At 36.7% G+C, this 57,671-nt stretch carries 50 protein-coding genes (1 of these 50 only partly in view); 36 read left to right on the forward strand and 14 right to left on the reverse strand.

Going from position 1 to position 57,671, the window contains the following annotated elements; genetic code table 11:
• Nucleotides 1-7: 7 nt before the first annotated feature.
• Both FW754_RS03795 and yccS read right to left on the reverse strand, forming a co-directional pair.
• Nucleotides 8-568 (reverse strand): hypothetical protein, encoded by a 561-nt coding sequence (locus FW754_RS03795; protein ID WP_409512801.1) that lies wholly within the window; start codon nt 566-568, stop codon nt 8-10.
• A 152-nt stretch (nt 569-720) separates the two neighbouring features.
• Complete coding sequence (gene yccS, locus FW754_RS03800) at nt 721-2,895, reverse strand: YccS family putative transporter (RefSeq protein WP_446323913.1); 2,175 nt, start codon at nt 2,893-2,895, stop codon at nt 721-723.
• A 147-nt stretch (nt 2,896-3,042) separates the two neighbouring features.
• On the opposite strand from yccS, the gene FW754_RS03805 reads away from it, so the two are divergent.
• From FW754_RS03805 to FW754_RS03830, 6 genes are all read left to right on the forward strand, one after another.
• On the forward strand, nt 3,043-4,251 hold the full coding sequence (locus tag FW754_RS03805; RefSeq protein ID WP_446323914.1) for a multidrug effflux MFS transporter: 1,209 nt from the start codon (nt 3,043-3,045) through the stop codon (nt 4,249-4,251).
• 477 nt (nt 4,252-4,728) lie between these two features.
• Nucleotides 4,729-5,976 carry a DcaP family trimeric outer membrane transporter gene (locus tag FW754_RS03810; protein WP_409512804.1) on the forward strand — a complete coding sequence of 416 codons (1,248 nt, stop codon included), beginning with the start codon at nt 4,729-4,731 and terminating at the stop codon, nt 5,974-5,976.
• A 553-nt stretch (nt 5,977-6,529) separates the two neighbouring features.
• The gene (gene gltS, locus FW754_RS03815) at nt 6,530-7,765 is read left to right on the forward strand and encodes a sodium/glutamate symporter (protein ID WP_409512805.1); all 1,236 of its coding nucleotides are present in this window, start codon (nt 6,530-6,532) and stop codon (nt 7,763-7,765) included.
• Between the two features lie 264 nt (nt 7,766-8,029).
• Nucleotides 8,030-9,010: a patatin-like phospholipase family protein gene (locus tag FW754_RS03820; RefSeq protein ID WP_419349690.1), complete on the forward strand. Its 981-nt coding sequence runs from the start codon at nt 8,030-8,032 to the stop codon at nt 9,008-9,010.
• 261 nt (nt 9,011-9,271) lie between these two features.
• On the forward strand, nt 9,272-9,457 hold the full coding sequence (locus tag FW754_RS03825) for a hypothetical protein (RefSeq protein WP_446323915.1): 186 nt from the start codon (nt 9,272-9,274) through the stop codon (nt 9,455-9,457).
• Between the two features lie 153 nt (nt 9,458-9,610).
• On the forward strand, nt 9,611-10,126 hold the full coding sequence (locus tag FW754_RS03830; protein ID WP_446323916.1) for an acyl-CoA thioesterase: 516 nt from the start codon (nt 9,611-9,613) through the stop codon (nt 10,124-10,126).
• Between the two features lie 162 nt (nt 10,127-10,288).
• Here FW754_RS03830 and FW754_RS03835 read toward each other — a convergent pair whose 3' ends face one another.
• Nucleotides 10,289-10,633 carry a hypothetical protein gene (locus FW754_RS03835; protein WP_409512809.1) on the reverse strand — a complete coding sequence of 115 codons (345 nt, stop codon included), beginning with the start codon at nt 10,631-10,633 and terminating at the stop codon, nt 10,289-10,291.
• A gap of 264 nt (nt 10,634-10,897) precedes the next feature.
• On the opposite strand from FW754_RS03835, the gene FW754_RS03840 reads away from it, so the two are divergent.
• The 5 genes from FW754_RS03840 to FW754_RS03860 all read left to right on the forward strand — a co-directional run bounded on the left by FW754_RS03840 (nt 10,898) and on the right by FW754_RS03860 (nt 17,373).
• Nucleotides 10,898-11,479, forward strand: a complete 582-nt coding sequence (locus FW754_RS03840) for a TetR/AcrR family transcriptional regulator (protein WP_409512810.1) — start codon at nt 10,898-10,900, stop codon at nt 11,477-11,479.
• Nucleotides 11,472-12,704 (forward strand): MFS transporter, encoded by a 1,233-nt coding sequence (locus FW754_RS03845; protein WP_446323917.1) that lies wholly within the window; start codon nt 11,472-11,474, stop codon nt 12,702-12,704. Before FW754_RS03840 ends, FW754_RS03845 begins: the two co-directional genes overlap by 8 nt.
• 11 nt (nt 12,705-12,715) lie before the next feature.
• Nucleotides 12,716-13,609, forward strand: a complete 894-nt coding sequence (locus tag FW754_RS03850; RefSeq protein ID WP_409512812.1) for a LysR substrate-binding domain-containing protein — start codon at nt 12,716-12,718, stop codon at nt 13,607-13,609.
• A gap of 447 nt (nt 13,610-14,056) precedes the next feature.
• Nucleotides 14,057-15,739 carry an aspartate-alanine antiporter gene (gene aspT, locus FW754_RS03855; RefSeq protein ID WP_446323918.1) on the forward strand — a complete coding sequence of 561 codons (1,683 nt, stop codon included), beginning with the start codon at nt 14,057-14,059 and terminating at the stop codon, nt 15,737-15,739.
• A 38-nt stretch (nt 15,740-15,777) separates the two neighbouring features.
• Nucleotides 15,778-17,373, forward strand: coding sequence for a bifunctional aspartate transaminase/aspartate 4-decarboxylase (locus FW754_RS03860; protein WP_446323919.1), 1,596 nt, complete (start codon nt 15,778-15,780; stop codon nt 17,371-17,373).
• 101 nt (nt 17,374-17,474) lie between these two features.
• On the opposite strand, the gene FW754_RS03865 is transcribed toward FW754_RS03860, so the two are convergent.
• Nucleotides 17,475-19,085, reverse strand: a complete 1,611-nt coding sequence (locus FW754_RS03865; protein ID WP_446323920.1) for a bifunctional 3-(3-hydroxy-phenyl)propionate/3-hydroxycinnamic acid hydroxylase — start codon at nt 19,083-19,085, stop codon at nt 17,475-17,477.
• A gap of 385 nt (nt 19,086-19,470) precedes the next feature.
• Entirely contained in the window at nt 19,471-19,689 is a 219-nt protein-coding gene (locus FW754_RS03870; RefSeq protein WP_446323921.1) for a hypothetical protein, read from the reverse strand.
• A 584-nt stretch (nt 19,690-20,273) separates the two neighbouring features.
• Here FW754_RS03870 and FW754_RS03875 point away from each other — a divergent pair.
• From FW754_RS03875 to FW754_RS03915, 9 genes are all read left to right on the forward strand, one after another.
• A complete protein-coding gene (locus FW754_RS03875; protein ID WP_446323983.1) occupies nt 20,274-21,293 on the forward strand; it encodes a CobW family GTP-binding protein in 1,020 nt (339 codons plus the stop codon).
• A gap of 60 nt (nt 21,294-21,353) precedes the next feature.
• A complete protein-coding gene (locus tag FW754_RS03880) occupies nt 21,354-21,884 on the forward strand; it encodes a YaeQ family protein (protein ID WP_409512818.1) in 531 nt (176 codons plus the stop codon).
• A gap of 120 nt (nt 21,885-22,004) precedes the next feature.
• Nucleotides 22,005-22,628, forward strand: a complete 624-nt coding sequence (locus FW754_RS03885; protein ID WP_446323922.1) for an MgtC/SapB family protein — start codon at nt 22,005-22,007, stop codon at nt 22,626-22,628.
• A 159-nt stretch (nt 22,629-22,787) separates the two neighbouring features.
• On the forward strand, nt 22,788-23,126 hold the full coding sequence (locus FW754_RS03890) for an FKBP-type peptidyl-prolyl cis-trans isomerase (RefSeq protein WP_409511333.1): 339 nt from the start codon (nt 22,788-22,790) through the stop codon (nt 23,124-23,126).
• A 426-nt stretch (nt 23,127-23,552) separates the two neighbouring features.
• The gene (pgaB, locus tag FW754_RS03895; protein WP_419346624.1) at nt 23,553-25,580 is read left to right on the forward strand and encodes a poly-beta-1,6-N-acetyl-D-glucosamine N-deacetylase PgaB; all 2,028 of its coding nucleotides are present in this window, start codon (nt 23,553-23,555) and stop codon (nt 25,578-25,580) included.
• A gap of 9 nt (nt 25,581-25,589) precedes the next feature.
• Nucleotides 25,590-26,855 carry a poly-beta-1,6-N-acetyl-D-glucosamine synthase gene (gene pgaC, locus FW754_RS03900; RefSeq protein WP_409511331.1) on the forward strand — a complete coding sequence of 422 codons (1,266 nt, stop codon included), beginning with the start codon at nt 25,590-25,592 and terminating at the stop codon, nt 26,853-26,855.
• A gap of 67 nt (nt 26,856-26,922) precedes the next feature.
• Nucleotides 26,923-27,336 carry a poly-beta-1,6-N-acetyl-D-glucosamine biosynthesis protein PgaD gene (gene pgaD, locus FW754_RS03905; protein ID WP_409511340.1) on the forward strand — a complete coding sequence of 138 codons (414 nt, stop codon included), beginning with the start codon at nt 26,923-26,925 and terminating at the stop codon, nt 27,334-27,336.
• A 68-nt stretch (nt 27,337-27,404) separates the two neighbouring features.
• Nucleotides 27,405-28,532, forward strand: coding sequence for an acyltransferase family protein (locus tag FW754_RS03910; RefSeq protein ID WP_446323923.1), 1,128 nt, complete (start codon nt 27,405-27,407; stop codon nt 28,530-28,532).
• 254 nt (nt 28,533-28,786) lie between these two features.
• A complete protein-coding gene (locus tag FW754_RS03915) occupies nt 28,787-29,374 on the forward strand; it encodes a hypothetical protein (RefSeq protein WP_419346616.1) in 588 nt (195 codons plus the stop codon).
• Between the two features lie 12 nt (nt 29,375-29,386).
• On the opposite strand, the gene FW754_RS03920 is transcribed toward FW754_RS03915, so the two are convergent.
• Complete coding sequence (locus tag FW754_RS03920; protein WP_446323984.1) at nt 29,387-30,292, reverse strand: alpha/beta hydrolase family protein; 906 nt, start codon at nt 30,290-30,292, stop codon at nt 29,387-29,389.
• A 91-nt stretch (nt 30,293-30,383) separates the two neighbouring features.
• Nucleotides 30,384-31,178, reverse strand: a complete 795-nt coding sequence (locus FW754_RS03925; RefSeq protein ID WP_446323924.1) for a crotonase/enoyl-CoA hydratase family protein — start codon at nt 31,176-31,178, stop codon at nt 30,384-30,386.
• Between the two features lie 169 nt (nt 31,179-31,347).
• On the opposite strand from FW754_RS03925, the gene pnuC reads away from it, so the two are divergent.
• The 4 genes from pnuC to FW754_RS03945 all read left to right on the forward strand — a co-directional run bounded on the left by pnuC (nt 31,348) and on the right by FW754_RS03945 (nt 34,439).
• A complete protein-coding gene (gene pnuC, locus FW754_RS03930) occupies nt 31,348-31,935 on the forward strand; it encodes a nicotinamide riboside transporter PnuC (protein ID WP_409511327.1) in 588 nt (195 codons plus the stop codon).
• A gap of 91 nt (nt 31,936-32,026) precedes the next feature.
• Nucleotides 32,027-32,338 carry a hypothetical protein gene (locus FW754_RS03935; protein WP_446323925.1) on the forward strand — a complete coding sequence of 104 codons (312 nt, stop codon included), beginning with the start codon at nt 32,027-32,029 and terminating at the stop codon, nt 32,336-32,338.
• A 136-nt stretch (nt 32,339-32,474) separates the two neighbouring features.
• Nucleotides 32,475-32,966: a DUF2505 family protein gene (locus FW754_RS03940; RefSeq protein ID WP_446323926.1), complete on the forward strand. Its 492-nt coding sequence runs from the start codon at nt 32,475-32,477 to the stop codon at nt 32,964-32,966.
• Between the two features lie 318 nt (nt 32,967-33,284).
• On the forward strand, nt 33,285-34,439 hold the full coding sequence (locus FW754_RS03945; protein ID WP_409511324.1) for a GGDEF domain-containing protein: 1,155 nt from the start codon (nt 33,285-33,287) through the stop codon (nt 34,437-34,439).
• 15 nt (nt 34,440-34,454) lie between these two features.
• Here FW754_RS03945 and FW754_RS03950 read toward each other — a convergent pair whose 3' ends face one another.
• The gene (locus FW754_RS03950) at nt 34,455-34,658 is read right to left on the reverse strand and encodes an amino acid transport protein (protein WP_409511323.1); all 204 of its coding nucleotides are present in this window, start codon (nt 34,656-34,658) and stop codon (nt 34,455-34,457) included.
• A 140-nt stretch (nt 34,659-34,798) separates the two neighbouring features.
• Between FW754_RS03950 and def the strand changes: the two genes are divergently transcribed.
• The 4 genes from def (at nt 34,799) to FW754_RS03970 (ending at nt 37,852) form a co-directional block, all read left to right on the forward strand.
• Nucleotides 34,799-35,278, forward strand: coding sequence for a peptide deformylase (gene def / locus FW754_RS03955; protein ID WP_446323927.1), 480 nt, complete (start codon nt 34,799-34,801; stop codon nt 35,276-35,278).
• A gap of 116 nt (nt 35,279-35,394) precedes the next feature.
• Nucleotides 35,395-35,688: a cold shock domain-containing protein gene (locus tag FW754_RS03960; protein ID WP_409511321.1), complete on the forward strand. Its 294-nt coding sequence runs from the start codon at nt 35,395-35,397 to the stop codon at nt 35,686-35,688.
• Nucleotides 35,689-35,780: 92 nt separating this feature from the next.
• Nucleotides 35,781-36,155 carry an endonuclease domain-containing protein gene (locus FW754_RS03965; protein ID WP_446323928.1) on the forward strand — a complete coding sequence of 125 codons (375 nt, stop codon included), beginning with the start codon at nt 35,781-35,783 and terminating at the stop codon, nt 36,153-36,155.
• A gap of 185 nt (nt 36,156-36,340) precedes the next feature.
• Nucleotides 36,341-37,852, forward strand: a complete 1,512-nt coding sequence (locus FW754_RS03970; RefSeq protein WP_446323929.1) for an SIR2 family protein — start codon at nt 36,341-36,343, stop codon at nt 37,850-37,852.
• A gap of 104 nt (nt 37,853-37,956) precedes the next feature.
• Here FW754_RS03970 and metH read toward each other — a convergent pair whose 3' ends face one another.
• Complete coding sequence (gene metH / locus FW754_RS03975; protein ID WP_446323930.1) at nt 37,957-41,643, reverse strand: methionine synthase; 3,687 nt, start codon at nt 41,641-41,643, stop codon at nt 37,957-37,959.
• 539 nt (nt 41,644-42,182) lie between these two features.
• On the opposite strand from metH, the gene FW754_RS03980 reads away from it, so the two are divergent.
• A complete protein-coding gene (locus tag FW754_RS03980; RefSeq protein WP_419346587.1) occupies nt 42,183-43,805 on the forward strand; it encodes an inorganic phosphate transporter in 1,623 nt (540 codons plus the stop codon).
• A gap of 78 nt (nt 43,806-43,883) precedes the next feature.
• Here FW754_RS03980 and FW754_RS03985 read toward each other — a convergent pair whose 3' ends face one another.
• Nucleotides 43,884-45,437: a hypothetical protein gene (locus FW754_RS03985; RefSeq protein WP_446323931.1), complete on the reverse strand. Its 1,554-nt coding sequence runs from the start codon at nt 45,435-45,437 to the stop codon at nt 43,884-43,886.
• A gap of 284 nt (nt 45,438-45,721) precedes the next feature.
• Between FW754_RS03985 and nfuA the strand changes: the two genes are divergently transcribed.
• Nucleotides 45,722-46,360: a Fe-S biogenesis protein NfuA gene (nfuA, locus tag FW754_RS03990; RefSeq protein WP_409511315.1), complete on the forward strand. Its 639-nt coding sequence runs from the start codon at nt 45,722-45,724 to the stop codon at nt 46,358-46,360.
• Between the two features lie 283 nt (nt 46,361-46,643).
• A complete protein-coding gene (locus tag FW754_RS03995; RefSeq protein ID WP_446323932.1) occupies nt 46,644-48,725 on the forward strand; it encodes a TonB-dependent receptor domain-containing protein in 2,082 nt (693 codons plus the stop codon).
• A 37-nt stretch (nt 48,726-48,762) separates the two neighbouring features.
• Here the strand turns inward: FW754_RS03995 and FW754_RS04000 are convergent, their stop codons facing one another.
• Together FW754_RS04000 and FW754_RS04005 are read right to left on the reverse strand one after the other, a co-directional pair.
• A complete protein-coding gene (locus FW754_RS04000) occupies nt 48,763-49,773 on the reverse strand; it encodes a hypothetical protein (protein WP_446323933.1) in 1,011 nt (336 codons plus the stop codon).
• 21 nt (nt 49,774-49,794) lie between these two features.
• On the reverse strand, nt 49,795-50,841 hold the full coding sequence (locus FW754_RS04005; protein WP_446323934.1) for an alpha/beta fold hydrolase: 1,047 nt from the start codon (nt 50,839-50,841) through the stop codon (nt 49,795-49,797).
• Nucleotides 50,842-51,166: 325 nt separating this feature from the next.
• Between FW754_RS04005 and FW754_RS04010 the strand changes: the two genes are divergently transcribed.
• Nucleotides 51,167-51,781: a carbonic anhydrase gene (locus FW754_RS04010; protein ID WP_409511311.1), complete on the forward strand. Its 615-nt coding sequence runs from the start codon at nt 51,167-51,169 to the stop codon at nt 51,779-51,781.
• A gap of 35 nt (nt 51,782-51,816) precedes the next feature.
• Here the strand turns inward: FW754_RS04010 and FW754_RS04015 are convergent, their stop codons facing one another.
• Complete coding sequence (locus tag FW754_RS04015; RefSeq protein WP_409511310.1) at nt 51,817-52,395, reverse strand: arylesterase; 579 nt, start codon at nt 52,393-52,395, stop codon at nt 51,817-51,819.
• A gap of 82 nt (nt 52,396-52,477) precedes the next feature.
• Here FW754_RS04015 and FW754_RS04020 point away from each other — a divergent pair, with 82 nt between their 5' ends.
• Together FW754_RS04020 and FW754_RS04025 are read left to right on the forward strand one after the other, a co-directional pair.
• Nucleotides 52,478-53,245, forward strand: a complete 768-nt coding sequence (locus tag FW754_RS04020) for an ABC transporter ATP-binding protein (protein WP_446323935.1) — start codon at nt 52,478-52,480, stop codon at nt 53,243-53,245.
• Nucleotides 53,246-53,256: 11 nt separating this feature from the next.
• Nucleotides 53,257-55,794, forward strand: a complete 2,538-nt coding sequence (locus tag FW754_RS04025; protein ID WP_446323936.1) for an ABC transporter permease — start codon at nt 53,257-53,259, stop codon at nt 55,792-55,794.
• Nucleotides 55,795-55,879: 85 nt separating this feature from the next.
• Here the strand turns inward: FW754_RS04025 and FW754_RS04030 are convergent, their stop codons facing one another.
• Nucleotides 55,880-56,692 (reverse strand): rhomboid family intramembrane serine protease, encoded by an 813-nt coding sequence (locus FW754_RS04030; protein WP_446323937.1) that lies wholly within the window; start codon nt 56,690-56,692, stop codon nt 55,880-55,882.
• Between the two features lie 73 nt (nt 56,693-56,765).
• Here FW754_RS04030 and mtgA point away from each other — a divergent pair, with 73 nt between their 5' ends.
• The gene (mtgA, locus tag FW754_RS04035; RefSeq protein WP_409511306.1) at nt 56,766-57,440 is read left to right on the forward strand and encodes a monofunctional biosynthetic peptidoglycan transglycosylase; all 675 of its coding nucleotides are present in this window, start codon (nt 56,766-56,768) and stop codon (nt 57,438-57,440) included.
• A 221-nt stretch (nt 57,441-57,661) separates the two neighbouring features.
• Nucleotides 57,662-57,671, forward strand: partial view of a polyphosphate kinase 1 gene (ppk1, locus tag FW754_RS04040; RefSeq protein WP_446323938.1) — the 5' end (the start) only. The gene runs 2,069 nt beyond the window's last position; only the first 10 of its 2,079 coding nucleotides appear in the window; it begins with the start codon at nt 57,662-57,664; the stop codon falls past the right edge of the window.

A 57,671-nucleotide genomic window follows, 5' to 3' on the forward strand; every position in this document is an offset into this window, starting at 1 on the left:
TAAATGCTTAAAGGGGTTTTGCTTCACCCACACTTTCTTTTAAATGTTTGCGTATCGTTTCAAAAGGAAAGTTTTTGCTATTCATACGTTTTGGTAAGATGTATGCACCTTGTTGATCTTTAATTTTGAAATTGACCAACATAAAATCGGGTGCGTTGTACCATTCATAAATATCTTTCCAACCAATCGTTGCAACACCTTGTTGGGCGCCCATTTGTTGACGCATCACGATACCATGAGGTTGTACACCAAGCTGAATACCTTTAATTTCCTGCGCAGGAAATTCATTCATTTTACGTTTTACGTACCATTCTAGACCGAATTTTCGAACTAAGAGATAAATAGCAACACAGGCTAATGCAACCCAGAAAATCACAGTTGAATAGTTTTTGATGAACAATAAACCGAGAATGGAAATGGCTGTAACCACAGCCATAATAGCCCATGCTTTCATCCCAATTTTGTTGGTACTGCGCCAAATCATCAGTTGGGCATAACGCTGTTCTTCTTCAGAAACTTCATAAGGAACAGGTTGCAGTGTGTAGGCGTAAACGTTTTTTGCGGTCATAGTGTCAAAAAATAATATGTAAAACTGAGCAGAGTTTAGCATTAAAACAATACAATCAGTGAGTATATTGTACCAATTTACCATTCAATTTAATCGTTTATATGCTTGCGCCATGTACGATTTTGAGTGTGATGAATTAGGTGTGTTTTCACTTATAATGAAGCCAGTTCCGTTGAATGATTATCTCGGTCATGGCTCAGGCTTTGCTTTAAGGTACTGAGTTGTCGCAAGATACTAAACATTAACGAGAGTTGCTGCAAAATTATTAAGGATTTTTCTGAGTTTTCATCTGATTGATTTAAACGTAAACGAATGCTTTGTAGCATATTGTGCGTGGTCAAATCAGGAACCTCATCATGTAATAGTGCACCTTGAATATCATCTAAAGCAGTGTCAAGTAATGCCAATATTTCAGGATCTTCTATTTTTTCTCGATGTGCACCCAAAGCCGCAATATAGCTAATAAAAGTATGATTTAGGCATAAAAACTCAAAGGCTTGTGCCTTTTGTACAGGATCAAAATCAGGTTCGGTAGCAAGGGTTGAAATGAGTGATGCGACATCAGCATCGGTATTGTGCGCTGCACGGCGAACTACACGATAATTTAAACTATTTTGCCGACCATGATGATACTGTTGAATCACTACATTTAAATAGGCACATTGGGCTTCAAGAGAGCGTTGAATGGTGCGAGGCAAGCGACGGAATTTCCAGTCAGGGAAAATAAAGCTGACACCAAACCATGCTAAAGCACAACCTAAAATTGTATCAACCATGCGAGGCCATGCTGCAGTTAGACCAATACCATCTAAATTGAAATTAATGAGTGCCAACACGGTAATAAAGGCGGTTGCTTGTGCATATTGTTTACTACGTAATTCAAAAAATAATACGCCACTGATGACCAGTAGAAGTAGTTGTCCTTCAATGGATGGTACAAAAAATAGAATGGCATAGCCTGCAATAATTCCCCCAAGTGTGCCTAAAATACGTAAACGTAGTCGGCGTTTGGTGGCGTTAAAGTTAGGTTGGCTGACAAACAGAGCCGTAAGTAATACCCAATAGCCATATTGGATATTAGTCAGTTGAACAAAGACATAGCCAATAAATAAAACAATAGAAACACGAATGGCATGCCTAAAGAGAACCGATTCAGGCGTTAGATGTTGTTTGACTCTAGAAATTACATCATCCCAACCTTTGAGGTCATCGTCACGTAATTGATTTTCAATATGCTTGTCTTTTTCGACGGTTAAATTACGAATGGTTTCAACATTACGTAGTTGAGCATCAATCGATTTTAAGTTTTGATAGAGTGAAAAGAGAGCATTAATCCACACGGGATCATATTGTTGATCTTGGCGAAGTTTTTCTAAAGATTTACGTAAGTTTTTGAAAGCATGCTCAACACGGTTACTATGACTGTATGTTGTACGATGTAGAATACTCTCTGCGAGGTCGTTACAGGTTTTTCCTTGCAAGGACAAAATACGTTGAAAACGAAACAGAATATCGCTGTGTTCAAATACTTTTGCTAATTTTTGATAATCAATATGTGAGGAATCAGCCCGTTCATGAATATCTTGTGCGACAAAATAATACTGTAAGCTACGGCGGGTATCTCTTTGTCCTCGGTCACCTTTAAGGCGGGTCAACAATGCCGTCCGCAGTTCATTAAAAAGAGCAATGAGCTTGCCATTTTCCATCGAGAGTCCAATCATACTTTGCTGATAACTTTCAGGTGTCATATCGACATCAAATAGATTCGATTTTGAAAATAGGAAATTACCAAGCGCTGAATAACATTGAGCAAGTTTGTCTTGCACCTGACGAACAGGAAACAATAAAAAACTGATGGTTGAGATTAGACCGTACCACATTGCTCCAATAACGAGTAAGAGTGGCTGTGAATACCAGTGTTCAAATAAATGTACACCAAGCATTGAGTAGACTGAAACAACTAAACAACCATAAGAAATAGTGGCATAACGTCTACCGAGTGAACCAAGCAAAATCCAGCCAATACAGGAAACAATCAATCCTAAAGCAAATATGATGGGGTAAGGAAATAAAAGATGGACTGATACGGCGGTAATAAAAAATCCAATATAAGTATAAACTTGATTCAAAATCCGTACAGAAAAGCGATCATCAATGTCACTTAAACCTGCTGCAACTACACCCAAAGTGAGTGGAATAGTCATAATTTGATGATCTAAAAAATAGGGGATAAATGCAGTACCTGCGAAAGCAATAATCATTCGCAAGTTATACATAAATGTCGTGTTATAGGTCGCTTTACGCAGTTTTTCCAGCAAGGGGTTCAAGCGCGAGTCCTTATACAGGTCAGGTGGATTTTAGCCGTATCACTATTCAATTTTAAGCGTGAATATTCACTTTTCTGTAGGTGAAATCATACTATGGAGTGTGTAAACTTGTCTGCTCTGTTCGATATTTATAATTGAAATAAGCATATGTCAGAAAAAAACATTGGGAAGCCCTATTCAATTTTTTGGATCATGCTATTGGCATTATTTACATCATTGGGTCCTTTATCCATTGATATGTATTTGCCAGCCTTACCACAAATGGCTGAAGACTTTCAGGTCAGCACTTTACAAATTGCCAATACCTTGCCTGCATATTTTATGGGCTTGGCGATTGGTCAGCTGATTTATGGTCCAATTAGTGATCGAATTGGGCGTAAAAAACCTCTGTATTTTGGAATGGCACTATATGCAGTAGCAAGTCTATTGTGCATATTGGCACCTGATCATTGGTCGCTGATTGCAGCAAGAATATTACAAGCACTCGGTGGATGCGTCGGTGTCGTGATGGCACGTGCTGCCATTCGAGATTGTTTGGATGTACAAAGTTCTGCACAAGCCTTTGCTCAAATGATGATCGTGATGGGGGTTGCACCTGTTATGGCACCTGTGATTGGTGCAGTGATGTTGCAGTATTTTGAATGGCAGGGCATTTTTATCTTACTTTCAATCATAGGATTGATTTGTTTGCTGTGTGTGCATTTCTTTTTTGATGAAACGCTGAAAGTTGAAAATCGCCTAAAATTAAACTTCAAACAAGTGTTGATTCTGTATAGCAGTATTTTACAAGATAAGAGCTTTCGTTTACCTATGTTGGCAGGTTGCTTAAGTGGGGCATCTTTATTTTGTTATATCAGTTCTGCGTCTGCTGTTTTCATGGATGGTTATGGTTTAACGCAAAAACAGTTCGCTTTCGCCTTTGCTCTAAATGCAATGGGGATTATTTTAATTTCTGCATGTAATAAGCAATTAGCTCGACGCTTTAGCGTGTTTCAGCGTTTAAAAATCGGCGGGTGGATTCAAGTGAGTGGTGCAATTATTTTACTTATAGCGGGTTTTTTATACTTAGCACCCATGGCTTTGGTTATGCTTGGTATGTTTCTTGCTGTTTCTGGTATTGGTTTTACAGGACCCAATGCAATGGCGATTGCAATGGCACAACAAGGTGCTCGTGCAGGTACTGCAAGTGCAATCATGGGCAGTGCTCAATTTGCTTGTGGTTTGATTGGTGGGATCATTTTAAACTTTCTTTTTTGGGACGTCATATTGAATATGGCTGTGTTGATGGTGTTGTTCACATTGTCAGGGTTGATAGCTATCTTTGCTGTCGAAAAGCAATTAAATTTGACCGTTTGAGTGCTTATTTGAAATAAATAAGGCTTGGCTCTAAGCAAGAGTTAAGTCTTATTAGAGAATACTCAGTACGGTTTGCCTAAAAATGTGATTTTTCCATATATACAATGGTCGCATATATTGAAAAAATAAAATTTAGAAAATTTGCTAAGCGCCCGACTATATAAGGATTATAGAAAAGTTAATCTGAAAAAAGAATTGAAAATAACTTTTCATTCGGTAAAACTGATTTTAATTAAGCAGTTTAGTTAAGCTAGATTACAACTGTGTAGGGTTTATACACAAAATGTTACTTTTATGTTTTAACTTAATATCAATGCTTACATAATTCAGCAACACACATTGGTGTTTTGTTTTTATTTATGCAGTCACTCTTATGTACTGCCTGATCAAAACAAAAAAAATGATTTTTAGTCATATACAGGTTTTAAAAATCATATCGCACGGATGTTTATATTTTATAAAGACGAGGAATGTTTCATGGGTCAAATTATTAGCCGTAAATCTTTTTTTCAACAGGGTTTAGCTGTCGCTGTAACTGCGTTGATGATGACATCTGCAAATGCTGCATCAGATGCAGAAGTGAAGCAACTTCGTGAAGAGGTACAAGCGCTTAAAGCATTGGTTCAACAACAGCAACAAATCCAACAGCAGCAACAAGTTATTTTAGCTGACGTAAAGGTACAGCCTGCGGTTATTACGCCATTGGCTGGATTGAAATCTAAAAATGGTGCAAATGTTAATTTGTATGGTTTTGTCCGTGGTGATGCAAACTATATTATTGAAGGTGCGGATGATGACTTCAACGCTGTAAGTAAAAGTAAAGGTGAAGCTCAAGATAAACTTCGTGCGACTGCAAAGACAACACGTTTAGGTTTAGATTTTGATACCCCAGTCGGCGATGCAAAAGTCGGTGGTAAGGTTGAGGTTGATTTTGCAGGGACTAACGAAGCATTACGTATTCGCCATGCATATTTAACGTATAACAATTGGTTATTTGGTCAAACAACTTCAAATTTCTTAGCGGGTCATGCACCAGAAATGATTGACTTTGCAACAAATCTTGGAGGTGGTACAACACGTATTCCACAGGTTCGTTATTCATATAATTTAGCACCAGCCACTAAAATTTTTGTTGCAGCAGAAGAGGGTAATAGCTCAGGTACAGCAATTAAATATAGCTTACCAGTGTTAACGGCAAAAGTTGTACAAGGTTATGCCGAAGGTCGTGGTAGTGCATCTGGTCGTGTAATGATTGAAAACTATAAATCAGATTCTGCAGATGACAACCAAACAGGTTGGGGCGTTGCAGCAGGTACAGATTTTAAAGTTACAGATGATTTAAAATTATTTGCTGATGCTTCTTATGCAGTAGGTAATAGCAACTATTTATATGGTAGTAACTCAGCATTTTCTGTTGTAAACGGTGATATTGAACAAAACGAATTTACTGCAGTTCAGGTCGGTGCAACATATAAAATTTTACCGAACCTACGTTCAACTTTAGCATATGGCGCATTATTTGCTGATGATAGTACTGATTATGCAAAAGCTGCATCAAATGCTGATGCAAATGAAAAAGTACAACAAGCATGGTTAAATATGATTTATTCACCAGCTAAACCGATTGATTTAGGCGTGGAATATATCAATGGTAAGCGTGATACTTTTGCAGGTAAATCATATAAAGATAATCGTGTTGGTTTGATGGCGAAGTATAACTTCTAATCGATGATTCAATCTTTAAAAACCAGAATGTAATGTTCTGGTTTTTTTACGCAAAATATTTTTTAGAAAAATGAATGTACGTTTAGCATCAAGTATCTTGATCATGGAAATTGTAAAATAATAAGCATGTAAGCGTAAAAAAAGGCATAATAAAGATATCTTTAAGCCTTTTTTAATTGAGTTTAAATTAAGGCATTTGCAAATATACAAAACTGATTCGTTTTTTATATGGTGTGGTGGCAATGCAGGGTTAAATTCAATGCAGAGGCTCCATTTTTATTGAGTTGTTTGAATAATCTTTAGCGGCTCAATGAAAATTTACTCATAAATTACATGAGAAATCTCTCCATGAACGCCCCTCGCATTTTCTCTATTCACATCGTCTTTGCACTATATGGTAGCTGATTATTCAGCGGAAAAATCCTTTTTCGAACTACTTTTTGTTGTACGGTTTTGTACTTAAGCTGAAGTATTAGCTCAATAGGTATGGGAATTTATATTCCTTTTTTAATGAACTGTAGAACAAAAAGTATTCCATCATAGGGAAGTAATCATGGAATTTACTTTTAACGCATTTTATACGCTTATTGCAGCAGTAATTGTGTTATTGCTTGGGCGTTTTTTAGTCAATAATATTGACTTTCTACGTAAATATAACATTCCTGAACCTGTTGCAGGTGGTCTTGTTGCAGCTGTTGTTTCATTACTTGTGCATAACTTATTTGGTTATAGTGTTACTACAAGCAGTGAATTACAAACCAGTTTCATGTTGGTTTTCTTTGCATCAATTGGTTTAAGTGCGAACTTTGCTAAATTGAAAGAAGGTGGCGTAGGCTTGGTAATTTTCCTTGTCTGTGTTGCATCTTTTATTGTGGTGCAAAACTTTGTCGGTATCAGTCTTGCGACACTAATGGGGCTTGATCCCTTGATTGGTCTAATCGCAGGTTCAATTACCCTGACAGGTGGTCATGGTACGGCAGGTGCTTGGGGCACGATTCTTGAAACTGAGCATGGCATTCAAGGTGCGCTTGCACTCGGCATGGCATCTGCAACATTTGGTTTGATTATTGGTGGTATTATTGGTGGTCCATTGGCAAAATTGCTGATCAACCGTTACCAACTATCTGATCCTAAAACGTATCAAGATAATAATGCTCAGAATCAACATGAAAGCAATGAGCTAGGCGAATATGTACCTTTTGAATATCCGCATCAAGTTCGTTTAATTACTGCCGATAATGCCATTACAACACTTGGTTTATTTGCTGCCTGTCTTGCATTTGCAGACTTTATGACGGGTTATAGCAAAGGTCAGTGGTATGAGTTACCAACATTTGTTTGGGCGCTCGGTGGTGGTGTAATTCTACGTAATATTCTTGAAAGTGTATTACGCGTGAAAATGTTTGATCGCGCGATTGATGTTTTCGGAAATGCAGCATTGTCATTATATTTAGCAATGGCGTTGTTGTCGTTGAAATTGTGGCAACTTGCCGATCTTGCAGGTCCGTTAGTGGTGATTTTGACCGCACAAACTTTAACAATGGCATTATATGCAGCCTTTGTAACCTTCCGTGTGATGGGCAAAAATTACGATGCAGCAGTATTGGCGGCAGGTCATTGTGGTTTTGGTATGGGGGCGACACCAACAGCAGTTGCAAACATGCAAGCCATTACAAATATGTATGGACCCTCACATAAAGCATTTTTGATTGTTCCGCTTTGTGGTGCATTTTTTGTCGATTTGATTAATGCCACTGTGATTCAGATGATTTTGAAATTTATGGCTTAATTAGATTTTCAAACTTTTGTTTAAAATACTCAAGTCTATAAAATATCAGTTTGAAAAGTGTGTATAAAAAAGCCCTATGACCTATAGGGCTTTTTTATGTAAGTTTATTTGTGAACGAACTGAATGTATAAAAAATTAGGTGATTCAAAAGGATAAATTTTTAGCAAATTACCATCATTTTAAGTATTTAATATGACCATTTAAATAAAAGTAACAACAGCGATAAACAAATTATGTTTAGATATAGATTAATTAAAAGTGTAAGTGGAACAAATGCAATTACCTAAAATACTGATATTGATTGTTGGCTTATTAGGGGCAGTACATTCGTATGCGGCTGTTCAAAACACTTTAAATATTACGCCTATTGAGTCAATAAGTACGCAAGAGGCAACATCTAAATTAGATCAGCGTTTTAAGCATGCTCAACAGAGAGAGAAGCCAGTTGTTGCATTGGTACTTGGTAGTGGTGGCGCACGAGGATATGCGCATATTGGTGTCATTCAGGTCTTAGAAAAAAAGGGTATTCATCCTGATTTTATTGTAGGTACAAGTGCGGGTAGTATAGTCGGTTCATTGTATGCGAGCGGAATGTCTGCGAGTAAACTTCGCAATGTTGCTTTAGATATGAAAGTTGCCGATGTCCGTGAATTTAAAATTGGCTTAAAAGGCTTTTTTGATGGTGAAAAAGTTGAAGATTATGTCAATGAACAAGTTAAGCATCAATCCTTAGAAAAATTAAAAATTCCAATGTATGTGGTTGCTACAGAGCTTAAAACGGGTAAAAAAACGATTTTTAATCATGGTAATACAGGGCAAGCTGTTCGTGCTTCTGTATCCATTCCAAGTATGTTTGTACCCACGGTCATTGGTGGTGAGGAGTATGTGGATGGAGGTTTAGTCAGCCCCGTTCCTGTCAATATCGCCCGAGATTTGGGAGCAGATATTATTATTGCAGTGAATATTTTAGCCCAGCCTGCATATACTGAAACCAGTAATATTTGGGGGTTATTTAATCAAAATATTAATATTATGCAAAATCGTTTAGCTGAAGAAGAAATGAAAAATGCTGATATTGTGATTCAGCCTGATTTACGTGAAAAAGCACATATTTTTGATGTAAAGGGACGCCAAGACACCATTCAGGCGGGTATAGATGCCACCCAGCAAAGATTGCCTGTGATTGAGGCAGTTATGATGCAAAAAAAAAACCAACTCAGTGGTCAACGTGTCAATGTTGATTAATAATAAACTTTTATGAATCATTAGTTTTGCTGTTGATGTATTTTGATACATGTCCAATTTTTTAAGTCTAAGATTTATATATTTTGTAGTGTCTTGATTTTTATATTTTAAAAATGAAAGAAGATTTTTAAATTTCAAAATAGTTCTTCAAAATTATATTTTTGATTTTAACTTTCGTTAAAATAAGATTGAATAAAAATTGTAGATACACGATGTATATCACATCTGTATGAAAATATTAGGTTTAAGTGAAGGCATATCATGACTACTTTTGAAATTGGTCATAAAGTAAAACTTGCAACTCATCCAGAACTTATTTTTGATGTCGTCAGGATTAATCAAGATCAATCTTATGAATTACAAATACGTTTGTCAGAAACCAAGATTTTAAGTTATTGCAATATTTCTGCTGAAATGTTAAAAAAAATTGATGAGAGTGAAAATTAATCAATATAATCAGACCACTATGTAAAATAAAAAATGACAAAGTGGTCTGCTATCATTTTGAATAATGATGAATTATGCAATAAATCATGTTTTTTATATCAAAAGCTATATAATAAGTCGGTAAATCTCCTGTTTTAAACCGAGCCGAGAACGATGCCTCAATTAGATCACGTGACGCCTGCGACTGAAGATCAGTCTGAATTAAGCATGTCTGTATTAATGACGCCTGATATGGCCAACTTTTCTGGAAATGTGCATGGGGGAACGATTCTAAAGCTACTCGATCAGGTGGCTTACGCATGTGCAAGCCGTTATTCAGGCTGTTATGTGGTGACTTTATCGGTTGATAAAGTGAATTTCAAAGAGCCGATTCATGTTGGAGAGTTGGTAACTTTTCTTGCAAGTGTGAACCATGTTGGTCGTACTTCTATGGAAATTGGAATTCGTGTTGAAGCACAAAATATTCGTAAACGAACAATTCGCCATACTAACAGTTGCTATTTCACTATGGTTGCTGTGGATGAAAATGGTAAGCCACAACAAGTACCATCTTTAGATTTAGATAATGATTGGAAACGTTGTCGTTTTGAAGCTGCGGAACACCGTAAAGTGGCACGTTTACAAGAAAATCATCATCCATCATGCAGTATTTATAAAAAATCAGTCTAAAGCTAGGGCACTGATCTCTAAGCAAATAAAACGGCTAAATACAGATGAGTCAAGATGATAAAAAGAGATGTTTAGGCATCTCTTTTTTTGTGGTTGATTTTTAAGCAAATTAAAAAGAGTTGAAAAATGAATTACTCAATTTGTATGTTGATTGAAAGCATATTAATGAGTTTTACTCAGCTCATAACCATTCACAGTCGTATGCCAATTGCCCTGTTCATCTTGAATAGGTGGTTGACTAACTTTAAATTTAGTTGATAGTGGCCACAAACCAACATTGAAATGATCATCTTTAAACTCTTGGATTGAAGCAGAAATAGATGTACTTTTTCCTGGTTGTCTATTGCTGTATTCAACATGTCCTTCAGGTGTAATGATTAAGCTCACCTGACGATCATCATTTTTCCAATCACCAATAAAATTTGCTTTATCAATAGGGAGTGGCTTACTACAAGCGATTATAAATAGTGTGAGTGAAATTACGCTTAATATTTTATTTTTATTCATATTTTTCCTTATTTTATAAGTGTGATTTAAAAAATTATTGTTATTAAATAGAATTCTTGTAAAAATCAAAAAAAATATCATTATTTAAATTTAATACAATATAAGTCTCATTTTTAAATTATTCCCTTCAATATATCTTGTTTTGATATTCCTAGTGTTAAAACTCTGTGTTGAAAATGTAGTGTAGAAATATAGCGCTTTCATTAATTTTGCTATATATTGAAACGATACGTATCGTTTCGTTTTTACATGGATGATTGAACAATGTCAGATTTTGAAAAAACCTCACGCCATCAAGAGCGCATTTTAAATGCAGTCAAGGAAGCACTGGAAGTACACGATTATCGTAAGTTAACTATTGAAGATATTGCATTGCGTGCAGGGGTTGGAAAGTCGACAATTTATCGTTGGTGGAAACATAAGTCAGATCTTGTATTCGAAACGTTTAAGGCGCATACCGCTTCTGTATTTGAAATGGATTTTGAACAAAGCTTAAAATTTAACTTGGTTCAACAACTGTTAAAATTATGCAAGGCGTTAGATCATTCTGTTGGGCGCGCCTTGTTGGTGGTAATGGCAGAGCATCGTGAAGCGGCTGGTGCATTTTTTAAACAATATTTATTGCCTCGCCGTGAGGAAACGCGAAAGCTCATTCAGCTTGCTATTGAGCGAGGTGAAATTAAAGCCGATTATCCCTTTGAATTGATGCTCGATACATTGTATGCACCCATTCATTATCAAATTATTTTTTTTAATCAAGTACCTAATGCTGAATATGTCGATCAACTCGTTAACTTAGTCCTAGAACCTGCACAATTACAGCAGTCAGGTGCATTGGATGTCTAATATAGCATCACCCTTTGACGCGACTGTTTCAGATCGTTTATGGAATCGTTCATTCATATTTTGTGTGTTGAATAATTTATTCTTATTTACCTATTATTTTGCTTTTTTGACCATTCTGCCTGTTTATATTATGAAATCTTTGGGCGGTTCGGTGAAAGAGGCTGGTTTAGCACTGACCTTATTTTTAATTTCATCCATTGCGATTCGTCCATTTTCTGGTCTAATTATTCAAAAACTGGGCAGTAAGCTTTCTTTTCGTGGTTCTGAATTACTTTTTGTCTTATTTGCTTTTACGTATTTATTTGCAGATCAACTTTGGATTTTGCTTTTAGTGCGTTTTATCCATGGCATTTGGTTCAGTATTTTAACCACGGTTGCCGTTCCTGTTGCCAATGAATTTATTCCAGAGCATCGAAAGGGTGAGGGTATGGGCTACTATGTGATGTCGACGAATTTAGCGGTAGTTTTTGGACCATTCCTTGCGCTGACGATATTACAATATTCAGACTTTATGACACTATTTAAAGTACTCACCGCAATTATTTGTATTGGTTTTATTTTTTGTTTAATGATTCCAATACAGAATATTGAAACTGTATCTGCAAAAAAGCAACTCGAAAAAGAAGAACCCTCTACACAAAAAAATAAATTTTCATTGCATGACATTTTAGAATTAAAGGCTGTACCGATTGGCTTAGTGGCATTACTCACAGCATTTGCTTATTCAAGTATTATGAGTTTTATGACAGCTTATGCTGAATCAAAACAGTTATTTGCTTATGTCAGTCTGTTTTTTATTATCTTTGCAATTTCCATGATTATTGTTCGTCCCTGGATTGGAAAATGGTTTGATCGTAAGGGTGCAAATTCGGTCATTTATCCATCTTTTGTTTTTTTTGCGATCGGTTTAGTTATCGTTAGTTTTATGTCTAATCAGTGGATTTTGTGGCTTTCAGCAGTGTTTATTGGCATTGGCTACGGTTCACTCTTTCCATGTTTTCAAACCATTGCGATTCAGTCCGTACCAAAAGAGCGTATGGGGCATGCAATTGCGACATTTTTTACATTATTTGATTTTGGTATGGCAATGGGGTCGGTCATTATTGGGATATTGATCGCTCAATTTGGCTATTCACCGACTTATTTACTTTGTGCGCTAATCACTGTGCTGACTTTGTTTTTTTACCAAGCCAAAGTTGCACCACAATTGGCTTTAAGGCAGTAGAGGACTGAACGATGGAACTCCGTCATTTAAGATATTTTGTAGCAGTTGCACAAGAGTTAAATTTTACTCGAGCAGCACAGCGTATGTGTACTGTACAACCTTCACTAAGTCAGCAGATTAAAGATTTAGAGGCAGAGGTGGGTGTACAGTTATTGACAAGAACCAATCGTAAAGTTGAATTAACCCCAGAAGGTGAAGCCTTTTTAAAAGAGGCTTTACTGTGTTTAGAGCATGCTGAAAAAGCGGTGAATGATGCACGTCAAATTGCCAATATTCAAAAAGATCAGTTGCATATCGGTTTTGTACCTGTAGCAGAAATGAAGGTATTTCCATACATCATGCCCAATATTCGGGCGCATTTTCCGAGTCTAAAAATTCATTTTCATAGTTTGACAGATGCTGAACAATTCAGAGCTTTGAAAAAAGGAACAATTGATATTGCTTTTACACGTTATCCAGAGGCTTCGGAAGAACTTACGCATATACAGGTTTTTCAGGAACCTTTGGCATTGATTATTCCGAAAAATTCCCCTATGGCAGATCAACGTCACATCAGTATTAAAAGTTTTAATCAGCAAGATTTTGTCATTAGTGATGAAGATGCTTCACCTCAACTTCATAAAATTATTCAAGATTTTTTCAAAACGTCAAAGTTGAATGTCAATGTGGTTCAGAAGTCGACCAATATTCTGTTGAATGTTAATTTGGTGGGGATGGGTGTGGGTTGGAGTCTTGTACCTGCTTATGTGCTTCCACTTTTAGGCGACAAAATAATTGTTAAAAATACCATTGAACCTCTGCCAATGATTGGCTTGTATGCCAATTATCGTAAAGGACAAAGTAATCAGGCTTTACAGTTAATTTTACAGGTTTTAAAAGAAAAATTTTATATGGATATGTTCTAAATTTATATAGCAAAGAAGCTTCTTAGACGAGGATGCTAAGGAGCTTATATAATAAAAAAATGATCATAAAACTAAATTAATTTTTGAATAAAATACTTATTCCTAGCAATTTTTATCTAATTTACATTGTTGAAAAAATGTTGCTGAAAAATTGTACTTCGCCCTTTATTTATGTGAAAAATGATAATTGATTCTCATTTGTGCTTAGGAGGTAAGGGGTGAATAGTAACTTTTTTACGATATTTATGTACAAAAAGCGTACATGAAATATTTGACCTTTTTGACCGGTAGATTGATATTTAAGGTCAATTATGAGGAGTATCAATATTTACTTTATTTTACCAATCATAATAAATTAATAGAAAATGCTTATAAATATCAAAACTTAAAATATATTGTTTAAGTTTCTCCGTAGTTTTAAATGTTCACACAGAGAGGGTGAAAGTTATGGAGTGGATACAGGGTCAACTCAGTCATTATCCTGAAATTTTACTATTTCTCGCACTAGGTATTGGATTTTATATTGGAAAATTCCAAATCGGAAAGTTTCAATTAGGCGGTGTAGCTGGTTCATTACTTGTAGCAGTTGCGTTAAGTATGTTTGGAGTTTCGGTTGATAATGGCGTCAAATCTATACTTTTTGCATTATTTATTTATGCGGTTGGTTTCGAAAGTGGACCGCAATTTTTTAAATCTCTTGGCCCCAAGTCCATAAAGGAAATATTACTTGCTGCATTTATGGCAATTGTTGGTCTAGCCACTGTCGTAATTATGGCTAAAATTTTTGATTTAGATAAAGGCTTAGCTGCTGGTATGGCCGCTGGTGGAATGACTCAGTCTGCGATTATTGGAACGGCGAGTGATGCAATTGCGCGACTAGATTTACCTATGGCCGAAATTCAGAAGTTACAGGCAAATGTCGCAATTGGTTATGCCGTCACTTATATTTTTGGTTCTTTAGGTGCAATTATTATTTGTGTCAATATTTTACCAAAATTTATGGGACGAGAAATTCACGATGATGCAGTAGCGGCACAAAAAGAAAGACTAAAAGGTGCATTCCTTTTAAATTCGGGTCAAGCCTTAGCAATGCCTGAAATTGTAGGTCGTATCTATCGCGTAGAAAACGCTGTTGGTAAAAGTGTTTCTGAAATAGAAAGCTATGTCGATAATGTAACGATTGAACGCATAAAACGTAACGATCAATTGATTGATATTAATCAAGATTTACGACTTGAGGCTCAAGATATCGTACTTATCGTTGGTCGTCGTGCAGATGTGGTATCCATTGCTAATAAAATTGGACCAGAGCTACAGTCATCAAGCGGTATGGAACTTGTCATGGACACCATAGATGTTGTGCTTAAAAATCCACAGTACGCAAAACGTACATTGGGAGATATTAAAGCATCTACATCTAAATTATTGAAACAAGGTGTTTTTATTACAGGAATTAAACGTGGTGGAGATCCAATTCCATTAACGGATGACACTGAAGTTTTTCTTGGTGATGTCATTACTGCTTATGGTGCTGAACAAGATATTAAACGTTTTATTAAAGAGGGAGGAACACCAGTTCCTGAATCTATAAAAACAGATTGGGTATTCCATGGTTTTGGTCTCGTGCTTGGTTTACTCATCGGTTTAATTGTTGTTCGTGTATCTGGTGTTCCAATTACGTTGGGAGCTGGTGGTGGTGCTTTATTATCGGGCTTATTATTTGGTTGGTTGAGAACTCGTCATCAGACTATGGGAAATATGCCACCAGCAGCCTCTCAGTTATTAAAGGATTTGGGTTTAGCAGGCTTCGTTGCTGCTGTTGGACTTCAATCTGGGTTACAAGCAATTCAGACAATTAAAGAAAGTGGTTTAACACTATTTATGATTGGCGTTGTTGTAACGATTGTGCCACTCATACTTTCAATGTTCTTTGCACGTTTTGTTCTCAAATATGACAACGTTGCTATTTTGGCGGGTGCTCTATCGGGTGCAAGAAGTGCCAATCCAGCATTTGGTGGTGTTCTAGATAAAGCTGGAAATAGCATTCCAACTGTTCCTTTTGCAATTACTTACGCCTTAGCAAATGTATTTCTAACATTATTAGGACCATTTGTTGTTGCCTTGGTTTAATTATTTTAAAGATATAAACAATAATTCTGGAGATTAAGATGTCAAATGTAGATTATTCAAAATATGCAAAATTAAGCCCATTTGAATTAAAAGATAATTTAATTGAACTTGCGCAAAGTCGAACAGATCGAATGATGCTAAATGCGGGGCGCGGTAATCCTAATTTTCTAGCAACTTTACCACGCCGTGCTTTTTTCCAACTTGGATTATTTGCAGCGACAGAGTCTGAATTTTCATTTTCATTTATGCCTGAAGGTGTAGGTGGTTTTCCTCGTATACAAGGGCTAAGCTCACGTTTCGATCATTTTATTTTGGAAAATCGTGATAAGCCAGGTGTTGTATTTCTAGGTAAAGCGATTTCATATATACGTGATCAGCTTGGGATTGACCCTGACGCATTTTTGTTAGAGATGGTTGAAGGGATTTTAGGTTGTAACTATCCTGTACCTGATCGTATGCTTCGGTTAAGTGAGCAGGTTGTTAAGGAGTATATCGTACGTGAAATGGGTGTCACTAATTTAGGTATTGATGCTTTTGATCTTTTTGCAGTTGAAGGTGGTACGGCTGCAATGGCATATATCTTTAACTCTTTAAAAGAGAATAAGATTCTTAACTCTGGTGATAAAATTGCAATTGGTACACCTATCTTTACCCCTTATCTTGAAATTCCAGAGTTAAATGATTACCAATTAGAACAAGTACATATACAGGCAGATCCAGATCTAGATTGGCAATATCCTGAAGCTGAACTGAGAAAATTAGAAGATCCATCTATTAAGGCATTTTTTTTAGTTAATCCTAGTAATCCACCTTCAGTAAAAATATGTGATGAAAGTTTAGAAATTATTGCCGATATTGTGAAAAAACGTCCTGATCTAATTATTTTGACAGACGATGTTTATGGTACTTTTGCAGAAAATTTTAGATCACTTTTTGCAATTTGCCCAAATAATACGATTTTGGTTTATTCATTCTCAAAATATTTTGGTGCGACAGGATGGCGTTTAGGGGTGATTGCACTTGCCCAAGACAATATTTTAGATCAAAAAATTGCTAACTTATCTGATGCACATAAAGCTGAATTGGCACAACGTTACTCATCGTTAACCACAAGTCCATCTCAGATTAAATTGATTGATCGTATGGTTGCCGATAGTCGTACAGTTGCATTAAATCATACAGCAGGTTTATCAACGCCTCAGCAAGTACAAATGGTCTTATTTGCTTTATTCAATATGATGGACTCTCGTCAGCAATATAAGAAAGCATTGAAATCTGTGATTAAAGATCGAGATCATGCTTTATACCGTCAATTAGGTGTCACATATAATGATAATGTGAATGCTGTAAATTATTACACTTTGATTGATTTAGATAAAACTTGCCGAGCACTTTATGGCGATGAGTTTGCCAATTGGGTACAGAAAGTGAAAAACCCAACAGACTTACTATTTAATATCGCTGATGAAACGGGGATTGTACTTTTACCAGGCAGGGGCTTTGGCGTTCCAAAGGCATCTGCTCGTGCTTCTTTGGCAAATTTAAATGAATTCCAATATGCATCCATTGGTAAAGCATTGAATAAATTTGCTGAAGAGTACTATAACGAGTATTTAATTGAAAAAAATAAGTAAGCTTTCTTAATAAAAAACCACTCAATTGAGTGGTTTTTTATTATAAATGGTCACGTCTGACGGAGTCAGAAAGACTAAAAATAATAATCTATTACAAGTAATTATTTTACATGTAGTTTATTAAACAACTGCTGACTCATCGTATTCATGGTCTGTGGAATTGCAAGGGCAGCCACGAAACGGTCAGGGCGTAGAATTGCAATCGCTTGATCTGTTTTACCAAACCATGTACGGATTTCTGTGCCTGCATCGCCAATGGTAATGACATTCTCAAAAGTTTTACGCTGGTCATTGCTCAATTGAACTGCAGGAATCACTTGAATAAACTTCACACCTAAAGACTGCCATTTTTTCATGTTTGCTTCGTTGATGCCCCATTTTGGATCGACACCCCACGCAATAACCGCAAAGTCATTACCAAGCACTTCATCGAGTAAAACAGTTTGACCATTTTCAAGCTGAATATTCGGTTGAATAAACATTTTTCCCACAGGGGAATCTTTACGTGTGTCTTGCACTAAAGCGCCATCGCTATATTTTGGCATGGGTTTAAAACGCATTTCCAATAAATATTGTTTAATTGGCTTAATGTAATTCAATGCATAGGCAATACCATCACGTACAAAACCATGCCATTTTTTTGGAGGTGCAAGCACATGACCTGCCATGACCGAAAGGTCAATCATTGCTTGGGCATGGTCTTTACGCTCAATTTGATAAGTGTCTAACAAGTTAGCACCCGCTTTACCTTGAACCACTAAAGCGACTTTCCATGCAAGATTAAAAGCATCACGCATGCCACTGTTATACCCTTGACCTTGCCATACAGGCATGATGTGTGCGGCATCGCCTGCAAGTAAAATACGGTCTACGCGAAATTTATCGGCAATACGCGCATTGTGCGTATAAACACGCTGACGAATTACTTCAATTCCATCTGTTGTTGGTAATACTTTAGAGAGTAATTTTGCGATATTTTCAGGTTTACTCAGTTCTTCCTGAGTTTCACCGGGCATCACCATAAATTCAAAACGGCGGATACCATGCGGTAAGGCTGCTGATACATATGGGCGTACAGGGTCACAGCAGAGGTAAATATGTGGGGTTGCTAATGGATCATTTTCAACATCAATTACGATCCATTGGTTTGGTGCAGTTTTACCATCGAAACCGATATTTAAAGTACGACGGACAACAGAATTACCCCCATCACATGCAATTAAATATTTTGCATGAATGGTTTCTTGAGTTTGATCTTTGCTATGAATTTTAAGTGTTACACCATAGGCATCTTGGCTGAACTCTTCCAAAGTCCGTGCAAATAAAACTTGCGTGTGTTCGTATTGTTTTAAACCTTGCAATAACACGCTGTCGACTTGCGGCTGAATAAATGCATTACGGCGAGAGAAACCAAATTCACGAGTAAGCGGTTGAATGTCGGCAAAACAATGACCTTTAGGCGTTAAAAAACGCATTGCATGGTTCGGTGTTGTATGTGGTAAAACTTGATCGACAAGTCCGAGTGATTGAATGGTTCGCAAAGATTCATCATCAATACCAATGGCGCGAGGGTAGTCAATTAAGCTATCGAGCTGTTCTACGATTGTGACCTGTACACCTTGTTTGCTCAAATAGTTGGCGATGGTCAGACCAACAGGACCAGCGCCGATGATTGCCACTTCTGTGGTGTATTCAATTGGTTTTTTGCTCACAAGGAATATCCATTCAATTCACTATATAATGCTATTAACGATGAATACGTTAGTCTAAACAAGCTATGCCATAGTTGATATATTGCATATAAAAATCTATGTGATCATGATAGATTTATATCAATCTTTTGTTTTATATAGATTTTTTAAAAATTATTAAATATCGAAAATGAATATCACGATTTATTTTGACTATGATCAATTGTATTTTTAAATCAGAAAAATTTGAAATGAGCAGCATTTTTTGCTGAGGTATCAAAAATAGAGGAAAAATCTAAAAATAAAATAGCGACTCCCAATACAAATACGCAATGACAGATACAGCAGATCGATCATTGCGTATTTTTCTAAATATGCTTAATCACAAAATTGAAAATATTTCATCTTATTTATGAGAAGAGCGATCGACTTCAGCGCTTGCACTTGCATCTGTTTCAGTTGGTGAGGGTTGCTCTGTAGGGGTTTCCGTTGTTCCTGCTTCATCAGGTAGTTCTTGGGTAGATACGATGACTTTTTTTTCAGCAGGTGGTGTAGTGGGTGCTGCAAAAGCCGTGGCAGCAGTGAAAGCGAATGTGGTTACAAGAAGAGTTTGAATAAGTTTCATTGTGGCATCCTTATAGATTTTGCAAAAGCGATAACAAACGTCATTGTTGTTATCTATGGTTTATAGCAGTCTGCCGCTAACTCTGGAGGCATTGCATTGGAGGCAATATCGTCAGCAGCTTGACTACGGAAATCATGCTAAAGCCTGAAAGCAGGTAGGACAACCTTGACAACAAAGTAAAACAGTTTGGGTAACGTGAGAAAAACAAAGTGGACTTTTATGTTTTGCTTATGTAAAAAAAACGGTTCAATACCATTTTAAAATGTATATAAATATATTTTTTCGCATAAAAAATAATCAATATTTTTACTGAGGATGTACAAAATAAGGAGATTCTTAAGTAAATATGCGGAATTTATAATCGTTGATACTCGTTTTTTGATTCTTTTATTGAAAAGAATTCTTTAAAGCGCTTTGCATAGACAGGAGATTGACTTAAATTTGGCTAAAATATGAAACCAATTTCGAGCCTAATTTTTAATGATGTTAAGTAAGCATAACGTGAAATAGCTCAGATGATTGATAGATCAATAGCCACACAATTTTTTACTCTTGATGCCAAGAGCGAAATGAATCGGGAGTTAATGCATTTGAAAATTCTGCAACCATCGCAAGTGAAAACACACATTATTTCGGGTTTTCTCGGTGCAGGAAAAACCACACTCCTACAAAAGTTATTGGCACAGAAACCTGAACATGAAGTTTGGGCTGTGCTGATGAATGAGTTTGGGCAGATTGGAGTCGATCAGCAACTTTTACCGCAGGGTGATGGTTATGAGGTCAAAGAGTTGTTAGGTGGATGTTTGTGCTGTACAGGTCAGTTGCCGATGCAAATAGCACTCTCTCGTTTGATTCAAGAGAAAAATCCAGATCGTTTATTTATTGAACCTACAGGCTTGGGGCATCCTGCTCAATTGTTAGAACAACTGACTGAACCGCAATGGCATGCCCAAATTGATATGCGCGCGTTGGTTACGGTCGTAGATGGTTCACGTTTGCATGATGAAACATGGGGGAATCACAACTTATATCAAGATCAATTAAAAGCAGCGCAAATTGTAGTGATCTCACATGCCGATGTAATGACGGAAATTGATCAGTCGGCATTGTTAAAACTTAAAGATGAATATTTAGCCTATTCACAAACTTGGCTTCCCGCTGTGCAGGGTGATCTGTTACTGAGCCAAATTGATTTACCGTATGTAGGTCTAGAACGTAAAATTCAGCCCTTAATTCAACTTCAAAAACAGTTACCCGCAAATGAACCTATGCCTGAAATTCGCCAATTACCTTATCACTATATAGAAAGTTCACAGGATTATACTGTTGCAGGTTGGAAGTTTTCTAAACGTTGGCAGTTTGATTTTTATGATCTTTTAGATGTGTTATGTGAGCAACAAGATTGGCTACGTATTAAAGGAATTTTTCATACCAATCAGGGCTGGATGAATTTCAACTTTAATCCACAAGATCTCAACTATAAATCGGGTGAAGAGGGTATTGATAATCGGATTGAAATCATTACGCAAACCGACCGTGATTGGTCGAATTTTGAAAGTGCAGTGTTGAACTGTCGAATTGATCAAGTTGAAAAATCTCAGTAATTCTCTGCAAAATCTTATAGACTGTGCGCCATATTTAGAACTTCATTTTTTGGATTTTTCATGGCGTTAAAAGCAACAATTTATAAGGTGGATTTGAATATTGCCAATATGGATGTTCATCAATATGGCGATTTTCAATTTACTATGGCACTGCATCCATCTGAAACCATTGAACGTTTGATGGTTCGTGTGTTGGCTTATGCACGCTTTGCTGAAGAGCGTCTTGAATTTACCAAAGATTTGTTTGAGACAGATGAGCCTGCATTGTGGGAAAAAGACCTTACAGGGCAGTTGGTAAAATGGATCGAAGTCGGCCTACCAGATGAAGATAAAGTTAAAAAAGCTGCTGCGCGTTGTAAAGATGTTGCCGTGATTGCCTATGGTTCAGCAGTTGCAGAATGGTACAAACGTAGTTCTAAGTTAAAAACATTGAAAAATGTTCAAGTTTGGCAATTATCTGAACAAACCACAGCCGATATTCAGCAATTATGTCAACGTACTATGCAGTTACAACTGAATGTTATGGATGGTGAATGGACATTGATTGGCGACAATGCACAAGCGGTTATTGAGTGGACACAATTGCAATAATTTATAATGGTGTATCAATAACTCAAAGTTAATTGAACAAAAATGCAGGCAAAATCGCTTGCATTTTTGTTTTGAAACTCAGTATATCTAATCAGACAACAATCATAATATTGATCAGATATGAATCTTGAACTTTATCAATTATTACTAGCACTCATGGTTGGTGCCATTATTGGCACAGAGCGAGAGTATCGTAGTAAATCTGCTGGCTTAAGAACCATGATTATGGTTAGTCTAGCCTCCTGTTTATTTACCATGCTTTCGCTACGTATTGGGGTAGAAAATCCAGATAGACTTGCAGCAAATATTTTAACAGGACTTGGTTTCTTGGGCGCGGGTGTGATCTTTAAAGATGATAATCGAATTTCAGGCATTACCACTGCAACAACTATTTGGATGGTTGCAGCACTAGGCATGGCAGTTGGGGCAGGCTATTTTTTCTTAAGTTTAATCGGTACAGGACTGGTGCTGATTGTCTTGATATTCTTGGTGTATATTCAAGAGGAAATAGATGAATTTCATCAGGCACGCAATTATAGAATTTTATGTATCTATAAAGAAGAAACGCTAGATAAATATGAAAAAATATTTTCTGATAACCAGTTAAAAATTATTCGTGGTGGGCAAAATAAAACTGAACAAAATATTATTGGGCATTGGGTTTTAATTGGATCAGCACAAAACCATCAAAAACTCACACAATACTTATTGAATGATACTGAGATTAAAGAGCTGAGTTTTTGATATTAGATTGGAATATAAGCAGAAAAGTGGAAACCGCAATTATAAGAATATGCGTATAATTATGCACAATAGGTTTTACAGGATTATCATCATTTTTGTCAGGCGTGTACTGAACAATAGATGAAATTTCGTTTTTATATTTGATGGATTGAGTGAAAAATGACGACTGAATTAGAAATTATTGATTTAAAAGTAGGTGAAGGAAAAGAAGCAGTAAAAGGTGCTTTAATTACGACGCACTATACAGGTTGGTTGGAAGATGGCACAAAGTTTGATTCTTCAATTGACCGAGGGAGTTACTTTGAAACTGTGATTGGCACAGGGCGTGTGATCAAGGGGTGGGATCAAGGGATTATGGGCATGAAAGTGGGTGGTAAACGTAAATTGATCGTGCCGTCACACTTGGCGTATGGTGAACGTAAAATGGGTAAAATTATTCCTGCCAATTCAAATCTTACTTTTGAAATTGAATTATTTGATGTAAAAACACGGGATTAAGACTTTGCACTTTTTGCAGTAAAAAATTGTAGAGTTTTGTATTAAAAAGCCCTTGAACTAAAATAAATTCGAGGGCTTTTTAATGGTTTACTAAAAAAGAAACATAATTCATTTAGCTTGAAAATGACTTTATTGTTCGATTTATTGTGAAAATATGAGGGAACTACATCAAATATGTAAGTTTTGTCTAAATATTAATCATAAAGACACATATCTAAACATACAATAACCTCATAAAGTGATAAAACGCATCTGCAATAAATAATTCAATTCTGAATTATTTTAAGATTATTTTCAGCTTCATTCTTTTAAATCAGCAATATAAGTATCTGATCAGATCCGTTCACCGTAAATTTGCGTACAAATTTATTGTGTGACTACGCATTTTTGACCCGATTAACAATGATGACCGAGTAAATTGACCTCATGCAAATTCGTTATTTATCCCCAGCAATGGTTTTATGTGCAATGCTTGGCTGTAGTGTTTCAGGTCTAGCATTGGCGGAAGATCAGCCGAGTGAAGCTGTCATAGAGCAAGATAATTTACCACCTGCTGATTTAAATACCTTAACAATTATTGGTTATCACGAAATTACGGCAGAGAAAAACGCCGTGATTCCCGATTATGCGGTGAGTACGAAGCAATTTGAGTTGCATCTCGATTGGTTGCAAAAAAATGGCTACCACTTTATTTCAGTGACTCAATTGATCAAAGCCAATGAAGGCAAAGCTAAACTGCCTACTAAACCCGTATTATTAACCGTAGATGATGGTTACCAATCTTTTTACCAATATGCTTATCCAATTATTAAACGCAGAAAAATTCCTGTAGTGATGTCGGTGGTTGGTTCTTGGCTTGAAACCAAAGCCAATACGCCCGTACAGTTTGGTGATGATCAACTCGCCCGAGATAAATTGCTCAGTTGGGATGAGCTAAAAACTATGCAGAACAGTGGTTTAGTTGAAATTGGTAGCCACAGTTATAATTTGCATAAAGGTATATTGGGTAATCCTCAAGGCAACTCTGAACCTGCCGCAACCACACGTGAATACAATCCAAAAAATAAAAGCTATGAAACAGATAAACAGTACGCAGATCGTATTTTAAGTGACTTGAAAAAGAACAATCAGGTACTTAAAGCACATGGTTTAAAACAGCCACGTGTGATGGTTTGGCCTTATGGTCGTTACAATATGCAAACGGTTGAATTGGCTAAAAAAGCAGGTATGCCTGTGACCATTAGTTTGGATGATGGCCCCGATCATATTGAGAAATCCTTGGGACATTTGAATCGCATTTTGATTGAAGGCGGTATGAGTACCGATGCTTTGGCACAAGAAATTCAAAGCCGTCAAATGAGTTTGGGAGATAACAATCGTCCGCAAAAAATCATGCATGTCGATCTCGATTATATTTATGATCCTGATGAAAAACAGCAAGAGAAAAATCTAGGACATCTGCTTGATCGTATTCGAGACATGAATGTCAATACGGTATATTTGCAGGCGTTTTCTGACCCCGATGCCAACGGTTCTGCGGATATGGTGTATTTCCCAAATCGATACTTACCTATGCGTGCAGATTTATTTAATCGTGTCTCTTGGCAAATTCAAACCCGTACACAGGTCGGGCGTGTGTATGCATGGATGCCATTACTTGCTTGGGAATTGCCCGAAAAAAATCCTGTTTCTAAGGACTTAGTTGTTACACAGCAGGCACATGCAGGTGATCATCTCAATATGGGCTACCACCGCTTAAGTCCATATTCTGCTGAAGCACGTCAAACGATTGAAGGGATTTATCAAGATTTGGCAAAATCGGCAACTTTCGATGGGATCTTATTCCATGACGATGCAACCTTGTCGGATTATGAAGATGCAAGTCCCGATGCGATGAAAGCTTATGCATCTATTGGTTTAACTGAAAGTTTAGAAGATATCCGTAAAAATGATGCATTATTGCAAAAATGGACGGCCTATAAAACGACAACTATCGATGATTTTGCTCAAGATTTGGCACAGAAAGTTCGCTATTGGCAGCCATTTTTACTAACAGCACGTAATTTGTATGCTCAAGTTGCATTGTCACCATATTCAGAAAATTGGTATGCACAGTCGTTAGAACAGTCAATACAAAAGTATGATTTTACAGCGATTATGGCAATGCCTTATATGGAACAAGCACCTGATACAAATAAGTTCTATCAAGATTTGGTCAATCGTGTCAAAAAGTATCCTAATGGTATGAAAAAAACAGTGTTTGAGTTACAGGCTGTCAATTGGCGTACCAATGAAAAAGTACCGACAGAAGAAATGGCGAGTACGATAAAATCGTTGTATCAACAAGGTGTTATGCATGTAGGTTATTATCCCGATGACCCAATTCAAGATCACCCCGATACAACACAAATGCGTCAGGTATTCGATTTGAAATCTTCTCGACTTGTACCTTGAGGATAGAAGATGAGCACTTTTCAGCATCTATGGCAGACCATTCTAAATTTTATTTTTTATTATCCACTATTTATGTCGTATTTGTGGATGATTGGTGCACTGATTTTTTATTGGAAAGAGCGTAAAGAGCCCCCATTTCAACAACCAGTTGCTTTAACTGCGTATCCATTGGTTGCGGTGCTTGTCCCTTGTTTTAATGAACAAGACAATGCTGTGGAAACGATTAGTCATGCACTACAATTAAATTATCCAAATTTTGAAGTGATTGCGATTAATGATGGAAGCTCAGATCGTACTGCCGAGATATTAAATGCACTAGCACTTCAGCATGACAAATTACGTGTGGTGCATTTGGCAGAAAACCAAGGTAAAGCAATGGCATTGCAAGCGGGTAGTTTACTGACAGATGCTGAATTTCTGATCGGGATTGATGGTGATGCATTACTTGATCCTTTTGCTGCACAGTGGATGATTCGTCACTTTCTTGAAAATCCAACTGTTGCTGCGGTAACAGGTAATCCTCGAATTCGTACACGTTCAACGTTACTTGGACGCATTCAAGTCGGTGAATTTTCATCTATTGTTGGGATGATTAAGCGTGCGCAACGAACCTTTGGGCGTTTGTTTACCGTATCAGGTGTGATTACTGCATTTCGTAAAAGTGCCGTGCATGAAGTGGGTTATTGGTCACCCAATATGCTAACTGAAGATATTGATATTACGTGGAAACTATATCGAGCAGGCTGGGATATTCGCTTTGAACCGAATGCTTTGGTCTGGATTCTCATGCCTGAAACATTGAATGGTTTATGGAAACAACGTCTGCGTTGGGCAATGGGTGGGGCACAGGTATTATTGAAAAATATTGATGTGTTGTTTAAACCTAAATTGAATTATTTATGGCCATTAATTATTGAATTGATTTTGACTTTAGTTTGGTCATATTTGATGTTAACTATGCTCATTTTATGGATTTTGCATTTCATTTTACCTTTCGCAGGCTTTCCTGAAATCAGTTCACCATTGTTACCTATGGGAACAGGTATATTGCTTGGTACAACCTGTTTATTGCAGTTTGCGATGAGTAAGTGGATGGATAGCCGTTACGAAGCAGGTTTGGCACGAAATTATTATTGGATGATTTGGTATCCATTTGTATTTTGGCTCATTACGGTAAGCGCGAGTATAATTGCCTTTCCAAAAGTATTATTCCGTAAAGATGGAACGCGAGCACGTTGGGTCAGTCCTGACCGTGGATTGCGTAATGACGACTAAAGAACATGATACACAACTGGAATCTGACCCTGTAAAACCTGAGTCATCTAGTTCAACAGAGGCGAATATGAAAACTGAATCTTTGATTATTGATGTACGTGGTCAACTACCATGGCATCGTCGCTATTTCACCACAACCATGACAGCGATGTTATGGGCAGGTTGGTTATTGCTTTGGCGACCATTGGTTATTGGGATTGGATATCTCTCGATTCAAAAACCGCATCTGGTGCATTATTTTTTTAGTACCTTTGCCCAAGTACTTGAAAATGGCTTTTTTGCACTGATTGCCTGTGCCGTTTCTTTGTGGTTGTGGAGTAACTTTGTACCTGCAAAAACTAAAAAAGAAGCAGAAACCAAAAGCACAGCGCAGTATGCGAGTTATTTCAACTTAGATATCGATGCTTTAATGCAAGCACGTCAGCAAAAAATTGCTACGGTTCATCATAATGCTGAAGGACGAATTACTAAAATTCAGTAATCGTTTTTTTGAAAACGCTGAAAAATGACAGCATTTAGGTTTGAAGAGTTTAGAGAGTAAAAAAGTACATGACAGCTAAAATTAATGCAGCAGAGAGTATTCGGGGGCTTGCGTGTTTAGCTGTAGTATTTTCTCACCTCGCAATGAGTTTTTTTCCTTTTTTACACCATTTTGATCCAACAGAAACTACCGATTTAAATTGGGTGTATCAAGTTCATCATTTACCACTAGGTTTTTTATATTCGGGTGATGCAGCCGTTTTTGTCTTTTTTGTACTGAGCGGTTATGTGCTCAGTTATGCGATCTTAAAAAAACCTGAACAGTTTCAGAGTCGTTTAAAAATTATGATGGTTAAGCGTTATCCACGCTTAATGATTCCCGCACTGACCTCTTGTTTAATTATTTGGGCGACATTATCAATAATTGATATCGATAGTCGACATGTAGGTTTGTGGCTACAAGCCTTTGCTCAACAAGATTTTAGCTTTAAAACAGCATTATATGAAGGCACAATCGGCGCCTTCTTATTTTCGGATAGTAATATTAATTGGGTACTGTGGACTATGACCATTGAGTTGATGGGGTCATTTGTACTGTTTTTTTTACTGGTACTTTACCAGTGGAAACACGGTGTATTTTGGCTCGGTTCAGTGTTGGTACTCGTACTCGCTTATATGTGGCGTGGACAAGGCTTTTGTATGGGAATTGCAAGCTTTGTGATAGGCATTTATATTTATTTATATGCTAAACAACTGTCTGCCTGTTTCGCAGTTTTACTGTTAATTTTAGGTTTGTATTTAGCAGGTGCACATAATACGAGCCAGGCTTATTCGTGGTTATATGCGCTGTGGGGTGAACATACTTATGATTTTAGTAATTTTCTTGCAGGGCCAATCATTGTTTATAGTGTATTGATGAGTCCATTGCTGTCAAAAGGGCTTGATCGTCCGATTTTAGTTTGGTTGGGAAAACTATCATTTTCGATTTATTTGATACACTTGTTAATGCTAACGTTGGTGTGTATTCCTTTGTTTAATTTGTTTTTAAAATGGCACTGGAGTTATTCACAGTCTGCGATTTGTTCGGGTGTATTGGCAATATTAGCAACACTTGTTGTTGCAGATATTTATAGTCGTTATATTGATCAATTTGCAATTAATATCAGTCAAAAAATAGCGATTAAAATTCTTAAATAACTGAATATATTGGGTAATGATGCTCAGTATTTCCTTGTTGGCAAAAAATATGCTAATTTTATAATCGAAGTGTTGGTATTGACTTTAAAATACCAACTCTCAAGTTATCTTATTCTCTGCATGAGAATATTTGACTCAATCTATATAACGATAAAGACCTTAGATTGAGTTCGTTAAATGATTAATGTTTTAAACAGCACTAAGAACAAAAATAGATGTATTTTATTTAATTGAATCCATAGAGGTTTAGTCGTATGAAGACATTATTGATACTGATTGTAATAGTCGTAGCACTCTATGTTTTATGGACTTTATGGGACAGTTTAATTAAAAATAAAATTAAGAATAAACAGCATTCAATCTTTGATCTGCATCAAAAAAATATATCAAAAAATTTTGAAGAGCGACAAGATGAAGAAGATTTACCTGAAAAATCAAAGCAGATTAAACAGCATTTAGACCAAGAACGTTTGAATATCACAATGACGAAACAACAGGCAGACGATCAGCAAAATGGCTCAGTACAGATGAGTACTGTGATGGATGATGTTAATCAAGAAGATCAACGCTTATTTGATGATGCGGCACAATTATTTTTTCAACAAGCCTTGAAAGTCAGGGATATCAATCAGGCAGGGGAAATTCAACAAAAATGGCTGAATAAAATGCCACACAGTACCCAAAGCCAATCGGGAGGTTTTGATTTTGGCGAATGGGCAATTTATTGGCATTACCATGATCAATCGCTTGAATATTATGTTGGGCGCTACGGTATTTTCTATGCGCATGTCGATCATGAAGGGCGAGAACACAAACTTGAGTTTCGCCAATCGAGTACATAATGTTTTTTAAATTTAGATACTCAGCATCTGATCAAATTGATCTAGCATCTTTTGCCAAATTTGCTCAGAACCCTTTCTAAAATATCCCATATGACCAATTGTCTTGAGCCCATAGTCTTTTGCTGAAATATCAATGTAGTGCATTGGGGCTTGACGATAATGTTGCATAAATGAATCACGAGATTGAGGAAGTGCCCAATCATCATCAAGTGCAGCTACGGAAAAAATGGGTGTTTTAACTTCGGCATAACGTTGATGAAGATCTTGTTGCTGAGGATCTGCAAAGAAATACGTTGGATTTTTACACCATTTACGCCACTGCTGATACACGCCCTTGGGTAAATCTGCACCCATGTTCAATTTACTCCAAGGTAAATAACCTTTAATGGCAACCATCGGTGGAAATACAATATTCCAAATGACCTGAACTTTAACTCGTTCTTTAAATGGCATAAAACCATGCCAGCCTGCACCTGTGCCATAGCAATACATTGCACTGACTTTATGATGATTTCTCGTTAATCCTAAAGCTTGACCACCATAAGAATGTCCGACCATAAATAAAGGAAGATTATCGCTTTTGAGACGATCAATTGCTCCAGTTAAATCATGCTCGCCCCAATCGAGATAAGACATTTGGAAGTCTTTCAGTTGCTTTGGTGCAGATAAATGAATACCACGATAATCAAAGGTCAGAACCTCAAAACCTTGAGCAGCCGAAAATTCAGCAAAGCGACGATAAAATGGTTGGGGTACACCTGTTGCGCATGCCACAACAATACGTGCTTTGACAGTTTTCGGTGTATAGAGTATTCCTGTCAGCATATAGCCATCATGGGCTAAAAAGTCGATGGTGGTACTTTCAAAAGCAGTTTGTGTTGTATTTAGCTGTATTTTATTTAACTGTGTTTGTGGCATATTCATACAAAATTCCTTGTATAACTGATATGAAGAACAGTCAATTTACTTTTGCTTAGAGTGAATAAAGTGGCAATGACGTTAGTTTTAATTATTTTCCTTTAAATTCAGGTGCACGACGTTGCAGCATTGCCATAACACCTTCTTGCGCATCTTCAGATTTTAATAATGGTGTTAATAGGCTTTGCAAGTTTGCAAAAGCAGCTTCAGGGTTTTGTAGGAATGCTTGATGTGCAGAGTGTAAGGCTGCCTGTACTGCAAGTGGGGCAGCACTTGCAACGCGTTCAGCCAGTTCTAAAGCACGTGCGAGAGGGTCGTTATTGATCTCTGTGATGAGGTTCATGGTATAAGCATCTTGAGCATTGAAAAGATCACCTGTGAGAATGTATTTCATGGCTTTTGCCCAACCTGCTGCTTGTACAAAGCGTACTGTTGCACCACCAAAAGGCAGAATGCCACGTTGTACTTCTATTTGAGTAAATTGAGTGTTTTCATGCGCGACAACCATGTCGGAATTCAGCATCAATTCGATACCTGCGGTATAGCAATAACCTTGTACAGCTGTAATTAAAGGTTTGGTTCGTTGGCGACCGACTGTACCCCAAGGATTAACGGTTTCATCTGAAAAATTAAACACACCTTCTGCAAGTTTAGGTTGTAATTCGACTAAATCGAGCCCTGCGGTAAAATGCTCACCATGTGCAAAGATTACTGCACAGCGTAGTTCAGCATTATTTTCATACTCAGTTAACGCTAGTGCAAGGTCATGGATCATATGACTATCAAAAGCATTGCGCTTATCTGCGCGATCAAGTCCAATTAAATAGATGTGACTTTGAATTTCACGGCTGACTTTGCCTTGATTGGTAGTTGTAGTATTTGGCATTGTATGACTCATTTTTTTAATGTGTTTGATCTATTTTTAAGCGATGATAGCGTAATGGTCAAGTCAACAAATTGACTACTGAGGTTATATGAGTTCCAAAATAGAACTCACTTGCAATCATTCAGTTTTTTTTCATAATACAGACATTCAAAAATATGTAGTTAGTCTTATGTCCCCACTTGAAATCATCTCCGTTATTATTAGTGTTATTGGTGTGACATTAACAATTAAAAGAAACATGTGGTGTTGGCTGTTTAATTTTCTTGCCTATTGTTTATATGCATGGCTGTTTTATGAATTTAAGCTCTATGGTGAAACTATTTTACAATGCTTCTTTATGGTGATGAATTTTTACGGTTTTTATCATTGGATGAAAGGGAAGCAAGAGAGTCATGAAATTCGTATTGAACCGATTGCTCCGAAATTGGTCATTTTACAAATGAGTATGGCGGCTGTAGGAGGTTTGTTATTTGGACTTTCTTTACATTATTTTACCGATGCCGCATTACCAATGCTCGATTCACAACTTGCCGCTTTTAGTCTATTGGCAACCTATTGGACTAGTCGAAAACATATTGCAACGTGGGTACTGTGGGTCTTTGTTGATATTATTTATGTGGGTATGTTCTTGTTTAAAGATTTATATCTAACTGCTGCGCTTTATGCAGCACTTGTCGGTTTGGCAGCATTTGGTTGGTGGCAATGGACGCAGGTTAAAAATAAACAAACTCAGTGTAGTTTTACGGGAATATCCTAAAATGGAATAACCATTCCGACTAAAGTTAAGCGTTAAAATTTTGGTCAGATTGTGGTTTTTAAGAATTTGATTCATATTGGAGTCGTTTGAGATGTTACTCGATTTACAATTATATAAATTTGATGTATTGGTGAGAAAACTGATTTCTACACCCGAAGACTATATTCAATTTGAATCAGTTTCTGATTTTTATAAAGCACCTTGGCTCAATAATTTTCCTCAAGGAACAACGTGGACAGTTTCAGGTTTAGATGATGGAGCAGAGGAATTTTGTATTCTCATTACGTATAAAAATCATAATTTGATGATTGATGTTGCTGACAAAATTCAGATTTCTCGAAGTGTAGTTTCTGAAAAATTAACAAAAAATGAATGTAGTTCGTTATACGTCAGTCATAAATAATACGTGACATCTGCTACTTTTTTGATTTAAATGAATAAACAAGCTGCTGAGATAAATACTAATTTTTGTTTCAATGATTGAATGAAAATTTTCAGCAGTCATAAATTCATCTAAAAGAACAATGAAAGGATTCAAAATGGCACATAAATTTAGTATTCAAACCACCATTCAAGGCATCACCCTTGAAGACTTCAAACGGCTTTCGGCAAATACAGCATTGCATGAAGCCGTATGTCGTCGTATTCCTGGAGAAAAGCTGGATATTCTTGAATCGCAAATTACGGGTGATATTTATACTATGCGCCGTGCGTATAACTTAGATGTCAATATTCCAGATATTGCCAAAAAATTATTGAAAGATGCCTTCCGTTTAAAACGAACAGATGTAACGAATTTAGCTGCCATGACCTCCACAGTTGAATTAGGTGCAAACCTTCCTTTAGAGGCAAGGTGTGAGCGTTCGGTAACAGGTGATCAGCATCAGATAAAATTACAAATTGATTGGCAGGTAAAGGTAAAAGTACCGTTAATTGGAGGTTTGCTTGAAAAGCATGCCGAAGGTGAAATTCGTAAATTTACAGATTTAGAACTCGAAATTATTGAAGATGAATTAAAGAAAAATTTATAAAAATTAAAATAATACTATTCATCCGTCAACGTTATGGATGAATAGTAAATAATAGCAATAAAGTAAAATCAGTATCAACTTTCTTATTTTATGTATAAAAAATACTTAACCATCTGATTTAAAATATTTTATTATCTTTTCTTACTTTAATAGTAAAAATTCACAGATAGTCATAATTTGATGATAAATTATACTAAAGTAATATTTCTTGAAATTAAGATGCTATTGATGAATGTAAAAAAGGATATAGTGGAATAAAAAATCATTCTTATACATTTTAAATAATTATAAATATTGGCTATAAGCAGGCGGTCTATAATGAAAATACTAGAAAAAATCAAAGAATTTTTGAACGGTAGCGCACTGTTGAATTGGGATAGTTTGAGCAAAAGTAATTTTGTCATGATTCTTGGCGCATTGACCTATATCATTTGGATTATTTGGTATTTATTTGTTTTTAGTGTTCCCGAATTAAAATATTGGATGGATGAAAGCCTATTCACTTCTCATATAATTGTATCGGTTATTATCATTTTTTTATTTTTACTCTGGGCATTTATTGGCATAAAGTGGAAAGATAATATTTGGATTCAGACGTATTTTCCCTATTTTTGTATTATGTTTTTTGGTGTGACGCTAATTTATGGCGGATTTAATGTTGGTATTATTAGTCCAGCAACGATCGGAAGCTATATTAGTTTAATTTCGGTTGGTATTGTCTTATTTGAACGTAAAATTATTTATAGTACAGCCATTCCTGTGACTATTTTTTTACTGGGTAGTATTGTATTGAGTGCAATGGGAAAAATACCCTATGCACCTTTATTTAGCAATGAATTGAATAGTAGTACGCTCTCTGAAAATCCATTTTGGATTTATAGTATGTTGTACCTGTATGTGCCAATTTTTTTTATTTCTATTGTACTTTTTGAAATACTATTGACCCAGTGGCGTAATCGTGAAAAACAAATTCAAATTATGAGTCAGCTTGATCCTTTAACAGGTATTTTCAATCGTCGCTTCATTAGCCAAAGTTTAGGGAAAATTCATCAGAAAAATGGTGATTATTCCTTAGTTGTGCTTGATCTTGATTTCTTTAAAAATATTAATGATAGCTATGGGCATGATGTTGGAGATCGTGTACTCCGTGATGTTGCGCAGGTTCTTAGTTTGAGTTTGCGTGGTAATGATCTTGTTGGACGTTTTGGCGGTGAAGAATTTGTTTTACTACTTAGTGATAAACAACAGATCCATGCAATGGAAATCGCAGAAAGATGTCGTGAAAAAATTGAACAATTGAATGTGGAATATGCAGAAAATCAATCGATTAAAATCACTGCAAGTTTTGGTGTTGCAACATGGAAACCAGGTTTAACACGTGAAGTTGTTTTACGTCAGGCAGATCAGGCATTGTATTTAGCAAAAAAAAATGGGCGCAATCAGGTCAGAAGCTATTTAGAAATTACGGCTTAATACAATCATTAAATATTAATTTCTTACAAAATAAGGTGTTGCAGACAGTGTGATGCCGATTGCGAGTACTGCCCAAAGATTGTCTATAAAATATGGAAAAATCATTAAAATAATCCCACAGATAAAAGGCACATTTTTACGTTGCTTACGCCCATAGAGAAAATAGCCAAATCCGATAGAGCTAAACAGCACATTCAGTAGTAATGTTGTTGTATCCATAAAGTATGATAATTTTTTAAAATAGTGTTTAAGTTTAATCGAAAGTCCTGAAAAAGAACTTAAATTTAATACGTATAAAAGACAGATTTTTAAACATTCTGTTTTAAAATAGCCGTCAAAATAATCAAATTGAGTACGCCATGCAGACAATTTTACCTGTTGCCCAATGTGGTGAAGCTATTTTAACCTTAATTGCAGCACCAATTTCAGAAAGTGAATTTGGTAGTGCGTGGTTAAATACACTTGCTGATACCATGCAAGATACGATGCTTGAGCGTAATGGTGTTGGCATTGCTGCACCGCAAGTTTATATCTCTAAGCGTGTGATTATTGTGGCTTCTCGTCCGAATCCACGCTATCCCGATGCACCTGAAATGGATGCAGTTGTGATGGTGAACCCTGAAATTTTAGCTTTTTCTAGTGAAGTTGTATCGGGTGAGGAAGGGTGTTTAAGTGTACCTAATGAACGTGGACAAGTTCAGCGTGCAGAGAAGATCACTATTCGCTATCGCACATTAAATGGAAAGGCTGTTGAAACTGAGTTTTCAGGTTTTCCTGCCCGTATTGTGCAACATGAAGTGGATCACTTAAATGGCGTATTGTTTGTCGATAGAGTTTAAAAATATTATATTGTTGTAAAAATAGCCCGATTCAAACAAGTATTTGTATTATTTTCCCTGATCATTTTTGAAGATAGGTATAATGGGAATAATTGTAAAATATGATGAGAATCTGTATGAAACTTGAATTTCAACAAGGCAAAATTAAGCAATACAATGCCGATAAAGGCTTCGGTTTTATTGGTGGTATAGAAGAGGATATTTTTTTTCATATTTCTGATTTTCCACTTGCCGATGGCGAACCGAAACGTAATGAACGCGTGAAATTTGTTGTTATAGATAATGAAGGTAAGCCGAGAGCTGTGAAAATTGAGCGTGTTGAAGATAATTCAGCAAGAGCTAAAAAGACTAAAATTGTAGACAATAATAAATCAATTACTTCGTCTTTATTATCAAATTTTAGAAAGTAATTGTTTTTAAATCATTAGATTTCCTCCCTTTTTAAGCTGAGAAGTTTTTTTTGATTAAAGGGAGGAGTAGTCTTTTTAGATAATGAATAAAAATGAAACCTTATAATAAAAACTTAAAACAAGCCTCTCGAGATCTTAGAAACAACATGACTGATGCTGAAAAGCTTTTATGGTCAAGGCTTCGTAATAAGCAAATTTTAGGATTACAGTTCTATCGGCGGAAACCGCTTTTAAATTTCATTGTGGATTTTTACTGTCCTTCTACAAATTTGGTGGTTGAGTGCGATGGGAGTCAGCATTATACAAATGAAGGCTTAGAAGCTGATAGGATTCGTGATCACGCATTGGAACAGTTGGGTTTAAAAGTCCTAAGGTTTGATAATCGGCAGATTTTGGCTGAAATTGATGGGGTGGTGGAAGTCATTCATTTTTATTGTGTTAAAGAATCTCCCTCTTGCGAAACATAGTTTCTCATCTTTATAAAAGAGGGACTTTTCGCGAATTTTATAATGGTATTAGATTCGCGGTGTTCCTCCCTTTTTTAAAGGGAGGTTAGGAGGGATTAGAAAAATACAGTGAAATTATGGAAGTTGTTTTTTTTTAATGCTATAAATTAGTCATATACAACAAACATTGCTACTTAAAGTAAATTATGGATATATTTGATTTTATTAATAATTATAAAAACCATCCTGTACTCTTTATTGGTACAGGTTTTAGTTTGCGCTATCTTGAAAATTCATACTCTTGGGAAAGTCTTCTTAAAAAAATTGCATTTGAATTAAAAGGAAACGATGAGTTTTTTTATGATCTAAAAGGAAAAGTTCATGATAGGAAATCAGGTAACTATGATTTCATGCAATTAGCTTCTTTTTTGCAGGAGGAGTTTAATCATCAAGTTTCTGAAGATCGCAATGGGAAGTTCAAAGATATAAACGATGAGTATTATCGTAAAAGTAGTGAAGGGATTACTTCTGATAAGTTTAAAATTTATATTGCATCTTTATTAACGGATCTAGAGAAAAGAGATAAAAATATTGATGAGTTAGAAGTATTTAATTTGTTGTCAAAAAATATATCATCAATAATTACAACAAATTATGATAAATTGATTGAAGATGTTACAGGTTTTGAACCCTTGGTTGGCAATAACATATTATTAAGTAATCCTTATGGTTCAGTATATAAAATTCATGGAAGTGTTGATAATCCAGAAGAATTAGTTTTTACGACAGAAGATTATGATGATTTTGATCAGAGGTATGATTTAATTCGAGCACAATTAATTTCATTATTTGTTCATAATCCAATAGTATTTTTAGGTTATAGTGTTAATGATACGAATATTAAAAAAATTCTAAATACTATTTTTAAATATGTACAATTTAATTCTGAACAAGCAGATTTAATAAGAAATAATTTTTTACTTGTAGAATATCAAGAAGGATCTGAATCCTTAGAAATTTTAGACCATGATATTGATGTACATGGTTATCCGTTACGAATTAATAAACTTAAAACAGATAACTATATTGAACTTTATCGTGCATTAGAATCATTGAGCCTACCAGTATCAACTTATGAAATTAGGCGTGTATTAGATAATGTCAAAGATATCACTTCAGGTGGAACAATTAAAGTTAGTATCACTGAGGATATTGATCAATTAAAAAATTCAGAGAGGATTTTGGCTATTTCGCCGAAATCAAAATCTAGCATCGAGTATACATATACTGACTCATCACAATTAATAATTGATTATTACGATATTATTGAGGCTAGAAGTGAAAGTTTGATTAAGCTTATTGATGAGTTTCCTATTGCTAGAACGCATTGGTTTCCTATTTTTGGATTCACGCATATTGTGCCGAGTTTACAAAAATCAGAAACTTTAAAAGCCCAACAAGTAACGAAGTTGCATAATAATATTAAACCAAATATAGAACGATTCGATGTACATGGTTTAAATGATATTGACCCTATATTGGAAACCGATAAAATTCCTGAAAGTTATAAAATTGATTATATATTTTATAAGGTTTTTAATAATTTAATTTCTGCAGAAGAATTGAAGAATTATTTAATGAAAATAGATGGTGACTTAAATTCTAATTATAAAAAATTATTATGTCTTTATGATTTTAAAGAATATGAAAATCTATAATCCCTCCCAACCTCCCTTTAAAAAGGGAGGGGCTGTCACGTAATTTATTTAATCACATGACATCCCCCTCTTTTTCAAAGAGGGGCTAGGGAGATTTTAAAAACTCAAGAAACAGAATCATCCAAATTTGGCGCTAACCAACGCTTCGCTTCATCCAAAGTCCAATTCTTACGCTTTGCATAATCTTCAAGCTGATCGCCTGCGATTTTACCCACGTTAAAATATTCAGACTGTGGGTTTGCATAGTAGAAACCACTCACAGAAGAAGGTGGCCACATTGCAAAACTAGAAGTCAACTCAGTACCAATTTTTGCAGTTGAATCTAACCAACTAAACAAAGTCGCTTTTTCAGAATGTTCTGGGCAAGCAGGATAACCTGGTGCAGGACGAATCCCGACATATTTCTCTTTAATCAACTCTTCATTCGATAAGTTTTCAGTAGCTTGATAACCCCAGAACTCTTTACGGATACGCTCATGTAAATGCTCAGCAAATGCTTCAGCAAAACGGTCACCTAAAGATTGTGCAAGAATCGCAGAGTAGTCATCGCCCTTGGCTTTATACTCATGTGCCATTTCTTCTGCACCGAAAATCGATACAGTGAAACCACCCAAGAAATCTTCCGCTTGGTTTTTAGTCGCTACAAAATCAGCCAATGATAAGTTTGGTTTGCCAGTCACTTTGTCCGATTGCTGACGGATATGATGGAAGGTATGCGTCGTTGCACCTGATTCATCATAGACTTCAACAGAGTCAGCCGCAGAACGATTGGCAGGGTAAATGCTAAACACTGCACGAGCATCAAAGCGTTTATTTTCAATAATGTCTTTCAACATCTCTTGCGCTTGGTTATACAAATCAGTCGCAGCTTCACCGACCACTTCATCTGTTAGAATTGCAGGGAATTTACCCGCCAAACTCCAAGAAATAAAGAACGGAGTCCAATCAAAATACTCCACTAAAGTTTCAAGTGGGTAGTTGGTCAATGTATGCGAACCGATACTGTTAGGAATCGCAGGTTTATTGGCAGCAAAGTCAATTTTTAAACCATTTTCAATCGATTCAGCATAAGACAATTTTGCTGCTTTTGGCTGTTTATTGGCAATACGTTCACGCACTTTTTCATATTCAGCACGAGTTTCTTCAACTAACTTCGGCTTCATTTCTTTAGAAAGTAATGTTGTTGCAATACCAACCGCACGAGAAGCATCTGCTACATAAATTACAGCATCATTTGAATATTGTGGATCAATTTTCACAGCGGTATGTGCTTTAGAAGTGGTTGCACCGCCAATCATGAGGGGTATATGGAAACCTTTACGTTGCATTTCTTTGGCAACAAAGACCATTTCATCGAGTGATGGTGTGATTAAACCTGACAAACCGATGATGTCACATTTTTCATCAATCGCCGTTTGTAAAATTTTCTCAGCAGGCACCATTACACCAAGGTCAACGATGTCATAACCGTTACAGCCAAGTACAACACCCACGATATTTTTACCAATATCATGCACATCGCCTTTCACTGTCGCCATCAAGATACGCCCTTTAGATTGCGCACCTGATTTTTCAGCTTCAATGTACGGGTTCAACCAAGCCACCGCTTGCTTCATCACACGTGCAGATTTCACCACTTGTGGTAGGAACATTTTACCTGAACCAAACAAGTCACCGACCACATTCATGCCGTCCATGAGTGGGCCTTCAATCACATCAAGCGGACGAACTGATTTTAAACGTGCTTCTTCAGTATCTTCATCAATATAGGTGGTGATACCTTTGACTAGCGCATGCTCAAGACGTTTTTCGACAGGAAGTTCACGCCATTCCAAGTTTTCGACTTGTTTTTGTGCGACACCTTGACCACGATATTTTTCTGCAACTTCAAGCAATTTTTCGGTGGCATCATGTTGGCTTTCACCTTGATTCTGATTCAGAATCACATCTTCAACGGCAGCTTTGAGTTCAGGATCAATATCATCATAAATCGCCATTTGACCTGCGTTGACAATACCCATCGTCATGCCTTGTTGAATGGCATGGTAAAGGAACACAGAGTGAATCGCTTCACGTACAGGCTCATTACCACGGAATGAGAACGATACGTTAGACACACCGCCTGAAATCATTGCATGTGGAAGATTTTGTTTAATCCAGCCTGTTGCTTCAATAAAATCAACAGCATAGTTGTTATGTTCTTCAATCCCTGTTGCTACTGCAAATACGTTTGGATCGAAAATAATATCTTCAGCAGGAAAACCAACTTCATTGACCAATACATCATAAGAACGCTTACAAATTTCACGTTTACGTGCAGCAGTATCCGCCTGACCAGTTTCATCAAATGCCATGACAATAATTGCAGCACCGTACTGACGGCACAAACGTGCTTTTGCAACAAACTCGTCATAACCTTCTTTTAAGGAAATCGAGTTTACAACTGCTTTACCTTGTACGCATTTCAAGCCTGCTTCAATGATTTCCCATTTAGATGAGTCAATCATGATTGGCACTTTGGAAATTTCAGGTTCAGATGCGATCAAATTCAGAAAATGCACCATCGCACCTTGCGAATCGAGCATGCCTTCATCCATGTTGATGTCGATGATTTGCGCACCTGCAACCACTTGTTGCAAGGCAACATCGAGTGCTTCGGCAAAATTTTCTTCACGAATCAAACGGAGGAATTTTTTAGAACCTGTCACGTTAGTACGTTCACCGACATTCACAAACAAAGAATCGTCAGTAATGTTAAACGGCTCTAAACCACTTAAACGACAAGCAGGCTTGGTTTCAGGCACTTGGCGTGGCTTGATGTCTTTTACGGCATTGTAAATGGCACGAATATGGTCAGGGGTTGTACCACAACAACCGCCTGTAATGTTGATCAGACCGCTTTCAGCAAATTCTTTTAAGAATGCAGCTGTTTCTTCAGGAGTTTCATCATAACCACCAAAAGCGTTTGGTAAACCTGCATTTGGATGTGCTGAAACAAAAGTATCGGCAACGTCAGAAATCGTTTTGACATGCGGACGCATTGCATCTGCACCTAAGGCACAGTTAAAACCAATCGACAATAAATCGCCATGACGTACTGAGTTCCAGAACGCTTCCGCAGTTTGACCTGTCAGTGTACGACCTGATGCATCGGTAATCGTACCCGAAATCATCAAAGGCAATTCACGACCTAATTGATTAAAAACTTCTTTAACGGCAAAAATTGCCGCTTTACAGTTCAGTGTATCGAATACTGTTTCAATGAGTAGAATGTCCACACCACCTTCAATGAGGGCGTGTGCAGCCTCAATATAGTTTTCTTTTAATTCATCAAAGGTAATGTTACGGAACGCAGGATCATTCACATTCGGTGAAATTGAACAAGTACGTGACGTAGGACCGAGTACACCTGCAACAAAACGTGGTTTGTCAGGTGTTGAATATTTTTCACAAGCTGCTTTAGCAATACGTGCAGCTTCAAAGTTAATCTCATGGACAAATTCTTCCATGTGATAGTCAGACATTGAAACTTTTGTACCATTGAATGAGTTGGTTTCAATGATGTCTGCACCTGCATCGAGGTAAGCTTCATGAATGCCTTGAATAATTTGCGGTTGAGTCAGTACTAAAAGGTCATTGTTACCTTTCAAGTCAGATGCCCAATCGGCAAAACGCTCACCACGGTAATCGGCTTCCTCCAATTTATGGCGTTGAATCATGGTTCCCATTGCACCATCAATGATTAGGATACGTTGGGTCAGAAGCTCTTTTAAGGTGGTCAATGTTGACATTCAAAACTCTCAGCAGGTTTTTTAAACGTGCAATATATTAGCAGATAGTCTATATGATTACTGCAAAAGCGAATCTCAAGGCTAATTTATTGATGGAAATCTGTGATTTGATACATGAGCTTTGTTGATATACACAAAAAAATCAATTTTTGATTAAAATCAATACATAAAGCAGGTTTAAAGATAAAAAATAATGGATATGTAAATATTTTAGTTTGTCTAAGATCGTGAGTGTTTTTTCATCAATTTGTCATAAATTTCTTGGATGATGTGATGGTGAAATAACGAAAAAGACATTTTTCTTTAAATATTACAAATTTTATTTCAGGATTAGAAATGCTTAAACATCGGATTTTTTAATGTTTTATATTGACTAAGTTTATGTTTTTTATTTTTATTTTTATTTTTAGGTGAGTGGGTGTGTTAAGTGAAGCGCTTATATTTTTGAAATATGAGCGTTATATAAGTCATGTTTGTCATATAATTGTCATAATTAAATTGAACAATAAGGGGATTTTATTATCCTCTTTTACGTCTGCATGAATTCAAATTTACCTCCCGTTTCTGATTCGGCACAAACGTCAACAGCACAAAAGTCGACGAATGTTCATGTGCCAACACCAAAATTTTTTATGCCGGTGTTTTTGACGATTATTATTGCGACGCTTATTTATATTGCAATTCAGGTCAATACTGACCTGAGTCATGTACCTGCGCTGAGCATGTACTCTGTTATTTTATTGGCAACAGCACTTTTCATTGCACTCGGTTTTGAGTTTGTAAATGGTTTCCATGATACAGCCAACGCTGTAGCAACGGTGATTTATACTAACGCCTTACCTGCACCTGTTGCAGTGATGTGGGCAGGTTTCTGTAACTTCTTGGGAGTTATGGTTGCAAGTGGTGCTGTCGCTTACGGGATTATTGCTTTACTACCTGTTGAATTGATTATGAATGTCGGTTCAGGTGCAGGTTTTGCGATGGTTTTTGCCATGCTCATAGCAGCGATTCTGTGGAACTTAGGGACTTGGTTCTTAGGGATTCCGGCATCAAGCTCACATACTTTAATCGGTTCGATTTTAGGTGTAGGCATCATGAACTGGATTTTACATTCGGGGAGTGGCGCTTCAGGCGTTGATATGGATCAAGTTGCAAAAGTGGGTAAAGCATTGCTGTTTTCTCCTCTTATTGGTTTTGCCTTTGCAGCAGTTGTTTTCTTATTGGTTAAGAAAATATTTAAGAAACAAGTTGAATTGTTCCAACCACCTGAAGGTAATAAGCCACCACCACCATTGATCCGCGCCATTCTTATCTTTACCTGTACGGGGGTAAGTTTTGCACATGGCTCAAATGATGGTCAAAAAGGTATGGGCTTAATCATGTTGATTTTGATTGGTTGTGTACCTTTGGCATATTCTTTAAATAAAAGTTTAGACCAAACACATTTACAATCATTTTCACAATTATCAAGTCAGACCGCGTCAGCAATCTATGTACAACATGATGATATTTCGGATGCGCAAGCACGTGATACGATTACTAAATACGTTCAAACTAAAGAATTAACACCGCAAGTTATACCTGCATTGGCAAGTTTAACGGATCACTTGGGTGAACGTGTCAGCAAGTTTGGTAGTTTGAACAATTTACCTGAAGCGGAAGTTTCTGCTTTACGTAATGATATGTACTTGAGCTCGACTGCATTTAAACGTTTGGAGAAAGCTGAGCAATTGCCAAAAATGGATGCAACACAAACCAAAGTGGTGAAAGACTATCGTAAAAATTTAGATTCATTTTTACAATACATTCCAACTTGGGTAAAAGTTGCAGTGGCATTGGCATTGGGTCTAGGCACAATGGTTGGTTGGAAGCGTATTGTGGTGACTGTGGGTGAGCGTATTGGTAAACATCACATGACTTATGGTCAGGGCATGTCTGCTGAATTGGTTGCAATGACGACAATTGCAGCAGCAGATGGTTTTGGCTTACCAGTATCAACCACACACGTTTTAAACTCGGCTGTTGCAGGTACCATGGTTGCCAATAAATCTGGTTTAAACTTTGCGACAGTGAAAACTATTCTTTCAGCTTGGATTTTCACATTACCTGCAACAATCTGTTTATCAGGTGGATTGTTTTGGTTATTCTTACAATTTGTCTAATCTGAAATAATTAAATAAGAAATTTAAAAATGCTGCCAAAAGGCAGCATTTTTTTTAGCAAATAGAACATGCTCAAACTTATGATTTTTTCACTTTAGACCATACTTTATCTAATGGTAGCTTATTGGCAGCAAAACCATAAATAGCAGCAAAGGGCAGTGCAGTACGTGCAAGATAAGCCACACGCCATAAGCCCCCATGATTTGCACCGTCCATCATCAGTTGAAGTGGATGTTCAAGATCATTTTCAGGATGTGATAATGCTTTAGGATTACGTAAGTCGTGAATCCATAACGCAGCCATAATGGCATTGGTCGTTTCAGGATCAAAAGCTTCAACATCAAATAAACGTGCGCCATTAAATGCTGCTTTCAGCAGTGGATTTTTGGTCACTGAATAAGTCGTTGTCGATGGTGCAATATTGATACATACCTTTTGACCTTGATGACGAGCTAAAGTTGCACGCCATTGTTGTAGTCGTTTTGCTAAGGCGTAGTTTGGACCTTGTTCTACGACCATACAGTCTGCGACACCATAGGCTTGTCCATTATCGGAAGAAATCAACGTTTTTTGATGATTTTGGAAAAAATGTTTGAGTGAGATGGTTGAAATGCCTTTACTAAAGAGTTTTTCAAAACTTGAACGTCGCTTAAATTTCTCACCCGAAGCTTCAATCACTTCTTTAGGCACAGCATAAATGTCTGTTGGTGTACACATATACATGAGTGATGAGTCAGGCTTTTGCTGACTGACATAGCTCATAATACTGTCCATTGCCATAGAAACACGAACGTGTTTTTCACCATCTAGGTATGCAATTGCAGCAAGGTTTAGTTTATGTGGATTCTGCGCTAACCAATGTCCAATTTCAGGAATTTGGGTCAGTAAATTTACCCCTAACTTTTGTGTCAGTTCATTTTGTGATGTATTTACTGAAATATCTTCTAAGCTTGGCGCATGAAGTGTGGCATTGCCATTTTCAATAATCTTGAGGATTTTTGTCCATACTCGTTCATTAGGTAAATCTACGGCAATAATATTGGCTTTCCATTTTGCAAGCCAACTCAGAGGTCCTGCTTCCGATGCAGCACCAAACAGAACCATGGTTTTTTCAGATAAGTCGAACCATTCAGGATGAGCAATCACTTTACGTAAAGCATCGGCATGACTTTCTTCAACAATACCTGCATCTTGCCAAAATGTAATTTGATCAAGTAAAGCCTGACCTTGTAGTTTTTGTCCACGATAGGGTACATACCATTCGGGTTTTGCAGTACTTTTACCTTGAATTGTCACGGTATACAGTTTTTGAATGTCAGCGACATCCATAACATCTTTCAATAAATACTTTTTCCCATCACGATAAAAATCAAAACTATGCTGTGCTTTGTGTAAGCCTTGGGTAGCAATGTGAATGGGATTTTGAGTTGAGCGAATACCATGTTCAACCAGTGCTTTAAAATAATGGGGGTAATTTTTTCGCCAATTTTTATCTTCTAATACGGCTTGAGCATTGGCATGATCGACCAAAGACAGTGCTTCGGAAAGAATGGATTGACCTGTTTTGGAACTGCTCGATTTGCCTGTATGTGGGTCAAGTGGAAAGTGTAATCCATCTAATATTTTGGACATGCGAAAAACCCCAGTTTTTTTTAAATTAATATACAGATGTATACATTATCTATGCCAAGTTTACTTTTTGGGTGGCATTAACTACCAAAATTGATAGAAAAAGTAAGGGAGAAATAAATGGCTTTCACATCTAAAAGGTTCTATTGAGTGTAATTTGATTGAAAGATTTTTTAAAACTTGTGTGAAAAATAAATAAAAACATCAATTCCGACAAATTTAGTTGATTTTTTTTTAATTGCCCCCAACTTCAGTTAAAATAGCAACTTCAGCTTGAGGAAAAAGTTATGTCGACTGAAAACAGCAACACTGCAGTTGCAGAAGAAATTCCAAATTTATTGATTACACCAACTGCACAAGAATATCTGAAAGATTTGCTTGAAAAGCAAAATACACCGGGTATCGCAGTTCGTATTTTTGTTGAACATGCAGGAACTCCACGTGCTGAATGTTGCATGGCGTATAGTGCTCCTGATGAAGTTGTCCCTACAGACTATAAACAAGAATATGCAGAGTTTGGTGCTTATATCGATAGCCCATCTATTCCATATTTATTAGATGCGGTTATTGATTACAACAAAGACCGTTTTGGTGGGCAGTTGACATTCCGTGCACCAAATTCAAAAGTCCCACGTGTCGGTCCTGATGCATCAATGGAAGAGCGTATTACTTATGTATTACAGTCTGAAATTAACCCAGGCTTAGAAGGTCATGGTGGTAACTGTGCATTGGTTGAAGTACAAGATGATGCAGAGCATGGTTTAACAGCGGTATTAAAATTTGGTGGTGGTTGCCAAGGGTGTTCATCTATTGACTTAACCTTGAAACAAGGTGTTGAGACAACGTTGAAACAGCATATTCCAGAATTGATGAGAGTTGTCGACCAGACAGATCATACTCAAACTGATGGTGCGTATTTCAAATAAATTGATTTAAAATTCAGTTTTAAAACCTCCAATTATGGAGGTTTTTTTATGCTTAACAGTTTTGTAAGGATGAGTTTTCTCATATTTTTGATATAGAAAAATATGTTTATTTATGAGAATAAAATTTAATTATTACAGTAATTTATATAATAAATAAAATTAAATTTATGAATGCAAATAGTAGTAATTATCATTAAATATTGCATTTGGTGGTGTCTTTGTTACACTATGTCACGAAATCTTCCATATTTATTCATAACTTAGATTCTTTGGGGTATCTTGCATGACAAAACGTGTTATCCAATCCGTGTTATCAATTTCAGTTGTAGCACTGATGATAGGTGCTGCTCATGCGGTAGAATCAAAAGAAAATTCAAGTGAAAATGTGTCATCAGAACCCAAAAGTAAACTTGAAACGATTGTCATTACAGCATCAGGATACGAGCAAGATATCTCGAAAGCACCCGCATCTATGACAGTGATTAGTCGCGAAGAATTAGACAAACGAGAGTACTCAGACATTACAGATGTACTTCGAAATACACCAGGAGTTGTTGTTTCAGGCTCAGGTTCGGCTCAAAGTATTAGTATTCGAGGGATGAGCTCGAATTACACATTATTCTTGATTGATGGCAAGCGACAGTATTCAAAAGATGTGAATCCAAATGGCGACGATAATGGATTCGAAAAAAATATTTTACCGCCAATGGCCGCTATTGAACGTATTGAGATTATCCGTGGTCCTGCATCAACGCTATATGGCAGTGAGGCTATGGGTGGTGTAATTAACATCATTACGAAAAAGGTATCAGATGAATGGTCGGGTACGGCCGAGCTTGGTACAGTTATTCAGGATAAGGGTGATGCAGGTGATCTAAAAAATGCATCTGTATATATTGCAGGACCATTAATTCCAAATAAACTTGGTCTACAACTTGGTGTAAGCAAACAAGAACGTGAAGAAGATAGTTTTGTTGGTGGCTTTAGAGGAAATGAGAGAGAAAGTTTAAATTCACGCTTAACTTATATGCTCAATGATCAGCATGATTTACAGTTTGATGCGAATTTTACTACGCAAGATGCAAAATCAACAGTGGGTAAAACGGTAGAAGCAGTTGCAAATGCCACAGATTCAAATTCACGTAACTATCGTAGTGTTTATGCATTAACGCATAATGGTCGTTATAGTGATCAATTGGATAGCGCAACGTATTTGCAATATGAAAACTCTAAAAATCCAGACCGTGCCAATACAACCCTTGATACGAAAGGGATTGAGCTTGAAACATGGACATTTAATAATCAATGGAATTGGTTGCTAAATAAACACAAACTGTCATTTGGTGCTTATTATAAAGATGAAGTGTTGAATGATAAAGCAACAAACCGTAACCCGAATATTCCAGAATTTAGTGAATTATCTCGTTGGTCGGTCGCAGGCTTTCTTGAAGATACTTGGAGTGTAACCGATCAGTTTAATTTAACTGGTGGTTTGCGCTATGACCATGATGAGAATTATGGTGGTAATTTATCGCCGCGTTTATACGGTGTTTATAGCTTTACAGATCAATTCAGTATGAAAGGTGGTGTATCTACAGGATATAAACAACCCGATATTCGAGCAGCAACAGAAGGTTTTTATAGTGTGACAGGTGGAGGAGGTTCTCCAACATCTACAGGTCGAGGTATTATCCGTGCCAATCCTGATTTAGATCCTGAAACTAGCGTTTCTTCAGAGCTTGGGTTTAATTGGAAAAATGATTATGTAAATGCTTCTTTAACAGGCTATATCACTCAGTTTAAAGATAAAATAACTGAAGTACGGACTTGTGAAACAGACACAGATGGGACGAACACGAACCGTAATAATGTCGCTGCTTGGAAATGTGCTGAAGGTGCAACGCCATTTTATTTCATCAGTGATCGTATTAACGTAGATGATGCTGAACTACAAGGTATTGAAGCTACGGTTGAAACTGATTTAAACGAATATACAACATTATCGGCAAATTATACGTATACAAATACGGAAATTAAATCAGGTGAATTTAAGGGGCAACCTTTAAATGAAATGCCTAAGCATATGTTTAATATTACAGTAGATTATAATATTTCAGATGCATTAAACGTTTGGAGTCGCTTACATTATCGTAGTGAAACATCTTCTTATTTAAGTCGTACTTCAATGTCTGAACCGAATCCAGGATATGAATTCCTTGATATTGGCTTTAATTATCAGTTTACACCACATTTGAAAGGGAAGTTCGGTGTATATAATCTGTTAGATGAAACCGCTGAAAACTCAGATGGTGATCGTTTATTGGATGGACGACGTTATGGTGTAAGTTTTATGGCTAAATTTTAATAGATTTCTTAGTATATCAGATTTAGAAAAAGGCGCTTTAAGCGCCTTTTTCTATTCCTAAAATTTTAAGCGTTTCATTTGAATAATAAAACTTTTCCAAATGCACACGAGCACGTTGTCTTAAGTGCTGAGAAGAAATAAGTTTTTGAATAATGGGGTTTAATAATTGGCAGAGTTCATTTTGAATGAGCGTTTCATCAATGTTAAGATCACGTAATAATAAGTCAAAACTATGTTCTTGATTACGCACATACCAAGCATATACGCCATCGTGCACTTGCTGTTTAAGATAGTCAGTTTGGCGAAGGTGATCCCAAATTTCATGACCCAAAGTAACCGTTTTCGGTAGGTCATTAACTTCAATATAGCTACGAATCACTGAGACGGGCACTTTTTTAATTTTGTGCCAAAGGTTCGCTTGTAAGTGATAAAGCTTTTCATCGTCAAACTGATGATTTAAAACTTGCTCACTCAGTTGGCTAATTTTAATGATATTTTTTTGCAAATAATGCTTAACCGTATCATCCAAGTTGGTATCTGTGACCGACTCCAGAACCGATTTCCCCATTTTCATAAAACGACCAACACCAGGCACTTTTTTATTCATGACTGAATTATCAATATAATCTTGAATCGAATGATGAATCAGTTGCGTTAACATGCTTGAAAACGAAGGATTATTTACAACTCGTTTAATGAGCGCTTTACGATGCCCACTTTTACTTGCGACATAGAGTGCAAGTTTATCAATGGTGGCAACTGGAATAATATCTTCAATAGTTGCCGTGTCATTTATAGGATGAATCAATGCAAAACGAATATGTTCCGCGATCTGTTCAATTAGAAAATCACTTGCAGGGGTATCGAGTATTTGCTTTTGAATGAGTTGATGAATTTGTTCAAAACTCCACACATCTTGTAAAGTTTGTTTTCTAAACCACTGATGAAACTGTAAAAATTCATTTTCAATCTGATCTGCTTGAGCAAACTCATGATCTAGAAAATTCAGTTGTGCTTCAATGAGTTGTTCAGTCAGTGGGTGAGACATATTTCATCCTTGTTGCAAATATCACTTATATACTTTGTGTTCAGACAACGGATTTTTTTGCGTCTGAATTTTGTCTAAAAAAAGACGGTACGCATCAGCGACTTCTTCAGGTGATTCAAGTAGTGGCATATGACCAACATTATTAAGAATGACAGGCGTTTCAGGTCTTTTCAATAAGCTTTTCAGATTTTGTACGACTTCAACATTAATGATTTGATCTTGCTTACCCCATAAAATTTGCGTCGGTGCTTCAATATTTTTGAGCATTAACGTAAAAGATGCAGGTGTATAGAGCTTATTTAGATCGGTAATCTGATTCACAATTTTTGACGTTTCTTGTGAATGTGCAATGAGTATTTTTTCTTGTTCTTGCCTAATAATTCTAGGTGTAAAGGGTGGTTTGTACATCACTTTTTTCAGTACAAAGTCTAAATCTCCTGGTTGGCTCACAATTAATTGTTTCAAATAAACAGGATTTTTTAAATAATTGGTATTGTTATTTTGGAAAATTCCACCTGTACTCATTAAAAATAAACTTTTGGTATCAAATGGATATTGCGATGCATAAAACATAGCAACGGTTCCACCCAACGAGTGACCTGCAATATTTAAGTTATTTTGAATATGTGCGGCTTCAATAAATCGGCGCAATTGCTCTGTGACATTGGGTACCGAAATATCAAAATTAGCAGGGACTTGAGTATTACCTACCAATGGTAAATCGGGAATGATGACATGATAATAAGGCGTTAAACGGTATGCGACATCGTTCCATGTATCACGGCTACTGGCTAAACCATGAATGAGTAAAATGGTTGGTTTGCTGCTGTTACCACCTTCGCTATATGACCAAGTAACATCGCCCACTTTTAATATTTTGCTTTTTAACCCTGCCCAAACACGTTCTTCTTGTAAGATTTTTTGATAGTCCACATATTCAGTTGTTGCTGCATGAGTAGGGAGAACACCCAATGCAAGCGTAGCGACTGAAAGACTCAGTATAGCTGTGGTTATCGATTGAAAAATCTTTTGATTTAAACGGCGTTTTTTATGCAAAACCAAGGGCATTGATCATCTTCCTTGAAAAGGGTTTGCCATTATATAAAAGTGGAAAAGATTATTGATTATTTATTTCACCTTTACATTCGCCTCTTTAGCTTAAATGTTTATTTTTTTATCATTTCAAAGTGTGAAAATGAGCATGTAAAATTCAAAAAAATGATAAATCTTATGAATATTTCGATAGATAAAAGTACTTGATGAAGCTTTACAGAGTTATATGTGTAGTTGAGTCGGCAATTTTAAAAATTGTAACAGAGTTTATTTTTAGTCAGTGACATTGCAAAAATACAGGCATAAAATACTGTAATTCTCCAAAACTGATGGAAAAAAAATGCTGACAGCAGATGAAGCACTAGATCGTTTAAAAAAAGGTAATGCACGTTTTGCATCGGATGAAGTGAATCCCGCTAAATTTTTAACCCATCAACAACGTACAGAAATGGTGAAAGATCAACATCCATTTGCAATTATTTTGGGCTGTTCAGATTCTCGTGTACCTGCTGAAATGGTTTTTGATCAGGGCTTTGGTGATTTGTTCGTGATTCGTGTGGCAGGCAACATTGTTGCACCATCACAAGTGGGTAGCGTGGAATTTGCTGCGGACAGTTTTGGTTGTCCATTGGTTGTAGTACTAGGTCATAGTCACTGTGGTGCGATTCATTCGACTATTGAAGCATTGATGAATCCGGACTCTCCACCTTCTGCAAATTTAATGTCGATTGTGAACCGTGTACGTCCATCGGTTGAGATTTTGATGCAAACTGAACTGAAAGATGATTTAGAAAAGTTATCTCATCATGCTGTGCGTTCAAATGTTTTTGCTTCAGTAAACCAATTACGTCATGGCTCTGCTGTACTTGAAAGTCTTATTGCAAAGGGCAAACTTAAAGTCGTTGGTGCAGAATATTCACTTGAAACAGGTGAAGTTGAATTTTACGACTTTTAATCTGTTGATCATTTATTTAAATTGATTAAAGGCGCTTATAAAGCGCCTTTAATGTATGGATAGGCATTATCCAGTAATATTTTTTGTGCTGTGACATTGGGATGAATCTGATCTTTTTGCATTAATGATTTTTGTCCTGCAATGCCTTGCATAAAAAAGGGCATCAATTTGACCTTATATTGCTGACTGATGACTTTATAATTATTCTCAAAAGCTGTGCTATAGGCAGTACCATAATTCGGTGGAATTTTCATTCCTAATACAATCACTTGAGCTTTACTGCGTTGACTTTGTTGTACCAATTGAGCAAGATTTTTTTGAATCATTTGCGGAGGTTGTCCACGTAAACCATCATTTCCACCGAGTTCAATCACCACAATATCGGGTTTATGTACCTGTAAAAGTTTTGGTAAACGTGCTAAAGCACCACTCGTGGTTTCTCCACTGACGCTCGCATTGACCACGTTATGTTGTTTTGGAAATTGTTGATTTAAACGTGATTGCAATAGATTTACCCAACCTTGTTGTGGGTTAATGCCATAACCTGCACTCAGACTGTCACCGACAATCATGATAGTTTTTGCAAAACTACTCGCAGGAACAAGGCAGATCATGCTAAAAAATAGACAGCTCGTGATTTTTTTTATTTTGCCTACATTTAATACTTGATGATTTTGTATATAAGGTTTGTTTTTTATGTCCACTTTTCAGCCCAAAGCTCAGTCTAATCACACAGACTCCATCATGCCACAACCGATAATTTCTGCACAACATCTCACACAATCGATACCATTACAGCAAAAAACATTAACGATTTTTGAAAATTTAAATGTTGATATCTTTGCAGGCGAGTTGGTGGCAATTACAGGGCGTTCAGGCTCAGGGAAATCAACTTTGCTCGGCATTTTGGCAACACTTGATCAAGCGAGTTCAGGGGAACTATGGGTCAATGGTGAAGCAGTCCATACCTTAAATGAAGAACAGCGAGCTTTGGTGCGTTTACGTCATATTGGTTTTATTTTTCAGTCTTTTCAACTCTTACCGCATCTTTCAGCGCTTGAAAATGTCATGTTACCACTTCGCTTACAGCCACAATTTCATTATGCGGAAGCAGAGCAGAAAGCCTTGCAGTTGCTTAAACGGGTTGGCTTAGAGCGTCAAAGCAGTCAAACACCAAAAGTATTGTCGGGTGGTGAACAACAACGTGTTGCGATTGCACGAGCATTGATTACTGAACCTAAAATTATTTTTGCAGATGAACCAACGGGCAATTTGGATAGTCATACTGCAAGTGAAATTGAACAGTTATTATTTGATTTAAACCGAGAAACAGGCACAACTTTAGTGATTGTGACGCACGATGCTGACTTGGCTGCACAATGTCAACGTCACTTAGAGCTTAAAGATGGACAATTGATTGAGCAGAAAGTGGAACAATTGAATCATCGTCAGATTTTGTCATAGGAGGCTCGAAAATGTTTGCACTTTTTAAGTCTTTATTACGACAAAGTTTCGCTACGACAGGTGTTTATTTGCTTATTATTGCACTGACGCTTGCCATTAGTGCAACGACTGCGCTGAAGTTTAGCAATGAGCAAGTGCAAAATGCAGTGGCATTGCAAGCTGCTAAAATGCAGGCGGCAGACTTGGTTCTTAGTGATAATATTCCGATTGATGCCAAGTGGCAAAAACAAGCTGAATCTTTACAATTACAACAGACGAAAGTCACGTTATTTGGCTCAATGGCATCAACGAACGATCAGTTTGTCATGGTCAATGTTAAAGCCATAGCACCTCAGTTTCCTTTACGTGGCGAATTACGTATAGCACCTGAACAAGCACATATACGACAAGGCGAAGTTTGGCTGAGTCAACGTGCTCAAGATTTATTACATGTGAATGTTGGTAGCCAGATCAAAATTGCCGATGGCGATTTTAAAGTGGGTGGTATTATTACGCATGATTCCAATCAGGAAATGGGCTTTTCAGCATTTTCACCGACTGTGATTATTCATCAAGATGATGTTGCTAAAACCAATGCTATTCAGGTGGGAAGCCGTATTGATTATCGACTTTTACTTGCAGGTTCAGCAGAAAATACCCAGCGCTTTGTTGATGTTTTTCAGGCTTTTGTTAAAGCTGAAAAGTTGAAACTCAGCCATGCATCACAGCAAATGCAAGATACAACACAAGTAGCGAGTTCAGATGGTGCAGAAGTTAATCCAAACGATGCGATGACCTTAAATAGTCTGCGTTTACGCACAGCTAGTGATGCCAATACACGTCTGATTCAACCCATTGAAAACTTAGATACCTTTTTACAGCTTGCCAATATTTTAACGATTTTGCTTTGCGGTATCGCGATTGCATTGACCAGCCAACGTTATGTACAGCAGAACCAAGATCATATTGCATTAATGCGTTGTATGGGGGCAGGGCGAGGACAAATTTTTAGAACTTTTCTATTGTTATTATCATTGATTGTCCTGATTGCAATAGTCTTTGGTAGTGCGATTGGTTTGGGTATGGGCTATGCTTTGTTGCAGTTAATTCTTCAACTGATTCCAAATTTAGAACTACAATTTTCAGTATTACAGATGCTTGTTGGTCCATTACCGATTGCGATTTTTACCAGTGCAGTGGTACTTTTGGGTTTTATTTTACCAGGACTTTTACAACTGCTGAATACACCACCTGTTCGTGTAATTCGTCAGCAAGAAAAATCTGTAGGATCGATTGTACTGACTTTGAGTGCAGGGCTTTTCAGTTTGGTTGTTTTTAGTATTTTATTGACTGAAAATCTAAAGCTGAGTCTGATTGTTGTATCGAGTATTTTTGCTTTATGCGGTGTGTTGTATGGCATAATTTGGCTGTTACTCAAATGGTTAAAAGCCTTAAAAAATCGTTATTCAGCTTATGTTCGAACACCATCACAGACAGCATTACAAATTACAGCTTTGGCACTTGGACTCAGTTTAATTAGTGTGCTTGCTGTTTTACGCACAGATTTATTGGAGCGTTGGCAACAACAATTGCCAGAAGGTACACCAAATCAGTTTGTTTATGGATTGCCACCTTTTGAGGTTGAGCAATTTAGACAACAATTACAAGAAAAGGGTTGGAGAAGTACACCGTTATATCCCAATGTCCGTGGACGCTTGATTGCTAAAAATGATCAAGCCTTTTCGGTACAGCAAGTGGCACAAATTAATGCCTTACGCCGTGAATTAAACCTGACGCAGTCCAATGAATATCCGCAAGATAATCAGATTATTCAAGGAAATGCAGCACTGCAAAAAAGTGGTGAAGTGTCAGTTGAAAGTAAACTGGCTGAAGAATTGGGTATTAAAGTTGGCGATACACTGACATTTACTTTGCCTGAAGGTGAATTACATGCAAAAGTGGTAAATCTCAGAACGGTAGAGTGGCGTAGTTTTAGCCCGAACTTCTTTTTCATTTTTGCACCGCAAAGTTTGGATGAAAACTCAGGCAGTTATTTAGGTAGTTTCTATACGCCACCTGCTGAAAAGTCGCAGCTCATTGGCATAGTACAACAGTTCAGCAATACCGTCTTTATTGATGTTTCTGCTATTTTGGATGAGGTGAAACGTCTTGTAAATGTGTTGATGCAGATCATTAGTGTACTGGCATTATTGGTCAGTATTTCAGGCTTTTTGGTCTTGGTTGCTTGTATTAATTTACTCATGGATGAGCGCAAAAGAGAAGTGGCTCTCATGCGGTCATTCGGTAGCTCTAAAGCACAACTGAAACGCATGATGACGATTGAAATTGGTCTGATTGGTTTTATTGCAGGAATTGTATCTTGCTTCTTTGCCGAAGTGATTAGTGCGATTGCATGTTGGCGTATGAATATGGAAATGCAATTACATCTTGAAATCTGGTTAATCCTCCCTCTTGTGATGACAGTGTTATGTGCTGTGATTGGACGTTATCGTTTGAGTTATTTGTCAGATATTCCGCCCTTACAAAGTTTAAGAGAATTGAATTCTTAATTGATTATTTCTAGTTTGAATGTTGCAATAAAATGGGTGATTCATGGTGATGATACCCATTTTATTTTGGAAAATAAGTTCAGCTTTAGTTTATCAACAAAGTTTTCATTTGACTGGCCGCATCTTGCCAAAGTGCTAAAAGCCCTTGAATTTGTTGTTGATTGTATTGATAAAATACAAAACACAGCGCAATGCCAAGACCTAATACAATCATCGGCATGATTTTTCCTGCATACATTTTTTGTGTAAAGTGCCAACCGAGCGCAAGAATAACGCCCATAATAATGCCGCCAATATGTGCCATATTATTGATGCCTGAAGCAAAGAAACCAAAGCCGACGTTGGCAATCATAATGATGAGTAAAGACTTACGGTCTAAATAAGGCACATTTCTAAAAAATGACAGTGCTGTCAGCGCACCGCCAAGTCCCATAACTGCGCCTGAAGCACCTGCGGACACTCGTGGAATCAGGTCTTGTGCAGGATGTTGCAAATAAGCATAACTATTTAGAATGTCCAAATAGCCACTCAATAAATTCCCCATTAAGCCTGCAAGAATATATAAACCCAAATAATACGCACGTCCAAAAACTTGTTCGGCGATATTGCCAAAAACGAACAATGCCCACATATTCATGAGTAAATGCATGAAGCCAAAGTGGAAAAACATACTTGAAAATAGTCGATATGGTTCCGAAAGATAGGTTAAAGGTGCATAATCTGCACCCCAATGCATTGCATCACGAGTAGATGGATCAGAAAAATCTACCCCACTGAGCACTTGTAATACAAAAAGTGCAACGTTGATTCCAATCAACAGCAAAGTGAGTTTACCTACACCATTACGTGGTTGGTTGGGGGGATATGCATGCAATGGATTGGAATCGTAATTCGACATACTAAATGTTCTGGGTTGATATTATCTTTCAGCTTAGCACGAATCATTTAATTTTCAGGAGTAACACACTGACATGAAAGCTTTTATTGTTAGAACTTTGTTAATCATTGTCAGTGTGCTGATTATTATTCAACTGTGGATTTTTTCAAGTTTGGTCTATTGGCGAACTAATCCTGTAGAAAATACAATGTTTATGCGTTGGACATATTTGTCTGATTTTAAGCCAATTCAGCATGAATGGCGGGCGTATGATGACATTAGTGATCATTTCAAACATGCGATTATTGCTGCGGAAGATGCCCGTTTTATCGATCATCATGGTTTTGATTGGACAGGAATTGAAGATGCATTACAAAAGAATATGAAAAAAGATAAAGTTGTTGCAGGTGGTTCAACGATTTCACAACAATTGGCAAAAAATTTATTTTTTTATAATCGACGTTCTTATTTTCGTAAAGGTCAGGAAGCAATTGCAACTACAATGATGGAACGAATGTGGAGTAAAGAACGAATTTTAGAGGTCTATATGAACTCGGTTGAGTTTGGCGATCATATTTATGGAGTTGAAGCGGCATCGCAGTATTATTTTGGTAAAAGCGCACGAAATTTAAATCGTGAACAGGCTGCATTTTTAGCATCAATTTTACCTAACCCGAAATATTATCAAGATCACAGAGATGATCGTAAATTACAAAATAAAATACGGATGGTGCTGAAATATATGCGTTACACACGAATTCCAAAGTAACTAAGATATTGAAAAGAGGCAGTTTACAATAATGTGCTGATCATAGTCATCGCTATTTAGTGAACTAAATGAATGTACGATTTTAATGATTTTGATTGTTCTCAAAGATGGTATTACTAAAACATGGAAAATAATTTTTATGTGCTGTGTTTTTTTATGAAATTGTCACAAAATTGAAGCATACTATTCTGTAAATATCATTAGATTGCAGGCTGTTTTGCATGAATACCG

It is taken from the genome of Acinetobacter sp. 1207_04 (assembly GCF_052850415.1).

Excerpts from the sequence above, each read along its gene's own strand:
- FW754_RS03795 (WP_409512801.1), bottom strand. The coding sequence starts at position 568 with ATGACCGCAAAAAACGTTTACGCCTACACACTGCAACCTGTTCCTTAT.
- FW754_RS03805 (WP_446323914.1), top strand. The coding sequence starts at position 3,043 with ATGTCAGAAAAAAACATTGGGAAGCCCTATTCAATTTTTTGGATCATG.
- FW754_RS03810 (WP_409512804.1), top strand. The coding sequence starts at position 4,729 with ATGGGTCAAATTATTAGCCGTAAATCTTTTTTTCAACAGGGTTTAGCT.
- gltS (WP_409512805.1), top strand. The coding sequence starts at position 6,530 with ATGGAATTTACTTTTAACGCATTTTATACGCTTATTGCAGCAGTAATT.
- FW754_RS03825 (WP_446323915.1), top strand. The coding sequence starts at position 9,272 with ATGACTACTTTTGAAATTGGTCATAAAGTAAAACTTGCAACTCATCCA.
- FW754_RS03830 (WP_446323916.1), top strand. The coding sequence starts at position 9,611 with ATGCCTCAATTAGATCACGTGACGCCTGCGACTGAAGATCAGTCTGAA.
- FW754_RS03835 (WP_409512809.1), bottom strand. The coding sequence starts at position 10,633 with ATGAATAAAAATAAAATATTAAGCGTAATTTCACTCACACTATTTATA.
- FW754_RS03840 (WP_409512810.1), top strand. The coding sequence starts at position 10,898 with ATGTCAGATTTTGAAAAAACCTCACGCCATCAAGAGCGCATTTTAAAT.
- FW754_RS03845 (WP_446323917.1), top strand. The coding sequence starts at position 11,472 with ATGTCTAATATAGCATCACCCTTTGACGCGACTGTTTCAGATCGTTTA.
- FW754_RS03850 (WP_409512812.1), top strand. The coding sequence starts at position 12,716 with ATGGAACTCCGTCATTTAAGATATTTTGTAGCAGTTGCACAAGAGTTA.
- aspT (WP_446323918.1), top strand. The coding sequence starts at position 14,057 with ATGGAGTGGATACAGGGTCAACTCAGTCATTATCCTGAAATTTTACTA.
- FW754_RS03860 (WP_446323919.1), top strand. The coding sequence starts at position 15,778 with ATGTCAAATGTAGATTATTCAAAATATGCAAAATTAAGCCCATTTGAA.
- FW754_RS03870 (WP_446323921.1), bottom strand. The coding sequence starts at position 19,689 with ATGAAACTTATTCAAACTCTTCTTGTAACCACATTCGCTTTCACTGCT.
- FW754_RS03875 (WP_446323983.1), top strand. The coding sequence starts at position 20,274 with ATGCATTTGAAAATTCTGCAACCATCGCAAGTGAAAACACACATTATT.
- FW754_RS03880 (WP_409512818.1), top strand. The coding sequence starts at position 21,354 with ATGGCGTTAAAAGCAACAATTTATAAGGTGGATTTGAATATTGCCAAT.
- FW754_RS03885 (WP_446323922.1), top strand. The coding sequence starts at position 22,005 with ATGAATCTTGAACTTTATCAATTATTACTAGCACTCATGGTTGGTGCC.
- FW754_RS03890 (WP_409511333.1), top strand. The coding sequence starts at position 22,788 with ATGACGACTGAATTAGAAATTATTGATTTAAAAGTAGGTGAAGGAAAA.
- pgaB (WP_419346624.1), top strand. The coding sequence starts at position 23,553 with ATGCAAATTCGTTATTTATCCCCAGCAATGGTTTTATGTGCAATGCTT.
- pgaC (WP_409511331.1), top strand. The coding sequence starts at position 25,590 with ATGAGCACTTTTCAGCATCTATGGCAGACCATTCTAAATTTTATTTTT.
- pgaD (WP_409511340.1), top strand. The coding sequence starts at position 26,923 with ATGAAAACTGAATCTTTGATTATTGATGTACGTGGTCAACTACCATGG.
- FW754_RS03910 (WP_446323923.1), top strand. The coding sequence starts at position 27,405 with ATGACAGCTAAAATTAATGCAGCAGAGAGTATTCGGGGGCTTGCGTGT.
- FW754_RS03915 (WP_419346616.1), top strand. The coding sequence starts at position 28,787 with ATGAAGACATTATTGATACTGATTGTAATAGTCGTAGCACTCTATGTT.
- FW754_RS03920 (WP_446323984.1), bottom strand. The coding sequence starts at position 30,292 with ATGCCACAAACACAGTTAAATAAAATACAGCTAAATACAACACAAACT.
- FW754_RS03925 (WP_446323924.1), bottom strand. The coding sequence starts at position 31,178 with ATGCCAAATACTACAACTACCAATCAAGGCAAAGTCAGCCGTGAAATT.
- pnuC (WP_409511327.1), top strand. The coding sequence starts at position 31,348 with ATGTCCCCACTTGAAATCATCTCCGTTATTATTAGTGTTATTGGTGTG.
- FW754_RS03935 (WP_446323925.1), top strand. The coding sequence starts at position 32,027 with ATGTTACTCGATTTACAATTATATAAATTTGATGTATTGGTGAGAAAA.
- FW754_RS03940 (WP_446323926.1), top strand. The coding sequence starts at position 32,475 with ATGGCACATAAATTTAGTATTCAAACCACCATTCAAGGCATCACCCTT.
- FW754_RS03945 (WP_409511324.1), top strand. The coding sequence starts at position 33,285 with ATGAAAATACTAGAAAAAATCAAAGAATTTTTGAACGGTAGCGCACTG.
- FW754_RS03950 (WP_409511323.1), bottom strand. The coding sequence starts at position 34,658 with ATGGATACAACAACATTACTACTGAATGTGCTGTTTAGCTCTATCGGA.
- def (WP_446323927.1), top strand. The coding sequence starts at position 34,799 with ATGCAGACAATTTTACCTGTTGCCCAATGTGGTGAAGCTATTTTAACC.
- FW754_RS03960 (WP_409511321.1), top strand. The coding sequence starts at position 35,395 with ATGAAACTTGAATTTCAACAAGGCAAAATTAAGCAATACAATGCCGAT.
- FW754_RS03965 (WP_446323928.1), top strand. The coding sequence starts at position 35,781 with ATGAAACCTTATAATAAAAACTTAAAACAAGCCTCTCGAGATCTTAGA.
- FW754_RS03970 (WP_446323929.1), top strand. The coding sequence starts at position 36,341 with ATGGATATATTTGATTTTATTAATAATTATAAAAACCATCCTGTACTC.
- metH (WP_446323930.1), bottom strand. The coding sequence starts at position 41,643 with ATGTCAACATTGACCACCTTAAAAGAGCTTCTGACCCAACGTATCCTA.
- FW754_RS03980 (WP_419346587.1), top strand. The coding sequence starts at position 42,183 with ATGAATTCAAATTTACCTCCCGTTTCTGATTCGGCACAAACGTCAACA.
- FW754_RS03985 (WP_446323931.1), bottom strand. The coding sequence starts at position 45,437 with ATGTCCAAAATATTAGATGGATTACACTTTCCACTTGACCCACATACA.
- nfuA (WP_409511315.1), top strand. The coding sequence starts at position 45,722 with ATGTCGACTGAAAACAGCAACACTGCAGTTGCAGAAGAAATTCCAAAT.
- FW754_RS03995 (WP_446323932.1), top strand. The coding sequence starts at position 46,644 with ATGACAAAACGTGTTATCCAATCCGTGTTATCAATTTCAGTTGTAGCA.
- FW754_RS04000 (WP_446323933.1), bottom strand. The coding sequence starts at position 49,773 with ATGTCTCACCCACTGACTGAACAACTCATTGAAGCACAACTGAATTTT.
- FW754_RS04005 (WP_446323934.1), bottom strand. The coding sequence starts at position 50,841 with ATGCCCTTGGTTTTGCATAAAAAACGCCGTTTAAATCAAAAGATTTTT.
- FW754_RS04010 (WP_409511311.1), top strand. The coding sequence starts at position 51,167 with ATGCTGACAGCAGATGAAGCACTAGATCGTTTAAAAAAAGGTAATGCA.
- FW754_RS04015 (WP_409511310.1), bottom strand. The coding sequence starts at position 52,395 with ATGATCTGCCTTGTTCCTGCGAGTAGTTTTGCAAAAACTATCATGATT.
- FW754_RS04020 (WP_446323935.1), top strand. The coding sequence starts at position 52,478 with ATGTCCACTTTTCAGCCCAAAGCTCAGTCTAATCACACAGACTCCATC.
- FW754_RS04025 (WP_446323936.1), top strand. The coding sequence starts at position 53,257 with ATGTTTGCACTTTTTAAGTCTTTATTACGACAAAGTTTCGCTACGACA.
- FW754_RS04030 (WP_446323937.1), bottom strand. The coding sequence starts at position 56,692 with ATGTCGAATTACGATTCCAATCCATTGCATGCATATCCCCCCAACCAA.
- mtgA (WP_409511306.1), top strand. The coding sequence starts at position 56,766 with ATGAAAGCTTTTATTGTTAGAACTTTGTTAATCATTGTCAGTGTGCTG.